This window comes from Curtobacterium caseinilyticum (genome assembly GCF_030363035.1).
Taxonomy (GTDB): Bacteria; Actinomycetota; Actinomycetes; order Actinomycetales; family Microbacteriaceae; genus Curtobacterium; species Curtobacterium caseinilyticum.
Genome location: NZ_JAUCMN010000001.1, coordinates 57,672 through 113,813, shown reverse-complemented (window position 1 = coordinate 113,813; position 56,142 = coordinate 57,672). Strand labels below are relative to the sequence as shown.

Below are 56,142 nucleotides of genomic sequence, written 5' to 3'. Positions count from 1 at the left end.
AGCCCGGACGCCCCGGTGCCCGTCGTCGACGTCCGGACCGACGACCGTCGTGCCGGCGGTGCCGGGTTGGTCGCCTCGATGCTCGTCCGCGACGGGCACGACGTCACGCTCGTCACCGTCCTGAGCGACGACGACCGCGCCGACGAGATCCGGGCCCTGCTCCCCGACGTGCAGGTCGTCGCCGGGCCGTCCGGCGCGCCGACACCCGTGAAGACCCGGGTCCGCGTCGTCGACCACGCACTCGTCCGCATCGACGAGGGCTGCGCGACGCCGCCCGTGCCCGGTACCACCGCCGAGATGACCGCCGCGCTCGAGGGTGCCGATGCGATCGTGGTGGCCGACTACGGCCGCGGGGTCGCCGCGTCCGAGGGACTCCGCGAGGCGCTGACCGCCGTCGCCCGCACCACGCCCGTCGTCTGGGACCCGCACCCCAAGGGCGCGGCGCCGGTCGTCGGCACGGCGGTCGTGACCCCGAACGCCGCCGAGGCCCGCCGTTTCACCGACCTGGCCGGCGAGGGTGTGCCCTTCGCCACCGACGCAGCCGCAGCGCTGGTCGACACCTGGGGCGTCGACGCCGTCGCCGTCACCATGGGCGACCGCGGAGCGCTCGTCGCCGCACGCCGTCCCGCGGCCGAGGGCGACCCGGCGACGGGCAGTGGTGCAGCCACCGCGCTCGACAGCCGCTTCGTCCCCGCCCCGTCCGTCACGGCGGGCGACCCCTGCGGCGCGGGCGACCGCCTGGCCGCCGGCGTGGCGATCGCCCTCGCCGAGGGTGCCGACGTCGCCGAGGCCGTGGCCGCCGGCGTGCTGGCCGCGTCGGAGTACCTGGCGGCCGGTGGTGTGACCGCGCTGTTCGCCGACGACGGCCCCGCCCCCGTGCAGGTCCCCGGCGTCGACCGCGACGCGATGCGCGTCGTGCACGAGGTCCGCAGCGCCGGTGGCACCGTCGTCGCGACGGGTGGCTGCTTCGACCTGCTGCACGCCGGGCACGCCCGGACGCTGTCCGCCGCTCGGGCGCTCGGCGACTGCCTGGTCGTCTGCCTGAACTCCGACGACTCGGTCCGCGCCCTCAAGGGACCGGAACGGCCCATCATGACCCAGGACGACCGCGTCGAGCTCCTGTTGGCGCTCGACTGCGTCGACGCGGTGGTCGTCTTCGACGAGCACACCCCCGACGAGGCGCTCCGCCGCTTCCGCCCCGACGTGTGGGCGAAGGGCGGCGACTACGCCGCGAGCGAGCTGCCGGAGGCCGCGACGCTCGCGGAGTGGGGCGGCCGTGTCGTCACGGTCCCGTTCCACCCCGGCCGTTCCACCACGCGGCTCGCAGCGGCCCTCGCCGCCGTCGGCTGAGCCGGACCAGACCCGACCGGGCTCCGGACGGGAGGCACGGCGCACCGCCGCCACGCGCCTCCCGTCCGGTGCCCGTCACCACCAACGTCCGTCGGCACCGCCGACGGACCGGCACCACGCCACTCCCGGAAGGAAGTCCATGCCCGTCCCCACCACCCCCATCGGCCGCGTCCTCGTCACCGGCGGTGCCTCGGGTCTCGGCGCGGCGGTCGTCGCCGCCGTCGCCGAGGCCGGCGGCACGCCGATCGTCCTCGACCTGCGCGTCGACGCCGTCCCGGATGGCACCGACGCCGTCGCCGTGGACGTCACGGACACCGAGGCGACCGAGCGGGCCGTCCGCGAGGCCGCTGAGCGCCACGGCGGCCTCGACGCGGTCGTCACCGCGGCCGGCATCGACACCCCCGCCCCGATCGGTGCCATCTCGTCCGGCGACTGGGAGCGCATCGTCGGCGTGAACCTGCTCGGGACCGCCGCCGTCGTGCGTGCCGCGCTGCCCGCGCTCGAGGCGACGCACGGCCGCGTCGTGACGATCTCGTCGTCGCTCGCACTCCGCGGTGTCGGCGACGGCACCGCCTACTCGGCGTCGAAGTTCGGCGTCCGCGGCTTCTCGCAGGCACTCGCCGCCGAGACCGCCGGTCGCATCGGTGTGACGAACATCATCCCCGCGGGCATGCGCACCGCGTTCTTCGAGGGCCGGACCGAGCAGTACAAGCCGGGTCCCGACGCGCAGCTCATCGAGCCGGAGTACGTGGCGAACTCGATCCTGTTCGCGCTGTCGCAGCCGGCCGGGTGCGAGATCCGCGAGCTGTCGATCATGCCGGCGACCGAGCCGAGCTGGCCGTAGCCACACGCTCACGCGACGTCCGGGAGGCGCGGTGCCGGTCGGCACCGCGCCTCCCGCGTGTCCGGGGTGGGCGCGGACGAGGTGGGCCGCCGGCCCTGGCGACCGCACGACGCACCTCCGCCCCGCCGCCGGGGTTCCGGGATCCTGCGTCCTCGGCGTCGTTCCGGGCCGGGATCGCGACCTCGGCGAACGGGAGCGGGGTGTCGTGGGACCTCGGGCAGCAGGGCCCGGGCGCGTCTGGACGACGCAGCAGCGTGCGAGCACGCTGACACGCCGTCGCGCGCCGGGTCAGGCGACCGGCGCCGCCACGCGCTGCCGCGGCCGCACGGTGGCGAGCAGGTCGGCAACGTCGGCGAGCACCGGTCCGGGCTGGACCTCGTCGACGTAGGACGGGTCGTGCTCGCAGCGCTCGGCAGTCCAGCCGACCTGCGTGACGTCGACGTCGCACACCGGGCAGCGGGTGACGAAGGACATGTGGACGCGGTGGCGTCCACGGTCGACGGGACCCGCGTTCACGACGTTCCCGAACCAGAACACGCCGACGGTCGGCGTCCCCACCGCGACCGCGAGGTGCCGGGGCCCCGAGTCGTCGCCGACCAGGACGTCGGCGGCCGCGAGCACGACGGGCAGTTCGGAGAGGGGCAGTGCGTCCGTCAGGTCGTGCAGCCGCTCGTGCAACGCGGTCGGCACCGCGCCGAGGATCGCCTGCGCCGCCGGGACGTCCGTTGCATCGCCGACGAGCACGACGTCGTCGCCGGCGTCGAGCCGCGCGGTCACCACCGCGGCGAAGCGCTCCGGACTCCAGCGCCGACGGGGGTCGGTGGCGCCGGGGTGCACGGCGACCAGGTGCCCGGCGACGCCGAGGCGCGCGCGCACGGCCTCCCGCTCCTCGACGCCGACGTGCAGGCGCGGGTCCAGCGTGACGGGGGCCGCGCCGGCGAGCGAGGCGACCTCGAGTCCGCGAACGACCTCGTGCTGGTAGTAGACGTACCGGACCCAGCGCTCGAGGACCTCGGCGTCCTCGGTGGCGGTGCCGACGGTGTGCCGGGCCCCGAGTCGGAGCAGGAACGGGTTCGAGTTCCGCCCGCCGCCGTGCAGCTGCACGGCCAGGTCGAACCGGCCGCGCAGCCGGGTCTCGAAGTCCTCGAGCGTCGGTGCCCCGTCGCCGTGGTCCCGGACGCCCGGGACCACGGGGAGCTCCTCGAAGGCGTGCACGGCCTCGGTCCGACCCTGCAGCACCGCGGCGGCCGAGGGGCTGCCGAGCAGCGTGATCCTGGTGTCGGGGTACGCGGCGTGCAGGGCCTCGAACGCGGGCACCGCGAACATCAGGTCCCCCAGGCCGCCACCGCGGAGGACCGCGATCTCCCGGACGTCGTCGAAGGGTTCTCCACCGTTGCCGATCAGTTGCACCCCACCCGTCTACCGGACCGGAGCCGGGAGGACTGTCGGAGCAGGAAGCACCGCCCCGGGCCGGTGCGCGCTCCGGACGACGCACGGGACACCGGGGCCGGTGCGCACTCCGGACGAGCCGACGCGAAACCGGACCGGTGCCCAGGAGCAGGAGAGCACCGTGGAACCACTGTCCGCTTCCCGGAAGGTCACCATGACGCTCGCCTCCCCGTCCCCCACCGCCACCGACGCCGACCACCTCGTCGTCACCGACCCCGTGGACGGCTCGATCGCCACGACGACGCCCCGGTCCTCCGCCGAGGACGTGGCGAACGCCGTCGCGCGGGCACGCGCCGCCGCGCCCGCGTGGGCACGCACGGCACCGGCGGAACGGGGCGCGCTGCTGCACGCGGCAGCGGCAAACCTGCGGGAGCACGCCCAGGAGCTCGCGGACCTCAACACCCGCGAGACCGGCAAGGTCCCGGGCGACGCGATGGGTGGGGTACAGGCCGGCATCGGCACGCTCGTGCAGTACGCCGAGCTCGGCCCGGTCCACCGCGGCGAGGCCCTCCGTGGACAGTTCGGCGCCGCCGACTGGTCCGTCCCGCACCCCCGGGGCGTCGTCCTGGCCCTCACACCGTGGAACGACCCGGTGGCCGTCGCGCTCGGCATCCTCGGCGCCGCGATCGTCACGGGCAACACCGTCGTGCACAAGGGCAGTGAGCGGTGCCCCGGCACCATCGCCCGGCTGAACACGCTGCTCGCCGAGGTCCTGCCCGAGGGCGTCCTGGTCGGGGTCGACGGCGACGCCGCCACCGGCGAGGCGCTGCTCGCGCAGGACGGCATCGACGTCTACGCGCACGTCGGTTCGACCGCCACGGGCGACCGCCTCACCGAGGTCGCCGCGTCCACCCGTGCCCACGTGATCCGCGAGAACGGCGGCAACGACGCGGTCGTCGTCGACGCCGACGTCGACCCCGTCTGGGCCGCAGCGCAGGTCGCCCTCGGTGCCTTCGCGAACACCGGACAGATCTGCACGAGCGTCGAGCGCGTCTACGTGCACCGCGACCTCGCCGAGGAGTTCACCGCGGCCCTGGTCGCCGAGGCCGAGCGCCGCACCGCCTCCCCCGCCGCCGAGTTCGGCCCCCTCGTCGACGAGCGCCTCCGGCAGACCGTGCAGGAGCACGTCGACGACGCCGTCCGGCGCGGTGCCACCGTCCGGACCGGTGGTGCGACCCCCGGCGGGAACGGCACGTTCTACCCGGCGACCGTCCTGACCGACTGCACCGACGACATGCTCGTGATGACCGAGGAGACCTTCGGCCCGATCGCCCCGGTGCGCGTCGTCGACTCGTTCGACGACGGGCTCCGCCTGGCCGCAGCCGACCGCTACGGCCTGGCCGCGACCGTCCTGACCGGCGACACCGGCAACGCCCTCCGCGCGGCTGCCGAGCTGCCCGTCGGCACCGTCAAGGTGAACGCCGTCTTCGGTGGCGCACCCGGCGGCAGCGCGCAGCCGCGTGGCGCCTCGGGCGCCGGCTTCGGCTACGGCCCGCACCTGCTCGACGAGATGACCACGACGACCGTCGTCCACCTCGAGCCCGCACCCGCACGCACCAGCACCGGAGGCACCCGATGACCGCCGACGTCCGTCTCGTCCGCGACCTCGTCGCCTCGGTCGACGACCGCGAACCCCTGGTCGTCGTCATCGGCGACTGCATCCTCGACCGCTGGACCGTCGGTGAGGCCGAGCGGGTCTCCCGCGAGGCGCCCGCGCCCGTCGTCCGGGTGACCGAGACCATCGCGGTCCCGGGCGGCGCGGCGAACACCGCCGTGAACGCCCGCGCCCTCGGTGCCCGCGTCCGCATGGTCGGGCTCATCGGCGACGACGAGTCCGGCCGCGTGCTCCGCGAACGCCTGGAGACCGCCGGTGTGGACACGACCCACCTGGTCGAGGTCGCCGGTGCCCGCACGACCACGAAGTCCCGCGTGGTCGGCGGCGACCGCGTGGTCGTCCGCGTGGACGAGCTCGCCGCGACGCCCGACGCGCACGCCGGAGCACGCCTCGGCGAGGCCGTGGCGCGCGCCGTCCGCTGCGCCGACGCCGCCGTGGTCTGCGACTACGGCCTGGGCGTCCAGCCGGAGGACGTCGTGCCCGTGCTGGACCGCGACCGGCCCGGCGCCGTCGTCGTCGACGCCCACGACCTGACCCGGTGGGCGCACCTGCACCCCGACCTGGTGACACCGAACGCCGGCGAGACGGCCGGACTGCTCGGTCGTGACCTCGGCGCGGGTTCCGCTCGCGTGCCGGTCGTCGTCGACGCCCGCGACGAGGTCCTCGCCCGCAGCGGTGCCCGCGCCGCCGTGGTCACGCTGGACCGCGACGGGACGGTGCTGCTCGAGCCCGGCACCGACCACGCGTTCCGTACCCGTGCGACCCCGGCGTCCGAGCAGCAGGCGTCCGGCGCCGGGGACACGTTCTGCGCCGCGGCGACCGTCGCCCTCGCCGTGCAGGCGCCGCTGCGTGACGCGATCGCCGTGGCCCAGGCAGCGGCCGACGTCGTCGTGCGCGAGGCCGGCACGTCGGTCTGCACCGCCGCCGCGCTCGTCGACTCCGTCACCGCACCGGCCGCCACCGTCGTCGACCACGACGACCTGGCCACGGCCGTCGAGGCAGCGCGTGCCGCCGGACGCCGCGTGGTGTTCACCAACGGGTGCTTCGACGTCGTGCACCGCGGGCACACCACGTACCTGCGACAGGCCCGTGAACTCGGCGACCTGCTCGTCGTCGCCCTGAACGACGACGACTCGGTCCGCCGGCTGAAGGGTCCCGAGCGTCCGATCAACACGGCGGAGGACCGCGCCGGCGTGCTCGCCGCCCTGGCCTGCGTCGACCTGGTGACCGTGTTCGCCACGGACACCCCCATCCCGCTCATCGAACGGCTGCAGCCCGAGGTCTACGTGAAGGGGGGCGACTACTCCCCCGAGATGCTCCGGGAGACCGGCGTCGTCCGTGCCTACGGCGGCGAGGTCGTGATGGTCGACTACGTGCCCGAGCACTCGACCACCGCCGTGGTGCGGCGCATCCGCGAGGCTGCGGCCGCCACGGCAGCGGCGGCATCGGACGCGCGCGAGGCCGACGCCGCCACCGCGACCGAGCCCGACCCGGCGCCGTGACCGGGGCGCGCTGGTCCGGTCACTGGGCGCGCCCGGTGGAGGACGGGGCCGCGGCGGCGGAGGTGGACGTCCTCGTCCCGACCGTGGGACGACCCGCGGAGCTCGCGACGACGCTCGCGGGCCTGGCCGCCCAGACGGACGTCGCGTTCCGGCTCGTGCTCAGCGACCAGTCCGCAACCCAGGACGCCGCCACCGTGCCGGCGGTCGCCGCCATGCTGCGCGTCCTGGAGGCCCAGGGCCGTCCCGTCACGCTCCTCGCGCACCCGGAACGGCGTGGCCTGGCCGAGCACCGGCAGCACCTGCTCGAGCACGCCAGCGCCCCCGCGGTGCTGTTCCTCGACGACGACGTCTGGCTCGAGCCGGGCACCGTGCGCCGCATGCTCGACGCCCTGCGGGACCTGGGGTGCGGGTTCGTCGGCAGCGCCGTGCAGGGGTTGTCGTACCTGCAGGACCGCCGCCCGCACGAGACGGCCGTGTTCGAGCCGTGGGACGGCCCCGTCGTGCCGGAGGTCGTCCGTCGCGGGACGCCCGGCTTCGACCGGTTGTCGCTGCACAACGCCGCGAACCCGGCGCACGTCGCCGCGGAGCTCGACGTGGCACCGGGCGGGTGGGTCCCGTACCGGGTCGCCTGGGTCGGTGCGTGTGTCGTGTACGACCGGGACGCCCTCGAGGCGGTCGGCGGGTTCGGCTTCTGGCCGGTCCTGCCGCCGGAGCACTCCGGTGAGGACGTCGTCGCACAGTGGCGCGTGATGGAACGCTTCGGCGGTGCCGGCATCCTGCCCTCCGGCGCCGTGCACCTCGAGAGCCCGACCACGGTCACCGACCGGCGGGTCGACGCGCCCGACGTCCTCTTCGACGACCACGAGACGTCCACGCACCGCTCCTGACCGACCACGCGCCGCGGCCGCGCCTCCGCGAAACGCAACCCCGGCGGTTCCTCGCAGCGCTGTTCCGCTGCGAGCAACCGCCGGGGTTGCGTCTTGCGAGGGAAGTGTCAGCGCACGCGGACCTGCGCGGTGGCCTGACGACCGGTCTGCACGCCGGTGAACGTCACCGTCGTCGAGCCGCGCTCGGCCTTCCACCGCAGCGACGCTCGTCCGTCGACCAGGTCGAGCGTGCCGAGGTCGGTGTTCCCGGCCTGCACCCGGACCTGCCGGTCGCCGGCGAACCGGCTCGCGGTGAAGGTGACCCGCTCCCCGCGTTGCGGCGACCGGTCGGACACGTCCACCCGGGCACCACGGCTCAGCGCGGCGACGTCCTCCGACAGGCGCAGCCCGTCGCGGATGGTGGAGAACGTGTCGGTCTGGTCGGAGAGCCCGACCACGTTCGCCGCCCCCGGGCCGTAGGCCGCGATGCGGACCTGCGTGCCGGTGTGCTGCTGCGAGGACCCGGCACCCGCCGTGCCGTACGACACCTTCATCGTGGTGCCGTCGGCAGTGCGGAGCGCGGTCGACAGCGAGGTCGGCGGCGTGTTGTCCACGATCTGGCTCGAGTGGGCGTGGTCGGCGGTGGCGATGACGAGCGTGTTGCCGTCCCGCTTGGCGAAGGCGAGCGCGGCCTGCACGGCCTCGTCGAAGTCGATCGTCTCGCCGATCTGGCCGCAGGCGTCGGCGGCGTGGTCCTGCTTGTCGATGCTGGCGCCCTCGACCTGCAGGAAGAAGCCCTTGCCGGACTGCCCGCGGCCGCGGTCGAGCAGCTGGATCGACTTGTTCGTCAGTGACTGCAGCGAGAGCCCGGTCGACAGGCGCGCCGGGTTGGCCGTGCACGTCACCGGAGCCTGGTCCGCACCGCCGACGGTGGCCGTGGTCGGTGCGTACCGGGTCGGGAAGTTGCCCGGCGTGAAGAGCCCGAGGAGCGGCTTCGACTGGTCGGCGGCACGCACACCCGCGAGCCCCGCGGCGTCGGACACGACCTGGTAGCCGCGCTGCTGCGCCTGCGAGACGAGCGTGTCGCCCTGCCACTGACCGGCCTTCGCCGTCTGCTGGAAGCTCGCCGAGCCGCCGCCGAGCGTCACGTCGGGGCGGGCGTTCAGCAGCTGCTCGCTGATCGAGCCGAGGCCGCCGTTCTGCAGCGCGTCGCTGCCGCACGAGGCGGTGTCCGGGCCGTAGCAGGAGCGGGCGCCGACGTGCGCGACCTGGACCGCCGGGGTGGCGTCCTGGATCTCGGCGGTCGAGACGTCGCCGGTGCGCAGGCCGTTCGCCTTCGCGAGCTCGAGCAGCGTCTGCTGGGGCTTCCCGTCCACGTCGACGGAGATCGCCCCGTCGTAGGTCTTCGTCCCGGTCGCCCAGGCGCCGCCCGAGGCTGCCGAGTCGGTGACGTAGTCGGGCTTGCCCTTGTCCGCGCCGTCCTTCACGACGGAGTAGGTCGTGTAGGAGCCCGTCAGCGGCAGTGCGTCGAGTCCGGGCAGGCGACCGGCGGCGCCGTACTGGTAGTTGCGGGCGATCGTGATCTCGGAGTCGCCCATCCCGTCGCCGATGAGCAGGATGACGTTCTTCGCGCCGGCGCGCTGGATCGCCTGCTGGACGGTACGGGTCTGGTCGCCCTGGTGCCGCTGCGCGCCGCCGTGCTGGCTGAGCGCGAGCTGACCGACGGCCTCGGCTCCGGCGGGCACGGCGATGGCGGCTGCGACGAGCGCGGCGCCGAGTGCGAGCGCCCTGCGGCGTCGCTTGGTGGGAGTGGCGTGCATCAGGTGTTCCCCTCGTGATGGCACCCGTTCGGGTGGCACCACGAGGATGACCTGAGCAGCGACTCAGCAGGTGAACGGACGCGGACGCGTCGGTGAACCCTCGCCGCGGACGGGCGGAGACTGCGACGCCGGACGCGGCCACGGGCCTCCCGGCCGCGACCGGCACCCGCGTGACGTGCGTCGGTGCCGCACGGCAGGATGGACGGGACCACCCGCGACCACGAGGAGCACCATGGCGACGTTCACCCGAGGGTTCGGCGGCCGACGCGACGACCGCGACGACCCGCGGATCCCACCCGGGCAGACGCTCGTGCGCGACTGGCCCGTGCTCTCCGCGGGCGCCACGCCGGACATCGCGCCGGCGGACTGGAGCTTCTCGATCCGCACCGAGGGCGGCCTGCGCACCTGGACGTGGGACGAGGTGCACGCGCTCGGCGTCGAGGACGTCACGGTCGACATCCACTGCGTCACCCACTGGACGAAGCTCGACATGCCGTGGCGCGGTGTCCCCCTCGACCGGCTCTTCGAGGACGTCGAGACCTCGCTCGACTTCTGCATGGTGCACAGCTTCGGCGGCTACACGACGAACGTCCCGCTCGACGAGCTCCTGGACGGCAAGGCGTGGATCGCCTTCGAGGCCGACGGTGGACCGCTCACCCCGGAGCACGGCGGGCCCGCACGACTGCTCGTCCCCCACCTGTACTTCTGGAAGAGCGCGAAGTGGCTCCGCGGCATCACCATGCACGCGGACGACGAGCCCGGTTTCTGGGAGAACGCCGGCTACAACATGCACGGCGATCCCTGGAAGGAGGAGCGGTACTGGTGAGCGCGCCCTCCCCCGTCGACGGCCGGGAGGCACGGGTCACCCCGCGCGCGCCGGCACCGGTCCGCAGGCGCCCGGCCTGGCACCGTGCGACGGTCGCCGCGGTCGCGCCGGAGACGCCGAACGCGCGCCGCATCGTCCTCGACGTGCCGACGTGGCCCGGCAACGACCCCGGCCAGCACCTCGACCTGCGGCTCACGGCCGAGGACGGCTACCAGGCGTCGCGGTCCTACTCGATCGCCTCGGCGGGCGAGGGGGCGCAGGTGGTCCTCGCGGTCGACCGGGTCGACGGTGGTGAGGTCTCGCCGTTCCTCGTCGACGCGGTCGAGGTCGGCGACGCCGTCGAGGTGCACGGTCCGCTCGGCGGGTGGTTCGTCTGGCTGCCCGGCCGGTCCGAGCGTCCGGTGCAGCTGATCGCCGGTGGCTCCGGGATCGTGCCGCTGCTGCCGATGGTCACCGCGCACGCCGAGGCCGACGACCCCGCGCCGTTCCGCCTGCTGTACGCCGTCCGGACGCCGGAGGACGCCTTCTTCGACGCGGAGCTCGAGACGGCCGCCCGCGCCGCGGCCCCGCTGTCGGTCACCCGGGTCTGGAGCCGACGCGCTCCCGCTGGGTCCGACGCCCCCGTGGGACGGTTGACGCGCGATGCCCTCGAGCGTGCGGTCCTGCCGCCGGACGCCGGCGCGCTCGTGTACGTGTGCGGTTCGACGCCGTTCGTCGAGCAGGTCCTGCGGTGGCTCGGGGAGCTCGGGCACGACGTGTCCGACGTGCGTGCCGAGCGCTTCGGTGGTGCGTGATGGTCGTCGACGGGAACGCGGTGGCCGGGCTCCTCGACGGGGTGCTCGGGTCGGAGCCGACGACCGCGCGTCTGCGGTGCCGGGGCTGCGGGTCGACCGGGGTCCTCGCGCGGACACGGGTGCACGTCTCGGCGATGGGTGCGGTCGCACGCTGCCGGGACTGCGACGCGGTCCTCGTGACCGTGGTCGAGACGCCGGCGGGCCGGCTGGTGGGACTGCCGGGCGCGCGGACCGTCGCGGTCGGCTGAGCACGCTCGCCGTCGGCGGTCGCGGGCTCCGTGCGATGACGTCGTCGCCGACGCGACGAAGGCCCTGGTCGGTGACCAGGGCCTTCGTGTTCCGAGCGGATGACGAGATTCGAACTCGCGACCCTCACCTTGGCAAGGTGATGCGCTACCACTGCGCCACATCCGCGTACCTGCACACTCTACCCCGGGATCGTCCGAGGACCGGGATCCGACACTCCGCCGGGCGCGTCGCCCCGGCTGACAGGTCGAGCGGGCGGGCCACCCGTGCGCGGACAGCACACCGACCAATCCGGACGTACCGTCCGCTCCGGATGACTCCTCGGTGCCAGGAGCAGCGTCGTCCGGGTCACCAGGGGCCACCCACCCCCGTCCGGCCGATCGCGGCGACCCGAACGCTGCGAGCGGCCGGACGTCCCCGGCTCACAGGGGCGGCGGGTTGACTCGGCGCATGAGCTACGTGCACGACAACCCGGGCGGTACCGAGGCCCACGGCGTCGACCTGATCGACGGCGACGCCCCGGCGGTCCGGATCCTCGTCCACGGCGACCTGCCGACGACCATCGAGCACGAAGGCCGGACGTGGCTCGCCACGGGCGATGCGCACGACGACGGCGACCCGTCGGCGCCGCCGATCGCGATCTACCGCCCGGTCTGATCCGCCCCGGCGACCTGCCGAGCTGCCGCGTCTCGACGGTCCAGCTCGGCGAGCATCGACGCCGTCCTGCGGAGCACGCGCGGCGTCGTGACCGCGGTGACGACGAAGAGCGTCAGGAAGAGGGCGGTTCCGAGCCAGAACAGGGGCTCGCCCGTGACCGCGAGCGCCACGGACAGCGCCGTCATCGGCAGGTACAGCGTCGGTGCCGCCCAGCGGAGCGGCCGGTACTGTCGCTGGTGGTGGCGCAGCGCTCGGCGCCACTCGTCGACGTCGACGTCGACCGGTACTGTCCCGCTCCGGATCGAGCGACGCCAGCCCGGGCGACCCGCAGCACTCCCGTGGCCGCGACGCACACGTGCGGACCAGATGCCCATCCCCGCGCCGTACAGCACGCCGACGAACGCGGACACGAGTGCTCGGGGAGCGAGCTCGAGTCCGGGCATCGTCAGGTACGTCGAGGCGAACCACGCTGCGGCGAACACGATCGCCGTCGACAGCGCGAGCAACCAGGTCGGCAAGCGTCGTGTCCACCCCGTGTTCCGAGCCTGCCACGGGTCGCTCCGACCCCGGTCAGGGAGCGTCGGACGTCACCGCCTCCTGGCGGAGGCCGTGCATCTCGTCCAGCTCGTCGAGGACCGCGGTGCTCGCGGCCGTCGAGAACTTGCGGGCGAACACCCACGGGATCACCTGCTCCGACGTCCAGCGCCTGGCCGCGAGCCGCGGGAGCGCCTCGGCATCGATCCACGGCGGGCTCTTCTTGCGGGGCCCGCCCCAGTCGATCCACCAGAGGAAGACGTCCCCGACGTGGTGGTCCTGCCACCCCGGGACGAACCGCGGAGTGTTGAGGACCGAGTTCACGAAGGTCTCGTCGGACGACCAGGTCCGACGCCAGAACCGGACCAGCTCGGGGTGCGTGTCGTAGGTCCTGACGACCGCGCGGGCGTGGTCCACCGCGAGGATCTTCGACGACGGTCCACCTGCGAAGACGACGTCCCGCGGGAGTCGACGGGGCACGGGCAGCCGGAGCATCCGCTTCCCCCAGGCCCAGTGCCGGTAGCGCAACCGGTCGAACCCGCCCGAGCGGCCCCACTGGGCGTACGGCAGGGGCGAGGAGACCGAGAACGAATCGGAGCGGTGGTCACGGAGCAGCGCGCGGATCTCCGCGATGGATGCCGTCGGGTAGTCGGCGCCGGAGACGAGCGCGATGTGCGTCACCCCGCCGTCCGCGAGCGCTGCCCGGTAGCCCTCGATCTCGGCCTCGACGGCACCCCAGGTCGCCCAGGCGGTCGGACGCCGCGGCAGGACCGTCACCCGTGCGGGGAGGTCCGCCGTGATGGCGCCGAACACGTCGTCCGACGCCCGGGCGTCGACGTGGAGGTACACGGGGAACGGGTCGAGCGCTTCGATCAGCCGGTGCACGTGCTCCGGGTCGTTGTGCGCGAGGATGACGCACGCGAGCTCAGGAGCGGCGTCTTCGGCCATGGTGGTCACCTTCTCGCTGGGGGGGGCGTACACCGTCGGGTGACGGCGGGAACCCGCCCGTTCGGTCGTGCGCGAGCCGTGGTCCGTCGCGTCCACCACGACGGTGCCACGGGGACGGGCATCGTGGAACTCCTCGGGACCATCGGTACGGAACACCGCAACCATCTCGACGGGTTGTCACACGAGTCGTCCGACCGTCCGGCCGGGGAGGGCGGGAACCGGACGCCACCACGCGCCTCGTCAACCGCCTCACCCGATCACCGGGAACACGAAAACCCCCGGGGTTTCCCGGGGGTTTCCTGCTGTGGGCGATACTGGGATCGAACCAGTGACCTCTTCCGTGTCAGGGAAGCGCGCTACCGCTGCGCCAATCGCCCAGAGATCTGCTGACCATGGTCGTGCAGGATCTTGGAGGGTGTTGCTGGAGGTGGGGACGGGATTCGAACCCGCGTGGACGGCTTTGCAGGCCGCTGCCTAGCCTCTCGGCCACCCCACCATCGAGGTTCACGTCTCCGTGAGTACCCGAACGGTGGGATACCCTCTGGTGAGTCGTGGTCGTCCGGAGACTCCCACACTCGAGCGGATGACGAGATTCGAACTCGCGACCCTCACCTTGGCAAGGTGATGCGCTACCACTGCGCCACATCCGCACTTCGAACGCCCCGGAGGCCGCTCTTGTCTTCCCGCTGTCGCGGCGACGAGAAGAACTCTATACGAACCGGGCCCCGTGTGCCAAAATCCTCCCCGTTCACCGGGCGTGTCCCCCGTGTTCACGCGGATCGAGGGGGTCCGCGGGTGCCCGTTCCTTCCCGTGGCAGCCGCGATGCCTGGCGGTTCCGGGCACACCTGGTCGACGTGGAGCACCAGGTACGCCCGCTTCCACCCAGTACGCCCGAACGCGCACGGCGCCACGGGCCACGCACGAGCACCAGCACCAGCACGCACGAGCACCAGCACCAGCACCAGCACCGGGCACCGGGCACCGGGCACCCCGCGCCGGGCACGCCACACCCGGGTGACGCGTCGTGTTCGGCGGGAGCCCGAACGTCCGCTACTATCGACTGGCACGCAAGTGCAGGGGGCGATTGGCGCAGTTGGTAGCGCGCTTCGTTCACACCGAAGAGGTCATCAGTTCGAGTCTGGTATCGCCCACGTGCCCATCCAGGGCCTGAAGAACACCCGAGTAGAGCCCGGCGCACACGCGTCGGGCTCTTCTCGTTCCTCGGCCCGGACCGTCACGACACACCAACGAGCAAGGACCCATGACCGACGTCGACCTCGAGTTCTCCCGCGTGCGCGCGGTCCTCGACCGCCCGACCCTCCGGCTCATGTCCCGCCCCACGAGCGCCGCCGTCATCGCGGTGTTCCGGACGGTGTTCGACCGCGACGTCCAGTACGTCCCCGCCGACCGCATGCACCTGCAGGTCGAGGAGCACGTCGCGCGACTGCAGGCGACGGGCGCGCGGGTGCCGGCGAGCGACCAGGCCGACGGCGACACCGACGCCCGCCCGAACGGCCGCGCGCTCTGCCGCGACTGGGTCGCCGCGCAGTGGCTCGTCCGCTCGAACTCCCCCGACGGCGACGAGCAGTACTCCCTGACGAGCCACGCGCTCGAGGCCCTCAGTCTGGTGGACGCGCTGAGCGCCGACCGTGCCCTGATCAGCGAGAGCCGTCTGGCGATGATCGTGGACGCGGTGCACCGGTGGGCGGCGCGCGCCGAGCCCGACCCCGAGGTCCAGGTCCGGCGGCTCGACGCACAGATCGCCGAGCTGCAGGCCGAGCGTGACCGGCTGGTGCGCGGCGAGGTGGTCGAGGCCGTCGACGACGCCCGGATGCGCGACGGCTACACGAACATCTCCGACCTCATCCGTCAGCTGCCGAGCGACTTCAAGCGCGTCGAGGAGGCGGTCGCGACGATGCACCGCTCGATCGTCGAGGACTTCCGGCAGGAGGTCCGACCGATCGGCGAGATCCTCGACGACTACCTCGCCCGCACGGACGACCTCATGCAGGCCACCCCGGAGGGCCGCGCGTTCGAGGGCGCCTTCGAACTCCTGCGCGACGACGCGCTGCTGCTGCGGCTCCGCGACGACATCGCCGTGATCCTCGCGCACCCGTTCGCCGAGTCCCTCGGGGCAGGCGAGCGTCGGGCCTTCCGCAACACGGTGAGCATCCTGCGGCAGGGCATCGAGGACGTCCTCGCACAGCGCCGACAGCTCACGGCGACGCTCCGCGACCAGATCGTGGCGCACGACGTCGTCCGGGACCGCGAGCTCGACGCCGTCCTCCGGTCGGTGAACCGCGGGCTGGCCGCCTGGATCGACTCCGGGACCGCGCGCGACCGCGTGCCCCTGGGCCTGCTCCCCGCGACGGCCGAGGTCGGCACGCTGCGCGAACGCTTCCACGACCCCGACAACGACGCCGTCCCACCGCCCATCGAGGAACCGGACGACGACGTCTTCGAGGAGCTCGACGTCGAGTCCCTCCGGCGCCACGGCGGCCCGTTGCTCGCCGAGCTCCGCGCCGCCCTCGGCGCCGCGCCGGACAGCGCGTCGGCCTTCCACGCGCTCCCGCCGGAGCAGCGCCGCCCGGTCGAGCTCTTCGGCCTCGCGCACCTGCTCACCGGCAACGAGGACTTCGAGACCGCTGCCCACGTGGTGCCGCACCGCACGGTGCGACCCGACGGCGAGACGGTCACCCTGTACATGCCGACCGCGACGCTGACCGGCTCGCGGACGGACGACCAGCACGACGACGACAACGGCCTGGAGGCACGGTGAGCGACACGACGACGGCTCCCGTCGACGAGACGGACCCCGACACCATCGACCCCGTCGACGTCGACACCGCGCTCGACGAGCGGGACGAGACGAGCTTCGCCCTCTTCGAGGGCGACGAGGGCCGGCTCGACGAGCCGCAGCGCCGCGCCCTGGTCGCGCTGCTGCGCCACACCTACGTGAGCGCGCGGACCCACGCCGACGAGTGGCGCGCGATCACCGACGGCGAGCACCAGCTGCGCTCACGCCTCAACGACCTGTTCCTCGAGCTCCACGTGGACCGCGACCGCGAGGTCGCCTGGAAGCGCCAGGCCCGGTCGGAGAGCCAGCGCCGTGCCTTCCCGACCCTGCTGCGCGACGTCCCGTACACCCGCGAGGAGACGATCGTCCTGGTCTACCTGCGGATGCGGCTGCGTGCCGACGCCCGTCCGGGGCTCGACCAGGTGGTGGTCGACCGGTCGGAGATCCTCGGGCACGTGTCCGGCTTCCTCCCCGCGACCACCGACCGCACCCGCGACGAGTCCCGGGTGGCGAAGGCCCTCGAGCGCCTCGTCACGGCGCGCATCCTCATCCGCACCTCCGACCCGGACCGCTTCCGCGTCGCCAGCGTCGTCGAGGTCCTGCTCCCCCTCGAGCAGCTCCGCGAACTCGACCGCTGGCTGCAGACGGTCGGCACCGCCCGATCGGAGGACTCCGTGTCCGACGACGCGACCGTCGGATCGGAGGACGGCGCACGGACGGCCGCGACCACGCTTCCGGGTGACGAGCGCGACGGCGGCGCCCCGCGCCTCCCGGCCGACCACACCGACACCGACGACGAAGGCGAGACGGACGCATGACCGACTCCGTGATCGACGACACCGTCATCCCCGCACTGTTCGACACCGTCGCGCAGTGGCGCGCCGAGTCGATGCAGGTCGTGAACTGGGGCGGGTTCCACGGCCACCGCCACGTCGAGCTGTCCGGTACCGCGACGCTCATCTCCGGTGCCTCGGGTACCGGCAAGTCGACGCTGATGGACGCCTACCTGGCGGTCATGATGCCCTCGGACGTCCCGTTCAACGGTGCGTCGAACGACGCGACCACCGGTCGTGCCCGGAGCGCCGACCAGCGCAACCTGCTGACGTACCTGCGGGGCAAGGTCGACACGCGGCGCGACCCGGAGACCGGCGCCCTGCGCGACGTCAACCTGCGCGGCGACGACCAGACCACGTGGGGTGCCGTCGCCGTGACGTTCCGGAACGACGACGAGCGGCGCTTCACGGTGCTGCGCGCCTACATCGTGCCGAAGCGTGCCCGCGGCGTCGGCGACATCCAGATGACGATGGCGACCGTCGACGACACGTTCGACCTGCGCCGGCTCGAGGAGTTCGTGCCGTCGCGCTTCCACCACCTCGAGCTGACCGGCCGCGTGCCGGGTCTCGTCGTGCGTGACACGTACCAGGAGCTCGCGTACACGCTGCAGACCCGTCTGGGGATCGGTGACTCCGGCGGCGGCAACCGCGCGATGCGCCTGCTCGCACGCATCCAGGCCGGGCAGCACCTGCCGACCGTCGACGCGCTCTACAAGTCGCTCGTGCTCGAGACGCCCGCCACCTACGAGGCCGCCGACCGCGCGTTGGCACACTTCTCGGCGCTCGACGAGGCGTACGAGGCGATGGACACCGAGGAGCGGAAGGTCCGGATCCTCTCGCCCATCGTCGAGCTGCACGAGGAGATCGCCCGCTCGAAGGCCGCGGCCGACGCGCTGGACGGCATCGCGACCGGCGCCGAGGTCTCCCCGTTCGCGCACTGGACGGCCTCGCGGAAGCGTGCCCTGCTCGACGCCGAGGTCGAGCGGAACGGCCGCGAGCGGACCGCCGCGCGCGCTGACGTCGCCGCGACCGAAGCCCGACACGCGGCGGTCGAGATCGAGCTCCGCGAGGCCGAGGGGCGCCTCCGTGACCAGGGCGGCAACGCGCTCGCCCAGCTCGAGGACCGCATCGACCGCCGGACGCGCGAGCGCGACGCCGTCGCCCGGACGCGGCACACCTTCGACGAGCGGACCGAGGCGCTCGGCCTGTCCTGCGCGTCGGAGTCCTCCTTCGTCGCCGCGCAGCGGGCGTCCCACGAGTTCCTCGGCGCGTACGCGGCGGCACGGTCCGAGCTCGACGACCGCCGCGACGCCCTGACGCGGGAGGAGTACCCGCTCCTCGACCGCGAGCGCTCGCTGCGCCAGGAGCGGCGGTCGCTCGAACACCGCCAGGGCGCGATGCCGCTGCCGATGCACGAGGCCCGCCTCGCGATGGCCCGGGCGGCGGGGATCTCCCCCGACTCGCTGCCGTTCGTCGCCGAACTGCTCGACGTGCTGCCCGCCGAGGAGCAGTGGCGGACCGCGATCGAGTCCGTCCTGGCGCCGGTCGCCCGCACGCTGCTCGTCGACGAAGACCAGCTCTCCGCCTTCAGCGAGGCGATCGACGCGCTCCAGCTGCCGGTCCGCGTGCAGTTCGAGGGCGTGCCGACCGGTCCGCACCTCGAGCTCGACGGCGACCCGGCGATGGTGTCGGGCAAGCTCGCCGTCAAGGACTCGCCGTTCAGCACGTGGGTGCGGTCGCGGATCGAGTCCGACCGCATCGACGCCCGGTGCGTCGCGTCCGCCGGCGAGCTCGCGGGCGAGGGCCGTCGCGTGACCATGTCGGGGCAGCTCCGCGACGGACGCCGCGGTGCGCACGGCGACCGCCGACAGTCGAACGTCATCGGGTTCACGAACGAGGCCCGGGTGGCCTCCGTCGAGCAGGAGCTCGCCGCCATCGCGCAGGACCTCGCGACCCTCGAGGCCCGGCGCACCGACGTCGCGCAGGACATCACCGCGCTCGACGCCCTGCGCGCCGCACACCAGCACGTCGTCGACACCACCTGGGACGGGATCGACGTCGCCGGCATCGAGGAGTCGCTGGCGCGGCTCGACGCGGAACGCCAGGCGTTGCTCGCCGCCGACGACGGCCTGCGCACCCTGCGCGAGTCCGTCGCACGGCTCCGTCGGTCGCTCGACGAGGCCGCCGACCGACGCGCCGCCGCACGGTTGACCGTCACCAGGCTCGAGGACCGGCACGCCGTGCTCGTGGACGGGCAGGACGCGGCCGCCGAGATCCTCGCGCGGTTCGAGGACACACCCGAGTCGCTGCCGGACGAAGCACAGGCACAGCTGCTCGCCGAGGCCTTCGAGGAGGTCGGGGCGCCGGACGGCATCGACGGCTTCGACGACGCCGCGCGCCGACTCCGGCGCCGGCTCGAGGAGCGGCTCGCCCAGGCACTCGACGGCGCCGCCGCGGCCTCGACGGCGCTCACGCTGACGTTCCAGCGGTACCAGGACGCGTGGCCCGACCCGAACCTCGGCACCGGTGTCGCGTCGTACCCGGACTACCACGCGATCCTCGACGACATCGTCGCGACCGGCCTGCACGCGCGGCGCAGCGAGTGGCGTCGGCGGCTGTCGCAGTGGAGCGGCGAGGACCTCGTGCCGCTCGCCGGAGCCTTCGACCGCGCCGTCGTCGAGATCGAGGAGCGACTCGAGCCCGTCAACGAGATCCTGCGCGAGCTGCCGTTCGGCGCGAACCGGGACCGCTTGAAGATCCAGATCCGGCGGGTCACCCGCGAGGACGTGACGGCGTTCCGACGCGAGCTCCGTGCCCTGTCCGCCTCGGTCGACACCGAGCTCACCGACGACGTGCTCGAGACCCGCTTCCGGCGGCTGCGCCGGTTCATGGCGGTGATCCGTCCCGACCCCGCCGCGGCACGCGGTCGGACGACGCAGCGCGATGCCGTGCTCGACGTCCGTCGGCACATGGAGATCACGGCCGTGCGGTACGACACCGAGGGCAACGACCTCGGCGTCTACTCGTCGCTCGGCGACAAGTCCGGCGGCGAGACGCAGGAGCTCGTGGCGTTCATCGTCGGGGCGGCGCTCCGCTACCAGCTCGGCGACGAGACCCGACCACGGCCCCGGTTCGCGCCGGTGTTCCTCGACGAGGCGTTCATCAAGGCGGACTCGGAGTTCGCGGGTCGTGCCGTGACGGCGTGGCTCCGGCTCGGGTTCCAGCTCGTGGTGAGCGCGCCGCTCGACAAGGTCACCGCGCTCGAACCGTCGATGGAGCGCCTGCTGTCGATGCGGAAGCACCCGGAGACGGGCCACTCGTCCATCACGGAGATCGTCCGGGCGTAGGCGGCGGGCGGGGGCGTGCGCCGCGCGCGGCGCGCCGCGCACGGCGCACGGCGCTGTCCGTCACACTCAGCGCCCCGCACCGACGGTTCCAGCCCGCTCGCCGGAGGGGAGGCACGGTGCCGGGCCGCCACGTGCCTCCCGTCCGCCGCACCGCGGCCGGCACGGTGGGTGCGCCCGGGCAGCCGCGCACCGGTGGGCGCGCTACGGTGGGCGCGTGTTCGGACGACGCTCCCCCAGCCCCCGCCCAGACGACGCCGGGCTCGGCATCGGCGCCCTCGTGCAGGTGGTCGACACCGACCGCGGCGGTGAGCGGTGGGCGGACGAGCCGATCGGCGTGATCGTGGCACCCGGGGGCGTGCAGCTCGGCGGGACGCAGCGCACGTGGACGGTCGCGTTCGACGAGCCCGCGTACACGAAGGACGGCCGCGGCCCCTTCGAGCGCGCGACCGTCCTGGGTCGTCAGCTGGTGCCGGTGGAACCGGCAGCGGCGGACGAGGTCTAGTACTCCTCGTTGCCGCTCTTGAGCATGGCGGCGACCGCCATGCAGAGCCCCACGCCGCCGAGCACGCCGACTCCGATGATGATGCCTGCGATGAGTTCGAGCATGGGTGACTCCTTGCGATCCGGGGCCGGTGTGGCGGTGGCCGTCGTGGCCGCGTCCAGGCTACCGGATCCGGGTCGGGAGGCTCGGCGACGGTCCGTCCCGCCGCGCACCTCCGCCGTCGGGTGGCGGACCGGTCAGCGGATGCCGCGCATGAGGCGCAGCACCGGCTTCGCGCAGAGCAGCAGCACGACGCCGACCGCCACGGCGACCAGGCCGAGCACCGTGAAGTACGGCACCTCGTCCGTCGGGGAGTAGTACTGCGACAGCACGCCGGTCGCGGCGGTCCCGAGCGACACCGACAGGAAGAACAGCGCCACCATCTGCGTCTGGAAGCGCGCCGGTGCGAGCTTCGTCGCCACGGACTGCCCGACCGGGGAGAGCAGGAGCTCCGCGATGGTGAAGACGAACAGGATCGCCACGAGGGCCAGGAGCGGCGTGCCGTTCTCACCCGTGCCGGTGAAGGGCAGGAACAGCAGGAACGCGACGCCCATGATGCCGGTGCCGAGGGCGAACTTCGTCGGCGTGGACGGCTGCCGGTCGCCGAGCTTCGTCCAGATCGCCGCGGCGACGCCGGAGAGCACGATGATGAAGACCGGGTTGATGGACTGGACCCACGCAACGGGCATCTCCCAGCCGCCGAGCGATCGGTCCAGCCGCTGGTCGGAGTACTCCGTCACGACCGTGAACTGCTGCTGGTACAGCGACCAGAAGACCGCACTGGCGATGAAGAGCGGGATGAAGCCGAGCACCCGCGAGCGTTCCTCGGGGGTGATGCCGCTGGTCAGGATGACGACGAAGTACACGATGGTCGCGACGATGACCACAGCCACCACGACGGTGGGCAGGTTGCCCACGGTCAGCAGCCCGGTCAGGACCGCCACGACCACCACGACGAGCACGACGCCGGCCAGGCCGCCGACCAGGGGCAGACGACGACGCTCGACGGGGTTCGTGACGTGTCGGACGGACTCGGGCAGCTTGCGGCGACGGATGCCGTACTGCACGAGACCGGCGGCCATGCCGACGGCGGCGAGCCCGAAGCCGTAGTGGAAGCCGAGGGACGACTGCAGCAGTCCGGTCAGGAGCGGCCCGAAGAACGCACCGAGGTTCACCCCGAGGTAGTACAGCGAGAAGCCGGCGTCGCGCCGCGGGTCCTCGCGGTCGTAGAGCCCGCCGACGATGGTCGTCGCCGTGGCCTTGAGGCCGCCGGACCCGAGGGCGATGAGCACGAGGCCGACTCCCACCCCGGCAACCCCGGGGACGAGCGCGAGTCCGATGTGCCCGAGCATCACCACGATCGCACTGCCGAAGAGCGTCCGGTCAGCACCGATCAAGCGGTCGGCGATCCACGCGCCGATGATGGTGAAGAGGTACACCGCGCCGCCGTAGGCGCCCATGATGCCCTTCGCGGTGCCCTCGTCGATGCCGAGGCCGCCCTGGGTGGCCGTGTAGTACATGTAGATGAGGACGATGCCCTGCATCCCGTAGAACGAGAACCGCTCCCAGAGCTCCACCGCGAACGGTGTCGACAGTTCGAACGGCTGCCCGAAGAAGGTGCGGTGCTGCGCCGGAGCGCTCGGTGGGGTGGTGCGAGACATCCTCCCACTGTGCCCCGGCACCTCCCGACCGTCCGAATCGGGTCGGGCCGCGCACAAACGCTCCCGGGCGGGTCTTGGAGGGTTCCCACCATCGTCGTCCGACTGCGTCGCGCACGATTGTGCACCCGCACGGCGTTCGGGTGACGCCCGGCCGGAGTGCATAGCGTGTGCAGTGCAACACGGACAGAGCAGTTCAGGAAGGCTCCCCCATGGTCGACACCGCACCCGCACGCCCCACCTCGACGTCCACCGCGTCCGAGGCACCGAACGCCGACGCCACCGGCGACCCGGCAGCGGGGACCCCGGTCGGTTCGACGGACACGGACGTCCGCATCGACACGACGCTGTTGGGCGAGCTCCTGCTCGGGCGCTGGGCCGAGGACCGCCGGATCTCACGGCGGCTGACGCTCGACCCGGGCCTGCACAAGATCGAGGGCCAGCCGATCGCCGAGCACCGCGCCCGCGCGCTGGGACAACTGCAGGTGCTCGTCGACGCGGGTGCGATCCAGCGCCCGTACCCGACGGAGTTCGGCGGCCAGGAGAACCACGGCGGCAACCTCGCGGCGTTCGAGGAGCTGACCACCGCGGACCCGTCGTTGCAGATCAAGGCCGGCGTGCAGTGGGGCCTGTTCGGCTCGGCCGTCCACCACCTCGGCACCGAGCGCAACCACCGCGAGTTCCTGCCCGGCATCATCCGGTTCGACGTCCCCGGCTGCTTCGCGATGACCGAGACCGGGCACGGCTCCGACGTCCAGAGCATCGCCACCACGGCGACGTACGACCCGGCGGCGCAGGAGTTCGAGATCCACACGCCGTTCCGCGGTGCGTGGAAGGACTACATCGGCAACGCGGCGCTGCACGGCAAGGCGGCCGTGGTCTTCGCGAAGCTCGTCACCGCCGGCGTCGACCACGGTGTGCACGCGTTCTACGTGCCGCTCCGCGACGCCGACGGCGCGTTCCTGCCCGGAGTGGGCGGCGAGGACGACGGGGTCAAGGGCGGCCTCAACGGCATCGACAACGGTCGGCTCTGGTTCGACCACGTCCGCGTGCCCCGCACGAACCTGCTGAACCGGTACGGCGACGTCGCTGAGGACGGCACGTACAGCTCCCCGATCGCCTCGCCCGGACGCCGGTTCTTCACGATGCTCGGCACGCTCGTGCAGGGCCGGGTGTCGCTCGACGGTGCCGCGGTGGTCGCGCAGAAGATCGGGCTGCAGATCGCCCTCACGTACGCGATGGAACGTCGTCAGTTCCCGACGGGCGGCGGCGACGAGGGGGTGCTCCTCGACTACGGGCGGCACCAGCGGCGGCTCATCCCCCGGCTCGCGACCGTGTTCGCACAGTCGTTCGCGCACGAGCAGCTCCTGCAGACCTTCGACGACGTCTTCAGCGGGCGCGAGGACACCCCGCAGCGCCGCGAGGATCTCGAGACCCAGGCGGCCGCGTTCAAGTCGATGTCGACGTGGTCGGCGCTCGACACCCTGCAGGAGTGCCGCGAGGCGTGCGGCGGCGCGGGCTTCCTGGCCGAGAACCGGCTCACCGGGCTGCGGGCCGACCTGGACGTCTACGTCACGTTCGAGGGCGACAACACGATCCTGCTCCAGCTGGTCGGCAAGCGGCTGCTCACCGAGTTCCGCGCCAAGGCCCCTCGGGACGCTGCGTCGACGGCGAGGTTCGTCGCGGCGCAGGCGGCCTCCAAGCTGGCTGACGCATCCGGGATCCGACGCCTCGGACAGGCGGTGGCGGACCGCGGGTCGATGGCGTCGAGCGTCAGCGACCTGCAGGACCCGCGCACGCAGCGCGCACTGCTCGCCGGCCGCGTCGAGACGATGGTGACCGAGATCGGGATGCGCCTGGCGTCCGCGGGCAAGGACCGTGACCGCGCGGCCCGGCTGCTGAACCGTTCGCAGCACGAGCTGATCGAGGCGGCGAAGGCGCACGCCGAGCTGATGCAGTGGGACGCGTTCACCGCCGCGATCGAGTCGGTCGCCCCCGGGGACACCCGTCGCGTGCTCGTCTGGCTGCGTGACCTGTTCGCCCTGGGCCTGCTCGAGCAGCACCTCGACTGGCACCTCGTGCACGGTCGACTCACGGCGCAGCGTGCACGCGCGGTGTCCGCGTACGTGGACCGTCTGGTGGCTCGGCTGCGTCCGGTCGTGCCGCAGCTCATCGAGTCGTTCGGGTACGCACCGGAGCACGTCCGTGCGCCGATCGCCCTGGGCGAGGAGCGCGCTCGGCAGGAGGAGGCGGCCGCCTGGTTCGCTGCCGAGGCCGCAGCGGGTCGTCTGCCCGAGCAGGAGAAGAAGCCACAGCCGTGATCAACCCCACGGGGTTGATTCCGGCAGAATCAACCTTGTAGGGTTGACGACGGAGGCAATGTGTACGCGATGACCGTGGACCAGGTGGGGAGCCGGTCGGATGACGACCGGGTCGACGCCGCCGTGCGGTCGGTCCGCGCGGCGGCAGGCGACCGGCTCGTCCTGGCACCCGAACGGACGGCCGGTGACGAGTTCCAACTGCTGCTCGACGATGCGGGAGCCGCCCTCGACGTGGCGTTCGCGCTGTCGCGGGCGGGCGGCTGGAGCGTCGGGATCGGCATCGGCGACGTCGAGGAACCGCTCCCGGAGTCGACACGGGCCGCCCGCGGCGAGGCCTTCGTCCGCGCGCGGACCGCGGTCGAACGCGCCAAGGAGGTCCCCGAGCACGTCGCGGTCGAGATCGCCGACGACCGACGGCTCCGCACGGCGGACGTCGAACCGCTCGTGGCACAGACCGTCCGTGCGCGGGAACGTCGGTCCCCCGAGGGGTGGGAGCTGGCGGACCTCGTGCACGCGGGGCACTCGCGGACCGAGGCGGCACGGCTGCTCGGCATCACGCCGCAGGCGGTCGCGAAGCGGTGGACGGCTGCGGACCTCCGCTCCGACGACGCCGTCCGCAGCGCGCTCGTGCGACTCCTCACGGAAGCCGACCAGCCCGGATGACGCCCTGGATCGTCGCGTCGCTCGTCCTGCTGCTCGTCGCCGTCTTCAGCGTGGTGCACCGCGTCCCCCCACTCGTCCGTGCGGTCCCGGCGGTCGCCGCCGTCGTGGTCGTCCTCGGCGCCCACCTGCTCGAGCTCGCCCCGGCGGCCCCGACGACGGCCGTCCGGGTGCTCGTCGTGACCGCGGTCGCCGCCGTCGGCGTGCTCGCCGGCAGCGCCGTCACCGGGGCCGTCCTCACGCTGGCCGTCCGGGACGGCGTCGAGCGCGGGCCGCACGGCGGCATCCTCGTCGCCAGCGCCGACGAACCGGCCGTCGCACCCCGCCGCCCCGAGGTGCTCCGCGGCGGCGCGGCCATCGGGTTCCTCGAGCGCTTCGCCGTCGTCGGGGCCGTGCTCGTCGGTCGACTGGAGATCGTCGCCGCGGTCATCGCGGTGAAGGGCCTCGGTCGGTTCAGCGAACTCGACTCGGCCGAGGCCCGGGAACGCTTCATCGTCGGCACGCTCACGAGCACCTGCTGGGCGGGCCTGGCCGCCTGGACCGCCGTCGGGGTCCGCTGAGCACGAGCACACCGCCCCGGCGGGACCGGCGGAGGCGACCGCGGACGGCCGGGCGCCGCCCGGTCGGCACGTCAGTCGTCGGTGCGACGCCCGTCGTCGGTGCGACGCCCGCGCTCCCCGAGGGCCGCACGCAGGCGCGACTCGGCGTCGTCCGTCCCCTCGGGCCCGACGCCGTCCGCCGCGGCCGCAGCCGCCTCGGCGTTCGCCTCGATCACGGCGCGCACGACCTCTTCGCGCTGGATCTTCACGCCGCGCGGCGCGTCGATGCCGATCCGGACGCCGTCCCCGCGGCTGTCGAGCACCGTGATGACGATGTCGTCACCGACGAGGATCCGCTCGCCGACCTTCCGCGTGAGTACCAGCACCCCGTCAGCCTAGCGACACCACGGGCAGCCCCAGCTGGTGCACCGACTCGGGCGTGGCGGTCTCCCCTGCCCCGATCGCGACGATGCCCGCGACGGGTCCGCGTCCGAGCACGGCCGCGAGCATCGCCCGGGCGTCCTCGGTCTTCCGCCCGACGTCGACGACGACCCACACCTGGTCGGCCGCGAGCCCGGCGGCAGTGGCCGCGTCGTCCCACGCCGCCACCCCGAGCAGCGCATGGCCGCCCTGCACCCCCTCGGCCCGCGCGAGGATGCCCGAGCGCCGGTCGGCCGCGGCGGTGGCGCGCAGGCCGTACCGTCCGGCGAACACGCCCGCCGCCGCGTCGACGTCGGTCGGACGTCCCACGAGCAGCACGAGGTCGCCGTCGGACGACCGCACGGCCGGCACCGGCAGCACCACCGGCGTCGGTACCGGAGCCGGCACGACCGGTGGGACGACCGCCGGAACCGCGACCGTCGGCACAGCGACCGTCGGCACCGCGACCGTCGGGGGGACGGCGACCGGCCCGGAGACCGGCACCGTGCCTCCCGTCCGGACCGGCTCGTCGTCCTGGAGGCGCGACCCGCCCCCGTCGACCGGACCCGCGTCCGGAGCGCCCCGGCCGGGGCGCGTGGCGCCCGCCGTGATCCCGTCCGCCACGAACCCGTCGAGCACGGACGCGAACGCGTCGGCCCGCGTGGTCGCGGTGCCGTCCCCGGCCGCGATCCGCGCCTCGGCCGCGTCGGCGTCGGCGAGGAGTGCCGCGATGCCGACCCGGGTGGCCGGACCGTCGGCGATCGCGATCCGTGCGGTGGGCGGGTCGAGGGGATCCGGGACCTCGACGACGGCCTCGACGTGCGCGCGGCGGAAGAGGCCGCCGACACCGGGTGTCGTGACGCGCTCGGCGGAGACGATCCGCGCGGCGGCGCCGAACTCGGCGCGGACGGCGTCGCGGACCGCTTCGAGCGTCGGGCCGCTACGCAGCGATCGGGTCGGCGGCACGGACCACTCCCACGGTCTCGATCACGGAACCCGCTGCGGTGGCCTCCTGGTACGACAGCACCGGCAGACCGTTCGCCTGCGCGGAGACCATGCGGTGCACGGCCGGGCGGAGCTGCGGGGCGCACACGAGCACGGCGGACAGGCCCTGCTCCTCGACGCTGCGGACGGCGTCGCGCAGGGAGCCGAGCACCTGCTCGATGCGGTGCGCGTCGAGCACGATCTGGGTGCCCTGCTCGGACGGCCGCAGGCCCTCGAGCATCGACTGCTCGAGCAACGGGTCGATCATGATCACCCGGAGCGTGCCTGCCTCGGCGTAGCGGGCGGGCAACGCCGGTCCCAGTGCGGCGCGGGCGGCCTCGACGAGCCCCTCGGGGTCGGTCGACACCTTCGCGCGGAGCGTGAGCGCCTCGCAGATGCGGCCGAGGTCGTTGATCGGCACGCGCTCGACGAGCAGCCCCTGCAGGACGCGCTGGACCTCGGCGAGGGAGAGCATGCCGGGCACGAGCTCCTCCACCGCGGCCGGGTTGACCTGCTTGACGCCCTCGGTGAGCACCTTGACGTCCTCGCGCGTGAGCAGTCGTGCGGCGTTGTCCCCGATGACCGCCTGCAGGTGGGTGACGAGCACGGAGACCCGGTCGATCACGGTGGCGCCGGTCATCTCGGCGGCGTGCCGGAGCTCGGCGGGCACCCACTTGCCGGCCAGGCCGAACACGGGCTCGACGGTGAGCGCGCCCGGGAGCCCGTCGAGCTGGTCGCCGAGGGCCAGGACGCTGCGGGACGGCGCGGTCCCCCGACCCGCCTCGACCCCGGCGATGCGGATGGCGTAGGTCGACGGGGGCAGCTCGATGCTGTCGCGGGTGCGGACCGGCGGGACGACGATGCCCATGTCGACGGCGACCTTGCGGCGCAGCGCACGGACCCGGCCGAGCAGGTCGTCCGACGAGCCGGACACCATGTCGACCAGGTCGGGGGCGAGCAGGATCTCCAGGGCGTGCACGCGCATCTGCTCGAGCAGGTCCTCGGGCGAGTCCGCCGAGGGCGCTGCGGCCTCGAGCGCCTGCTGCTGGGCCGCGGCCGCCTCCTGCTGCTTGGCCTGCTGCGTCAGGCGCCAGCCGGCGAACAGGAGCCCGGCGCCGATGAGCAGGAACGGCACGATCGGCATCCCGGGGATGAACCCCATCGCGATCGCGGCGACCCCGGCGATCATGAGTGCGTTCCGCGACTGCGTGAGCTGCGTGGTGGCGGAGGCGCCGATCTCGGTCTCCGCACCGGACCGGGTGACGATCATGCCCGTCGAGACCGCCATCAGGAGCGCCGGGATCTGCGAGACCAGCCCGTCGCCGATCGTCAGGATGCCGTACTTCGACAGCGCGTCGGTGATCGACAGCCCGTTCTGCAGCATGCCGATGGCGATGCCGCCGACCAGGTTGATGACCAGGATGAGGATGCCGGCGATCGCGTCGCCCTTGACGAACTTCGACGCGCCGTCCATCGCGCCGTAGAAGTCGGCCTCGGCGGAGACGGCCGCGCGGCGCTCCTTGGCCTCCGCGTCCGTGATGAGCCCGGCGTTCAGGTCGGCGTCGATCGCCATCTGCTTGCCCGGCATCGCGTCGAGGGTGAAGCGGGCGCCGACCTCGGCGACGCGCTCAGCACCCTTCGTCACGACGACGAACTGGATGACCACGAGGATGAGGAAGACGACCGCGCCGATGATGACCGACCCGGAGACGGCGACGTGGCCGAACGCCTGGATGACGTCGCCGGCGAACCCGTCGCCGAGCACCAGGCGGGTGGACGCCACGTTGAGGCCGAGGCGGAACAGCGTCGCGACGAGCAGCAGCGACGGGAAGACCGAGAAGTCGAGCGGCTTCTTCACGAACAGCGTCGTGAGCAGGATCACCAGCGCCAGCAGGATGTTGATGATGATGAGCACGTCGAGCAGGAACGACGGCACCGGCAGGATCAGCAGCAGGACGATGCCGACGATGAAGACCGGCACGGCGAGCTTGGGGAGGTCCTTGCGGTTCATGCGGGGGCACCTTCGGTGGCGGGACTGGTGACGGGATCGGTGGCACGCGGGGCCCGGAGGCGCCGGGGTCGCGCGTCACCGCTGAGCGTGGCGGGGTCGAGGACGGTGGCGACCTCGGCCGGCGTGGTCGGGCGGGGCGCGGCGTGCGTCCCGGCGGCGGCGCCGCGAGCCTTGAGCGCCATCACGAACGACAGCACACGGGCGACGGGCGTGTAGAGGTCGGACGGCACCTCCTGCCCGAGCTCGCAGGCGGCGTGCAGGGCTCGGGTGAGCGGGACGTCGCGGACGATCGGCACCCGGCACTCCTCGGCCTTCGCCCGGATGACGTCGGCGACCGGCCCGGCGCCCTTCGCCGTGACGCGGGGAGCCGACTTCCCCGGCTCGTACCGGAGCGCGACCGCGTAGTGCGTCGGGTTGGTCATGACGACGTCGGCGTCGCCGATCGCCGCGACCATCCGGTTCCGGCTCATGGCCAGCTGCCGGGAGCGGCGCTGGGACTTCACGAGCGGGTCGCCCTCGGAGTGCTTCGACTCGTCCTTGACCTCTTGCTTGGTCATCATGGTGCGTTTGCGGTTGCGGCGCACGACGACGAGCACGTCGACCGCGGCGAGCAGCAGTCCGGCGGCGACGGCCGCGCGGAGCAGGGTGCCCGTGCCCGCCTTCGCCGCGTCGAGCACGGACGACAGGGGCAGGGACCCGCTCGTCATCAGGACGGGGACGAGCGACTGGACGGCGAACCAGAGGACCAGGCCGACGACGGCGGTCTTCAGCAGGGCCTTCACCCCGTTCCACAGCGCCTGCACCCCGAACACCCGCTTGAACCCGGCGACGGGGTCGAAGTGGTCGGGCTGCGGGGCCATCCGGCGGAAGTGCACCCCGCCCTGGGCGACGGAGACCGCGGCGACGGCGACCGCGACGACGGCGAGCATCGGGCCGAGCGTCGCCCCGAGGGAGCCGAGGGCGTCGGTGAGGGCCTGCCGGGCGGCGGGCACGGTGGGGTCGGCGATGACCCGCTGCACGCGCTGCAGCTGCTGTTCCCCCGCGCCGGCCGCGGTGCCGATCGCCGCGGGCATCACCAGCGCCGCCATCGCGATGCCGACCCAGGCGCCGAGGTCCTGCGACCGGCCGAGCTGCCCCTTGCGGTGCACCTCCTGCATGCGCTTCTGGGTGGCCTTCTCGGACCGCTCACCGCTCCCACCGTCGGACACGTCGCGTCACCCCCGACCCGTGATCGCGGCGACCGCGTCGCCGGTCAGCGACGAGACGACCGCCGGCAGCGCCATGAAGAGCGCCCCGGCGAACACGACGGTCAGCCCGATCTTGATCGGGAAGCCCATCTGGAACGCGTTGAGCGCGGGCGCGACACGGGTGAGCAGGCCCAGGCCGACGTCGGCGAGGAACAGGACGACGACGAGCGGACCCGCGATCTGCAGCGCCGCGAGGAACATCTGCCCCGCGGCGGCGACGAGCACCGAGACGAAGCCGCCGATCGCGAACGTGCCGGGCGCACCGTCGGCGGCGACGAGCGGCACGGCGTCGAACGACCGGACCAGACCGGCCACGATGAGCTGGTACCCACCGCTGGCGAAGAGCAGCGCGAGCGACGCCATCTGGAACAGGCGGGTGAACTGCGCGCCGTTCACCTGCGACTGCGGGTCGTACGCCTGGGCGAGGGTGAACCCGCCGAACAGGTCGATCAGCGAGCCGGCGGACTGCACCGCGGCGAACACCAGGTACACGAGGAACCCGAGGCCCAGGCCGACGACGAGCTGCGTGAGCAGGGCGAGCAGGAACCCGCCGGTGTCGAGCGACGTGTACCCCAGACCGACGCGCGGTCCGACGCCGATCGCCAGGCCGAGCCCGAGGATCACCTTCACCGTCCCGGGGAAGGCCTTGTACGCGAACGGCGGCGCGATCACGAAGAACGCGACGAGCCGCACGCCGGCGAGCATGGTGGCCTCGAGCCGGTCCGCATCGATGACGAGGTCCACGGCTACGTCCCGAGCAGCTTCGGGATCATGTCGAACGCGGCGTGCGTGAAACCGATCATCTCCGCGATCATCCAGTTGCCGCAGACGACCAGCGCGATCGCCACGGCGACGGCCTTCGGCACGAAGGAGAGCGTGACCTCCTGGATCTGCGTGACCGACTGGAACAGCGAGATCGCGAAGCCGACGACGAGGGACGTCACGAGCACCGGTGCGGCGAGCTTCGCCGACACGAGGAGCGCCTGCAGGGTCAGGTCGATGACCGCCTGCTGGTTCATCAGTGCACCACCTGGTAGCTCTCGATGAGGGACTTGATGATGAGCCCCCACCCGTCGACGAGGACGAACAGCAGGATCTTGAACGGCAGCGAGATCATCACCGGCGGGAGCATCATCATGCCCATCGACATGAGCGCGGCCGAGACGACGAGGTCGATGACCAGGAACGGGATGAAGATGACGAACCCGATGATGAAGGCGCTCCGCAGCTCGGAGATGACGAACGCCGGGATCACGGTCGTCATCGGGACGGCGTCGAGGTCCTTCGGGTTCGCCTGACCGGCGGCCCGGGTGATGAGCGCCACGTCCTCCTCACGCGTCTGGTGCAGCATGAAGGTCCGGAGCGGCTTCGTGCCGATCTCGACGGCCTTCGCGAAGTCGACGTGCCCGGCCAGGTAGGGCTGCAGGGCGTCGTCGTTGATGTGCCCGAGCACCGGCGCCATCACGAACAGCGACAGGAAGAGCGCGAGCCCGGCGAGCACCTGGTTCGGCGGGATGCCCTGGAGCCCGAGGGCGTTCCGCGTCATCGCGAGCACCACGAAGATCTTCGTGAACGACGTCATCATGAGCAGGAGCGCCGGGGCGACGCTGAGCAGCGTGATGCCGAGGAGCGTCACGATCGCGGACGACGGGGTGCCGTCCGGGCCGTTCACGCTGACGCTGAAGTCCCCGCTCGCCGGAGCCGTCGGGCTCGCCGGTGCGGTCGGCTCGGTCACGCCGACGGCGTGCGCGCCACCGGCGGTGAGGAGCAGGAAGCCGGCGACCATCGCCAGCCCCAGGACGACCAGGGTGACGGTGCGGCCGGTCCGCAGCGCGGCCGTCACCCGACCCGCCGGCCGCGGATCGCGGCGGCGGCCTGCCGCCAGGTGTCCGCCGACAGGACGGAGCCCTGCAGCTGCTGCGCGGTCGGCACGACGACGCGTTCCGGACGGCGGGCGCGGCCACGGGGACGCATCGGGAGCGGCGTCGCCGCGTCGGCCGGGAGGCCCGCGGCGGCGTGGTCCTGTCGCTCCAGCTCCGCGCGGAACGCGTCGGCGGACGGGGCCGCCACCGTGGCCGGCTCCGCGGGCGACGGGACCGACCCGACGGCGCGCGGCACGGTCGGCAGCGCGACCGGTCCGGTGACGACGGTCAGCTCCGGCGCGGGGGTCGGACCGCTCCGCAGCAGGGACACGCTCTGCTCGGAGACGCCCAACACCAGGCGCTCCCCGGCGACGTCGACGACGACGACGCTGGCCTTGCCGCCGATGCCCTGCCGGCCGACGACCTCGACGGCGGCGGACCGACGACCGCGGCCCTTCGCCGCGGCACCGAAGCCGCCCTTGGTCGCGCGACGGTGCAGGAACCACATCAGGGCGAGCACGACGCCGAGCGACACGGCGACCCGGAGGGCCATCCAGAGGGTGTCCACCGATCAGACCGTCTCGGCGACGTCGAGGATCTTCGTGATGCGCACCGCGTAGTCCTGGTCGACCACGACGACCTCGCCGTGGGCGATCAGGCGGCCGTTGAGCAGGACGTCGGCGGGGGCGCCGGCGCTCCGGTCGAGCTCGACCACGGCACCGGGTTCCATGCCGAGCACGTCGCGCACGGACATGCGCGTGCGGCCGATCTCGACGGTCAGGGTCATCTCGACGTTGTTGATGCGGCCGAGGTTGCCGGCCGGTACCGCACCCGCGGCGACCGGGGCGGAGACGGTGCCGTTCTCGCGGATGCGGACGCCGAACCAGCCACCGGCGGCACCCCCGGCGGTCAGCTCGAAGACCACGGTCTCGGGGTCGGCGAAGAGCGACGCGGCGGACTCGCGGCGGGCGTCGCCGAGGACCCCGACGCCGAGCACGGAGGCGGCGGCCTCGAGCGACGGGCGGAGCACGTCGGTGACGTCGACCAGGGCGGCGTCGGCGCCGCCCGCGGCGACCACGGCGTGCAGGTCGGTGAGGACCAGCGCGAGGTCTGCGGAGAGTCCGCCGACGAACGAGGCGACCACCCCGTCGACCGCGGCCTCGAGGACGGCGGGGGCCGCGCCTCCCGGCAGGGGTACGGCGGTCAGGGGCGCCGCGGTCGGGAGCTGCGCCGCGAGCGACTCGGCCGCGGTGGCGTGGAGGGTGGTGGTGGCGCTCATGCGTGCTGCTCCGGATCGGTGGTGGTGACGACGATGCCGGCGAGGCGCGAACCGTTCGCGCCGACGGCCGCGGTGCCGACGGGTTCGCCGTCGACCGCGATGGTGAGGGGACGGTGCTGCGGGTGCGGCAGCGGCAGGAGGTCGCCGACGGCGAGCCGGAGGACCTGCGTCGGCAGGACGGCGGCGGGCGCGAAGTGCAGGCTGACACCCACCGGGACGTTCGCGAGTTGCGCGTCGAGCAGGGCCTTGGCGTCGTCCGCGCTGACGCTCGTGGCGTCCTCGCCCAGCTGCGGCAGGAGGGCCTCGGCGGGCAGCGCGAGCGTGCCGGGTGCGACACGGTCGCCGACGCGGATGGCGAACGAGGCGACGATCATCAGGTCGCCCTTCTGCGCGGCCTGGGCGAACTGGCTGTTGAACTGGAACCCGCCGGTCGTGACCTCGTGGGCGAGCAGGCCGCCGAACGAGTAGCGGAGGTCGTCGAGGGCGTCCTCGACGATCTTCCGGACGAGCGCCTGCTCGATGGGCGTGAAGGTGCGCTCCGGCGTCGGCAGTGGCTTCGAGGCGCCGAGGGCGTGGGAGACCCAGGTCAGGGCGGCGTCGAGCGGGACCTGCAGCACGCCCTTCGGGGCCAGCTCGGCGATCGGCAGCAGCACCATGCCGGTCAGGGCGGGCAGCGAGGCGGCGTACTCGTCGTACGTCGTCATCTGCACCTGCTCGCAGGTGACCTGGCTGACGGCGCGGACCTTCGCGGTGAGCTGCGTGCCCCACTGCCGCGCGAACGTCTCGAAGGCGAGTTCGAGCACCCGGGCGTGCTCGCGGGCGAGCGTCGACGGGCGCGCGAAGTCGTACACCTCGGGCGCGGGCAGGGTCTCGGTCACGGGTGCGTCTGTCGACCGCTGACGGGCAGCCGTCAGCGTCGGAGCACCGCTGTGCCTCGTTCTGGGGCGGCCGGTGCCGTCCTGGCGCCCGGTGCTGCCGGCGGCGGTGCCGGGGGCTGTACCGCCGGCGGCGGGTGCTGCGGGCCCTGCCCGCGGGTGGTCTAGCCCTGTCGCGCCCCGTCCTGCGCCTTCGCCAGTGCGGGCATGAGTGCGCTGACGTCCTGGTCCTGGTTGGACAGCACCACGATGTCGACGCGTCGGTTCAGGGTGTTGTCGGCGTCGGTGGCCCCCTTGGCGAGCGGCCGGCTCGAGCCGAACCCGACACTCTGCACGTGGTCCGCGGGCATCCCGCCGCGCTCGACCAGGTCGCGGAGCACGCCGGTGGCGCGGGCGGCGCTGAGCTCCCAGTTCGTCGCGTACGGCGCGGTCGAGTTCCGCTGGTCCGCGTGCCCCTCGACGCTGACGTCGTGGGCACTCGTCTTCAGCACGGGTGCGATCGCGTCCATGATCCGACGAGCCTGGTCGGACAGGTCGGCGCTGTTCGTCGCGAAGTACGTCTCGCTGCCGACGAGGCGCACGGTCAGCCCGCGGTCGTCGACGGCGAACTGCACCTTCGACGTCTCGCCGGCCCGCTGCAGGTTGCCCTGGATCGCCTGCTCGATCGCCTTCAGGTCGTCGAGCTCCGCCTGTGCTGCTGCCAGGTCGGCCTTCGAGGCGACCGGGGGGACCGTGGTCGACGCCGGGTCGACGTTCGTGTCCTCGGCGCCGGAGGCCGCGGTGGAGTGGTCGGCGTCCGACTCGTCCGTCGCGTACCCCTTGCCGTCCTTCGTGACCTCGGACTTCGACACGATCGTGCCCGACGCCGTGTCGACCTTCTCGGACTTCACCTCGCCGAACCCCGTCGCGAGCGAGTTCTTCAGCGCGATGTACTTCTCCTGGTCGACCGACGACATGGCGAACAGCACCAGGAACATGCACATCAGGACCGTGATCATGTCCATGTACGACGCCATCCAGCGCTCGTCGGGGTGCTCGGCCTCGTCGTGGCCGCCCTTCTTGCGGCCGCGTCCACGCCCACGGGGGTTCGCGCTCACGGTCAGGCCGCCAGCTGCTGGTCGTCGACGCCGCCCTTGGCGCCCTTGCCGGCCTTGGGCGAGGCACCGCGTGCCGCCGGCGGGACCATCGCGGTGAGGCGCTCACCGAGCAGGCGGGGCTGGCTGCCGGCCTGCACCGCGAGCAGGCCCTCCATGAGGAGCGTCTGGCGGTCGGCCTCGAGTTGCGCGAGCTTCCGGAGCTTGCCGCCGAAGGGCAACCAGAGGAAGTTCGCGGTGAGCAGGCCCCACAGCGTCGCGACGAACGCACTCGCGATGAGCGGGCCGAGCTCGTCGGGCTTGCCGAGGTTGGCGAGCACGTGGGTGAGCGAGACGACCGTACCGATGATGCCGACGGTCGGCGCGAAGCCGCCCAAGCCCATGAAGAACGCACTGGCGCTCCGCATGGGTGCGGCGTTCGACTCGATCTCGTCCTCGAGCAGGATCCGGAGCTCGTCGCCGTCGGTGCCGTCCGCGATGTTCTGCAGGGCCTTCTTCATGAACGGGTCGTCGTGCTTGTCGGCTTCCTGCTCCAGCGCGAGCAGGCCGTTCGCCCGCGCGGTCTCGGCGAGGCCGACGACGTCGTCGATGACGGCCTGCGGCGGGGTGACCTTGCCGGTGAAGGCCTTCGGGACGGTCTTGAACGCGGCGAGGGCGTCCTTCATGGTGGTGCTCGCGACACCGCAGCCGATGGTGGCGACGAAGACGAGGAGCATCGGCGCGGGCAGGAACAGGCCGGCCATCTCGACGTGCTCCATCTGCGCCATGCCGAACAGGGCGCCGAAGGCGAGCAGGATCCCGACGATGGTCGCGATGTCCATCTCAGCGACCCCCGTCCTGGGTGCGGGCGCCGTCGCGCCGGGTGTGGGCCACCAGGGGGGCGACCGGTGCGAGGGTCGGCTGCGGGCCCGTCGCGTTCGTCGGGAGCTCGGTGCCGTAGGCCATGCCGACGATCCGGGCGCGGTACGCGGCAACGGCGTCGATGACCTCGGACATGGACTCGCGGACGATGTACTTCGCACCGTCGACCATGATGAGCGTCGTGTCCGGCGTCTCCTGGATGCGCTCCACGAGGTCGGGGTTGACAGCGAATGCGCTGCCGTTGAGTCGTGTGACGACGATCATGGCCCGTCCTGGTTCTCGATCGTCCCGCCGCCGTCCGTGGGGCGGGATGCAGACCCGTCCGTGGGTGTGCACCGGTGCCTATCGACGGCAGGAGCCGGCCCGTTAGCCTGACCCGGTGACCGTGATCGAGGACCTGCTCGCCGGGCCCCGGGGGCGTCGGTTCTGCTGGGAGGTCGTGCTCGCGACGGTCGCGGAGCCGCCGGACGACGACACGCTGTTCTGGGCCGACCACTGGATCACCGTCCGCCAGGGTGGGGGTGTCTCCTTCTACGGCCCCGGGTCGGCACAGCCCCGGCCGGAGCCGGACGTGCGACAGATCACCGTCGCGCACGAAGCACTCGTCCACGCCGCAGACCCGGCCTCCGCGACGCTCGACCAGGCCCTCGCCGCGCTCCGCCTGGCCGCCGACTCGGCGAGGTGGTGGCAGGAGCCGGATGCCGTCGACGTGAGGCTCGGCTCCGTCGTCCCGCGCACGCTGCTCGTCCGGGTCGCCACGGCGGTGGCCGGATCGCCGGGGGTGCAGGCGCTGCTCGCCCCGTCCGGAGCGGCGAAGCAGTGGGTGGTGGCGCCGGACTCCCCGTGGGAGCAGGGTCCGGAGCGGCCGGCGTCGGAGCTCCTCGCCGAGTGGCGACGCGAGCTCGTTGCGGAGCGTGCGCACGGGACCGAGGACCCCGTCGACGCCCCGATCAGCGGGACGTGGTGGACGTCCCCGCCCGGTGGCCTGGTCGAGACCACGACGGAACGGGGCGGCCGCGGGCCGTTCGGCCTCTGGGCCGTCGAGGACCACACCGGGTGGGAGCGTGCCGACGTCTCCCCCGCAGCCGTGGACCCCACGGCCAGGGTCCTGACGATCGACGACGCCGAGGACTGGGCAGCGCTCTGCCGGCGCTTCCCGTTGGACGTCACGGCGACGACGCGGCGGCACGACTGGTACCGAGCGACGGGGCGCGTGGGTGCGTGGGTGGTCCCGGACTGGACGGCCGTCGCCGAGCAGGTCGACGCGGTCCGCCTGACCCTGCTCGGCTGGCTCCGGGCTTCGGGCACGGCTGTCCCGGTCGACGACCGGACCGCGAGCGTGATCGCCGGCTGGACACCGGACACGACCGCCTGGCTGCACGACCCGAGGCCGTCGCTCGGGCCGTCCTCAACGTGGGTGTGGAGCGACGACCGCGCGGGCTGGTTCAGCGCCTGACTTCTCATGGATGAGTTATTCCCGCTCCGATGCTGCGAGATCGCCGTGATTCGTCCTCTGCTTTATCTCACCTGCGTGTTAGCGTGATGCTCATGTCCGACACCACCTCCGTCGTCACGTCCGCCGATCCGGCTCCGGCTCCGGCACCCGAACCGAGCGGCTCGACCCCGGCCGCCGCCGCTCCCCTGCGCGAGGTCGGCGCCCTCATCCGCGGTGCCCGCAAGGGACGCAGCATGACCCAGTCCCAGTTGGCCGAACGCGTCGGCACGAGCCAGAGCGCGATCAACCGGATCGAGCAGGGCGGACAGAACCTCTCCCTCGAGATGCTGACCCGGATCAGCGACGCCCTCGACCAGCAGATCGTCTCGATCGGCGGCGCCCCGCAGCGTGCGCACCTGCGCGTGCAGGGCGGCCGGAAGCTCAGCGGGTCGATCGCGGTGAACTCGAGCAAGAACGCTGCCGTCGCGCTGCTCTGCGCGTCGCTGCTCAACCGCGGCGTGACCCGCCTGCACCGCGTGGCGCGGATCGTCGAGGTCGACCGCATCATCGACGTGCTCCGCAGCCTCGGTGCGACCGTCACGTGGTCGGAGGACGGCGAGACGCTCGAGATCGTCGCTGCGGCCGACCTGCACCTCGATGCGATCGACGCCGACGCGGCCCGCCGCACGCGCAGCGTCCTCATGTTCCTCGGTCCGCTGAGTGGTCGGTACGGCTCGTTCCGGCTCCCCTACGCCGGCGGCTGCGACCTCGGCACGCGGACCGTCGAGCCGCACCTCATCGCCCTGCGGCCGTTCGGCGTCGACGTCGAGGCGACCTCGGGATGGTACGAGGTCGACGTGGCGAACACCGAGGTGCCGACGAAGTCGGTCGTGCTGACCGAGCGCGGTGACACCGTGACCGAGAACGCGATCCTCGCTGCGGCCGCCCGCGACGGCGTCACCACGATCCGCAACGCCAGCCCCAACTACATGGTGCAGGACCTCTGCTTCTTCCTCGAACTGCTCGGGGTGCAGGTCGAGGGCATCGGTTCGACGACGCTCCGCATCACCGGCAGGAGCCGTATCGACGAGGTCGTGGACTACTGGCCGAGCGAGGACCCGGTCGAGGCGATGAGCCTGCTGACCGCCGGCATCGTGACGTCCTCGACCCTGACGGTCACGCGTGCGCCGATCGAGTTCCTCGAGATCGAGCTCGCGACCCTGGCGGAGATGGGCCTGCGCTTCGACGTCAGCGAGGAGTACGCCGCCGCCAACGGTCGCACGCGCCTGGTCGACATCACGGTGCACCCGTCCGAGCTGCACGCGCCGATCGACAAGATCCACGCGATGCCGTTCCCGGGCCTCAACATCGACAACCTGCCGTTCTTCGTCGTCATCGCGGCGATGGCCGAGGGCACCACCCTCGTGCACGACTGGGTGTACGAGGGCCGGGCGATCCACCTGCTCGACCTCACCCGTCTCGGTGCGAGCGTCACCCTGCGCGACCCGCACCGGCTCGACGTCACCGGTCCGACGCACTTCTCGGGTGCCGAGGTCAGCTGCCCGCCGGCCCTGCGCCCCGCGGTCGTCATCCTGCTGGCGATGCTCGCGGCGAAGGGCGAGAGCGTCCTGCGCAACGTGGGCATCATCGCCCGCGGGTACGAGCAGCTGCAGGAGCGCTTGAACTCGCTCGGCGCGTCCATCGAGACGTTCCACGACTGACGATCACCCCTCCGCAACACGCAACGTGGGCGGTTCCTCGCAGCGGTACTCCGTTGCGAGGAACCGCCCACCTTGCGTTCTGCGGCGCTCGGGAACGGATCGGGAAGGACCCGCAGCACGATCGGCGTTGACTGACGGGTCGGACGATCGTGAGGAGACACGTGCTCGGTCCTGAACTGGTGGTCGCCCTCGGCCTGGCGATCGCCCTGACCGCGGCCGTCGCCGACCGCATCAAGGTCGCGCCTCCCGTGCTCCTGCTCGCGATCGGTGCGCTGCTCGCGTTCGTGCCGACGTTCGGCAAGGTGGAGCTGCCGGCCGACGCGGTCCTGCTGCTCTTCCTGCCGGCGCTGCTGTACTGGGAGAGCCTGACGACGTCACTGCGCGAGATCCGGAAGAACCTGCGCGGGATCGTCCTGATGGGCACGCTGCTCGTCGTCGTCACCGCCGGGGTGGTCGCCACGCTCCTGCACCTGCTCGGCCTGCCGTGGGGCCCGGCGTGGGTCCTCGGTGCCGCGGTCGCCCCGACCGACGCGACCGCGGTCGGCGTCCTGACGAAGATGCTGCCCCGCCGCAACGTCACCGTGCTGCGGGCGGAGAGCCTGGTGAACGACGGCACCACGCTGGTCGTCTACGGCATCGCTGTGGCGGTCACGGTCGGTACGCAGGAGCTCACCTTCTGGGGCGTGTCCGGCATGCTCGTGCTGTCGTACGTCGGTGGGGTCGCCGCCGGGCTGCTCGCCGCCTGGCTCGGCTCGCTCGTGCTCCGTCGCGTCGACACCGTCGTGCTCGAGAACCTCGTCACGCTGCTGGTGCCGTTCGCGGCCTTCCTCGGGGCCGAGGCGATCGGAGCGTCCGGGGTGCTCGCCGTCGTCGCCGCGGGCATCGTCGTCAGCCAGGTCGCCCCCAAGCTCGACCGGGCGGAGACACGCCAGCAGGTCCGGGCGTTCTGGTCGTTCCTGACGTACCTGCTCAACGGCGCGCTGTTCGTGCTCGTCGGTATCGAGGCGATGGTCGCGGCCCGGCAGCTCGGGGCGGCGGAGCTCTGGACCGGCGTCGGCCTCGTGCTCGCCGTGTCCGTCGTGCTCGTGCTCGTCCGCTTCGCCTTCGAGGGGTCGATCGGCGGCACCGTGTGGCTCGTCACCCGACGCTTCGGCGGCGAGCCCCGCGAAGGGCGCCGCGACCGGCTGGTCAGCGGCTTCGCCGGGTTCCGCGGAGCGGTGTCCCTGGCGATGGCCGTGGCCGTCCCGCGCACGCTCGAGTCCGGCGGCGCCTTCCCCGACCGCGACCTCATCGTCTTCGTGACGGCGGGCGTCGTCGTGGTCACCATCGTCGGGCAGGCGCTCGTCCTGCCGGCAGTCCTGCGCCGCGCCGCGCTCCCCGAGGACGAGTCCGTCGGCGAGGAGCGCCGCTACGCCGAGCGGACCGCGGTCGAGGAAGCCCTCGACGCCCTGCCGCGACTGGCGCGGAAGGCCGGAGCGGACCGCGCGACCGTCGACCGGGTGCGCAAGGACCTCGAGGCGCACCTCGACGTCATCCAGGCACGCGAGGAGGACGAGGAGAACCACCCCGCGCTGCAGCGGCACGATGCGACCGTCGCCCTCGAACTCGCCCTGGTGCGACACAAGGCCGCCACCCTGCTGCGTCTCCGGGACGACGACGAGATCGACGACCTGGTGCTCCGGCAGGTGCGGGCCGGCTACGACGCAGAGGAGGCGCGGCTCGAGGGCTCGTCACCGCCCTGAGCTCGCCACTCCGGCGATGCCGGGCGACTCGACGGCCGGCTCAGCCGGTCGGCACCTGGCCGGCGCGGAGCATCGCCCGCTCGAGCAGCTCGAGGTCGATCCCCACGTGCTGCCGCGCGAGCACCCCTGCCTCGACCGCTCGTCCGTCGCACACGGCGTCGACCAGGCCCTCGTGATCGTGCAGCGCCCGTGCCTCCATCTCCGCCATGCCCTCCGCCGTACCCCACAGGTGCGCGGGCGCCGCGATCGACACCTGCGACTCGAGCCCCGCGAGCGTCGCCGCGAGCACGGCGTTGCCGGCGGCCTCGATGATGGTCCGGTGGAGCACCGCGTCGGCCTGCTGCTTCTCGAGCCCGGACCCCGCCACCCGGAAGTCCTCGAGCCGCACGCGCAGCACCGCTCGCTCGTCGTCGGTGATCCGCTCGGACGCAGCCGTCGCGAGCGCTCCGTGCAGCAGGGCGATCGCGTCGGCGGTGTCGCGGATGCCGGCCCACCGCGCGAGCAGCGTCCGGCCGACGGACTCGGAGGACGAGTCGGGCCATTGCGTCCGCACGAACGTGCCGCCGCCACGCCCCCGGCGGGTCTCCAGCAGTCCCCGTTCGACGAGCCGTGCGATCGCCGCACGCACGGTCACGCGACCGACCCCGAGCAGCACGGCGAGCTCACGCTCCGGCGGTAGTCGTGAGGCCGGCAGGTACTCCCCCACGGCCACGGCCGTGACGAGGCGGTCCTCGACCTCGTCGACCCGGGTCTCCGTCGCGCGATCCGGCACTGGTGCCCCCTCCTGCGTTTCGTCCACGTTAAAGGACGAGAAAAGGTCTTGCAGCGGACCTTTGCTGGGTCCATGCTGTGCGTCATGTCCCGCATCACCGAAGGCACGATGCCGTTCCGCGACGGCCACACCTGGTACCGCGTCACCGAGCCCGACACCCCGACCCCCGGCGCGCTGCCGCTCGTCGTGCTGCACGGCGGCCCCGGGATGGCGCACGACTACCTCCGGAACCTCGCGGCCCTGGCCGACGAGACCGGCCGGACCGTGGTGCACCACGACCAGTACGGCTGCGGCCGGAGCTCCCACCACCCCGATGCGCCGGCCGAGTCGTGGACCCCGCAGCTCTTCGTCGAGGAGTACACCGCCCTGGTCGCGCACCTCGGTCTCGACGACCACCACGTGCTCGGGCAGTCGTGGGGCGGCATGCTCGGCGCCGAGATCGCCGTCCGGCAGCCGGAGCGGTTGCGATCCCTGGCGATCTGCAACTCCCCCGCCTCGATGCAGCTGTGGGTCGAGGGTGCCGCCGAACTCCGCGCCGAGCTGCCGCAGGACGTGCAGGACGCCCTCACCCGCCACGAGGAGGCCGGCACCGTCGACGACCCCGAGTACCTCGCCGCCACGCAGGTCTTCTACGAGCGACACGTGTGCCGCGTCGTCCCCATGCCGCAGGACTTCGTCGACTCCGAGGAGCAGATGGAAGCCGAGCCGACGGTCTACCACACCATGAACGGCCCGAACGAGTTCCACGTCATCGGCACGATGCGCGACTGGACCATCGTCGACCGCCTCGACCAGGTCACCGTCCCGACGCTCGTCGTGGCCGGCGAGCACGACGAGGCCACCCCCGCCACCTGGCAGCCCTTCGTCGAGCGCATCGCCGACGTCCGCCAGCACGTCTTCTCCGGGGCGAGCCACTGCTCGCACCTGGAGCAGCCCGAGGAGTTCCGCCGCGTGATCGCGGCGTTCCTCGCCGAGCACGACGGCCAGCCCACCGGCTGAGCCCCGACCCACCGGCCGGCACGGCCGGCCCACCAGGCCGACCACCCGACGGACGGGAGGCGCGCACCCACCCCGCCACGCGTCTCCCGCCCGTCGCCCCACCGGACCCGACCGGCGCGCCCACCCCGCCACGCGCCTCCCGTCCGTCCTTCCCTCTTCCCACGCACCGTCTCCCCGAACGGAACCGCCATGTCGCAGCAGCACAGCGAGCTCTCCGCACAGCAGCAGCTCGAGGCCTACGGCTACAAGCAGGAGCTCAAGCGCTCCGTGTCCACCACCGACCTGCTCGTCTACGGGCTCGTCTTCATGGTGCCGATCGCCCCGTGGGCGATCTTCGGCACCGTCTACAACGCCTCGAGCGGCATGGTGCCGCTCGTCTACGTCGTCGGTCTCGTCGCGATGATCTTCACCGCGCTGGCCTACGCGCAGATGGCGAAGTCCATCCCGCTCGCCGGCAGCGTGTTCTCCTACGTCGGCCGCGGCATCCACCCCACCGCCGGGTTCTTCGCCGGTTGGGCGATCCTGCTCGACTACCTGCTCGTACCGACGTTGCTCTACGTCTTCGCGGCCGAGAGCATGGTCGGCATCTTCCCGGGCACGCCCCGCTGGCTGTGGGCGCTCGTGTTCGTCGCGATCAACACCGTGATCAACCTGCTCGGGGTCTCGTCCCTCAAGCTGGCGAACCGGATCTTCCTGCTCATCGAACTCGTCTTCGTGGCGATCTTCGTCGTCATCGCCATCGTCGCCCTGACCGGCGGCACGGTCCCCGGCGCATCGTTCAGCACCGACCAGGTGTGGGACCCGTCGAAGGTGTCCGCTCCGCTCATCGCGAGCGCCCTGTCGATCGCCGTGCTGAGCTTCCTCGGCTTCGACGGCATCTCGACGCTGTCCGAGGAGTCCACCGGCCGCCGCGGCGGCGCCGGACTCGCGATGGTGCTCGCGCTCGTCATCGTCGCGTTCCTGTTCGTCCTGCAGACCTGGCTCGCATCGGCCCTCGCCGCAGGACGCGACTCGTTCCCGGAGGGTGAGGCCGGCAACGCCTTCTTCTCGATCGTCGAGCAGGCCTCGTCGAGCGGCTGGGCGACCGCGTTCTTCGCCGTCAACGTGCTCGCCGTCGGCATCGCGAACGCCATGGCCGCGCAGGCCGCGACGAGCCGCCTGCTCTTCTCGATGAGCCGTGACCGGCAGCTCCCCGCGTTCCTGCACAAGCTCAACGGCAGGCTCGTCCCGCAGAACGCGATCATCGTCGTCTCGGTGCTCTCCGCGATCCTCGTGCTGTTCTTCGTCGGGCAGATCGACACGATCTCGTCGCTGGTGAACTTCGGGGCCCTGTTCGGCTTCATGCTCCTGCACGTGTCGGTGTTCGTGCACCACGTCCTGAAGGGGAAGTCCCGCAACTGGCTGCTGCACCTCGTCGTGCCGCTGATCGGGTTCCTGATCATCGGCTACGTGCTCCTCAACGCCGCTGTCGAGGCGAAGGTCGGCGGCATCGTCTGGCTCGTCGTCGGCGCCGCGGTGTTCCTCTACTACCGCTCGACCGGTCGTTCCACCGAGGTGGGCTCGGAGGAGCCGGGCACACTGGGCGAGGGGTCCGTCGGCGGCCTCGACACCACCACCACGGAGAAGGGCCAGCGATGACCACCCCCGACCACTTCCTGCCGAACACCCTGGGACGTCCCGGGTTCGCCGCCGACCGGGAGCCCGTGCTCCGGATCGCTCCGGGCACCGGCGAGACGATCGGCTTCGAGACGACGGACGCCGTCTACGCCGAGCTCGACGAGCACCACGACCTGGCGCAGCTGCAGGCACCGATCAACCCGGTGACGGGCCCGGTCTGGGTCGAGGGCGCCGAACCCGGTGACGTGCTGGCGGTGCACATCCACGACATCCAGCTCACGACCCACGGCTGGTCGGTGTCGCTCCCCGGGTCGGGCGCGCTCCAGCACGTCATGCCCGAGGGCGTCTTTGCCCGCCGCTGCCCGATCGAGGACGGCGTCGTGCACGTCACCGACCGGCACGCGTTCCCGGTGCGGCCGATGATCGGCTGCATCGGCGTCGCCCCCGCGTCGGGCACGAACTCGACGATCATGCCCGCGTACGCCGAGGGCGGGAACATGGACGTGACCGAGGCCCGCCCCGGCTCGACCGTGTACCTGCCCGTCCGCGTCCCCGGCGCCCTGCTCTCCATCGGAGACGTCCACGCGATCATGGCCGAGGGCGAGTCGTCCTTCGTCGCCATCGAGGCGCAGGGGACCGCGATCGTGTCGGTCGACCTGGTACAGGGCGGCCCCGAGCTCCGCGCGCCCCGCATCGAGACGGCTGAGGAGTGGCTCTTCGTCGGCCTCGGCGACCCCGTGCAGGAGAGCGTCCGGCGCGGCTACGAGGACGCGTTCGCGTTCCTGGTCGACGAGCACGGGTGGACCGCCGAGGACGCGTACGCGGTGCTCAGCGCGGTCGGCGACTCGAAGCTCGGCGGACCGACCGGGTCGGGCGACCCGGACCCGCTGCACCCGTTCGCGGCGATCGGCGCGGTGACACTGCACCGGGTGCCGAAGTCGGTGCTGCAGGGCGGTCGCGGGTGACCGGACGCTGACCGGACGGACCCGGGAGGCACACGGCGGGCCCGCCACGTGCCTCCCGGGTCACTCGTGGGCGACGACGACGGACCGCCGGGCCGTGGTCGTCCCCACCACGCCCTGCGGAACGCACCGGCCGACGGCCCGAGGTCGGCGCCTCGCCCCGAACGCGGGTCTCTCCGGCTGCCACCCGCCGTCGTACGCTCGCGATGTGACGATGGTCCCCGATGCCTCCGCCGCGCCCGGTCCAGCACGGCTCCGACGCGAGGTCGCCGTCCTCCTGGCGGGCATCGCCCTGGCCGTGGCCTGCTCCGGCGCAGTCGGGCTCCTGCCGTCCACCCCCACCACGGCCGGGCAGCTCGGCCAGGGGATCCTGCGGTTCGCGGCGGTCTGGCTGCCGCTGGGCGTCGCTGCGGTGTCGGTGCACGGCCGGCCCCGGCGCCGCGACCTCGTCGGTCTGCGGTTCGGTCTCCGCGAGGCGGTCGCCGCGCTCGGGATCGTGCTCGTCCCACGGACCGTGCAGTCACTCCTGGCCGGCCTCGACGACGTCTCGGGAAGTGGTCCGACCCTGGTGCCGACGGTCTCCCAGACCGGCCAGGAGGCGGCGATCACGCTGGCCGTCGCTGCCCTCGTGCTGCTCGTCGTCGGTCCGGTCGTCCACGCCGTCGTGTTCCAGGCCGTCCTCCAGCCACGCCTGACGAAGCTGACAGCCGGTGCGCCCGAGGTGTCCGCCAGGGCCAGCACGGTCGGCGTAGTCGCCTCGGCCGCGCTCGCGACCGCGGTGCTCCCCCTCACCCTGACATCGATGCTGACCGGGAGGACCGCCTACGAGATCGTCCTCGAGCTCGGGACCACCCTCGTGATCGTCTCGCTCGCAGGCGGGCTCCGCGTCCTGGTCGGTCGCAGCGGCGGAGTGGTCCTGGTCTACGCGCTGCTCACCCTCACCGCGAGTGCCGGAGCGGCGGCCGTGATCGTCGGGTGACCACGCACGACCTCGACACTCAGTCGTGGCCGAGGACCACGGTCGGGTCCTCGGGTTCCGGGCCCGTGGGCGCTGTTCCCGTCGCCGTGCCGCTCACGAGCGGGCCGCCCGACCGGTCGTCCGTGCGCGAGGACGGTGCGCAGGCTGTGTGCGAGCGGGCATCGCCGACCACACCTGGCCCCAGATCGCCTCGTGCTCGACGCGGGAGACCTGACCACGGCGGAGCGCCGAGTCGGCGAGGCAGAGCAGGTCGAGCGAGGTGGCGAGCAGGCGGACGTCGCCGTGCACCTCCGGACGGCCGTTCCCGTGGAAGACGGTCACCGTGAGGGTCCGGACCCCGGGCCGCGTCCGCCGGGTCAGGCGGGCGAGCACCGCGAGGCCGACGGTGTACACGACGGCCGCGAGGACGATCCCTGCGACCGGTGTCCCGCGGAGCGCGACGACGATGCCGACCGCCGCGACGGCGCCCGCGCCTCGCCAGACCTGGAGCGCCCGCAACAGCACGAGCTCCACGGTGGTCGTACCAGGCGGGTGCACCTCGAGGGTCCGACCGCTCCAGAGGCTCCGGGTGACCGGCTGCTCGGTGCAGCGGCCCCACGGGTGCCAGCCGGTGCGCGCGACGGGACGTGGTGGTCGGTCTCGGTGCATGTCCACGATGTCGAGCCTCGCGCGCGGCCGTGCCCCGGACAGCGGTCCTGACGACTCCCTCACGGCCCTGCGGGACTTCCCGACGACACTCGTGCGCCGGCCCGGTCCGGGCCGGTCCGCTCGGTACGGTGACCGCATGGACGACCACGCCCTCGCCGCCGCCCTCGTGACCGACGCCGCCGAGACGGCCGCGCGGATGCGTCGGGACGGGACCGAGACCGAGCGCAAGACCTCCGCCGCCGACCTCGTCACAGCGGCCGACCGCGCCGCCGAGGCCCTCGTCGGACGGATGCTGCTCGAGCACCGGCCGGACGACGGGGTGCTCGGCGAGGAGGGCGCTCGCTCCGAGGCCGCCTCCGGACGCCGCTGGACCGTCGACCCCATCGACGGCACGTTCAACTACGTCGCCGGGCTGCCCGCGTGGTGCAGCGCCGTGTCACTCGACGTCGACGGAGCGCTGCGCGTCGGAGCCGTCCGTCGGCACCAGCCGGACGAGACCTGGGTCGCGTCGGACGAACGGACGACGTGCAACGGCGAGCCGGTACCGGACCTGCCGGACGTGCCGCTCGCGACGACCGCGGTGGCGACGTTCCTCAACGCGTCCCATCTCCGCAGCGAGGCCGCCGCGACGTTGACCGCGCTGCTCGGCGCCGCCGCGACGATCCGCATCAGCGGGTCCGGGTCGTGCGACCTCGCGGACGTCGCGGCGGGGCGGATCGGTCTCTGGGTGCAGACGGACTGCGCGGACTGGGACTGGCTGCCCGGCCGGGCGCTCGTCGAGGGGGCCGGCGGGGCCGCGACGATCGTCACCGCGAACGGGCACGACTGGCACCTGGCGGGTGCCCCGACGGCGGTCGCGGAGGCCGCGGCGCTGCTGTCGACCGCGTCGGACCCCGACGCCTGATCGCTCCCGAGGGCGTGCGGTCCGTCGCCGTGGGACGGACCCGGCCGTCGCGTCCGACATGATGGTCCCGTGACGACTGCCGCCCAGCCGCCCGCCCGGGGCCTCGCGCCCCTCTACCTCGCCGGCTTCACCACCGCGTTCGGGGCCCACGGGGTCGGGAGCGTGCTCGGTGCGGAGACCGACGAGCTCGGTCTGACGCTCGTCGGGCTCGGCCTCGTGCTCGCCCTGTACGACCTGGCCGAGGTCGTGCTCAAGCCGCTGTTCGGCGCCCTGAGCGACCGGATCGGCGCGAAGCCCGTCATCGTCGGCGGCCTGGTCGGTTTCGCCGTGGCATCGCTCCTCGCCCTCGTCCAGCCCACCGCCCTCGTCCTCGCGCTCGCCCGGCTCGGGCAGGGCGCCGCAGCGTCGGCGTTCTCGCCCGCGTCCTCGGCGGCCGTCGCGCGCCTCGCGGGTCGGGAGCGCCTCGGCCGGTACTTCGGCCGCTACGGCGCGTGGAAGAGCATCGGGTACGTGCTCGGGCCGGTGCTCGGGATCCTGCTCGTGCAGGGTGTCAGCCTGCAGGCGCTGTACGTCGTCCTGGCGGTCCTCGCCGCCGTCGCGGCGCTGTGGGTCGCCGTGTCGATGCCCGCCCTCCCCGTGCAGCCCCGACGTCGGACCACCGTGGTCGACCTGGTCCGTCAGACCACGGATCCCGCGTTCCTCGTCCCCACGGCGCTGCTCGCGACGACGACCGGCGTGCTCGGCGTCGCCGTCGGCTTCCTGCCGCTGCTCGCCGTCCGACTCGAGCTGCCCGCGGTGGTCGGAGCCGTCGCCATCGGCGCGATCGCGGTGGTCTCGTCGGCACTGCAACCCCTCGCCGGGCGACTCCGCGACTCGGGGCGGCTCGGGACACGCGGGGGCAGCGCGTCGGGGCTGCTGGTCGCCGCGGCCGGCCTCGCCCTGCTCGCAGCTGCTCCCGGGCCGGTGACGCTGTTCGTCGCAGCCCTCGCGGTCGGGGTCATGCTCGGCACGGTGACCCCGCTCGCTTTCGCGCACCTGGCCGCATCGACACCGGACGAGCGCATGGGCCGCACGATGGGCAACGCCGAGCTCGGACGCGAGGTCGGCGACGCCGGCGGGCCCCTGCTGGTCGGCGCCGTCGCGACGGCGTGGACGCTCCCCGGTGCGATCGCGGTGCTCGCCGCCGCGACGGTGGCCGCGGCCGCCGTGAGCTGGCGGGCGCTCCGGCCGGGAGCCGTCCCACCGCACGGACGCCGCTGACCACCACGGTTCCGTTCGCGCGGCGCCGAGCCTGCACTCCAGCACCACCGGCGGCCCTCTTCCTGAAGCTCCACACAGGTCCCCGATCCCGCTCGCAGCGGGTCCTTCTGCTGCTCCCCGCTGCTCGGAAGCTCCCGGTGGGGGTACTGGCGCTCGGATTCCCCCCGTTCGAGGGGCACGAAGAAGGTACGGTTCCGCGGCGCGAGGCCCCGCAGGAGGGACGCGCACAGGGATCACGACAGGGAACGCACACACACACATGAAGACCGACACACCGAACACCAGCGGCCGCAGGAACCGTCGCATCGCGACCGGCGTCGCGTTCGCAGCGGCCGGAGCGCTCGTCATCGGCATGAGCCAGCACGCTGCCCCCTCGGAAGCGGCGACGGACACCGGCACCGCGATGCCGCAGGGCGACCTGTACTCGAACGGTCGCACGTGGAAGCAGTCGTACGCCGAGGACTTCACCCGGGACGCCCGGCTCGGCAGCGTCCTCGACGAGTACCCGGAGATGGGGGCCTACTCCGGCTACTCGGACACGAGCGGGCGCGGCTGGTACGACCCGGACCGCGTGCTCAGCGTCGAGGACGGCAACCTCGACTTCTGGCTGCACTCGGAGGACGGGCAGCCGCTCGTCGCCACCGTGCTGCCGGACGGCTACGCACCGCACGACACCGGCCGTGTCTCCATCCGGTACAAGACCACGGACACGCCGGGCTACAAGTTCGTCGGCATGCTCTGGCCGGTCGACGACGACTGGAACAAGGGCGAGATCGACTGGCCCGAGGGTGACCTCGGCAGCACGGTGCGCCCGGCGTCGGCCATCCCCGGCACGTGGACGGAGAACGGCATGCGCTTCGACTCCAGCGTGCAGCGGCACACGGACTCGGAGCAGAGCGACGGCTACCACGTCGCGACGACCGAGTGGGACCACGGCGTGGTCCGCTTCTACTGGGACGACACGCTGGTGTCGGTGACGCACTCCGCGGTGCCGAACGACCCGATGCGGGTGACACTGCAGGCCGAGACGTCCATCCTGAACGACGTGCCGTGGTGGGCCGACGGCCACGTCGACATCGACTGGATCTCGATCTGGGACTGACCGGGTCACGACGGGACCGGTGACCGACGGGAGGCGCGGTGCCAGCTGGCACCGCGCCTCCCGTCCGTCCGTGGGTGCGTCCGGTCGGTGCGTGCGGTCGGCCCGCCGCTCAGGCGCGGGTGAGCGCGTCGTCGACGACGCGCGAGACCCGCTCGGGGTCCTCGAGCTGCATGTCGTGGTGGACGCCCGGCAACCGCTGGACGGTCCAGCCGGTCGCGGCGAGCCGGTCCGCGACCGGGTCGGGCAGCACCGCAGCGGAGTCGTCGCACAGCACCACGGTCGACGGCACCACCGCGGGCTCCGTGTACGCGAGCGTGACGCCGTCACGAGTACGGAGGGTCGAGGCGGTCGTGCCGGCCATCAGAACGCCTTCCCGGGGTTGAGCGTGCCCTTCGGGTCGAGCGCGTCCTTCACGGCACGGTGCATCGCCACGACCCGCTCGCCGAGCTCCTCGCGCAGCCCGGGCAGCTTGAGCAGTCCGACGCCGTGCTCCCCCGTCACCGTGCCGCCGAGGGCCAGGCTGTCGGCGACGATCTGGTCGAACGCGGTCTTCGCGCGGGTCTTCGCGGCGTGGTCGTCCTCGGGCGCGATGATCAGCGGGTGCAGGTTGCCGTCGCCCGCGTGCGCGATGTTCGCGATGGTGACGTCGTTCGCCGCCGCGGTCGCCTGGATCCGGCGGAGCATCTCCGGGACGGCACCCCGCGGGACGCAGACGTCCTCGGTGAGCACGGGGCCGAGCCGCTCGAGCGCCGGGTAGGCGAGTCGCCGCGCGGTGAAGAGCCGGTCGATGTCGGCGGGGTCGGTCGCCCGTTCGACGTCCGTGCCCCCTGCCGCGGCGAACAGGGCCTCGACCTGGTCGGCGAGGGCGTCCCCGGCCGCTCCCGGTTCGTCGATGCGGGCGAGGAGCAGGGTGTCGACGTCGGACGGCAGGCCCAGGTGTTGCCACTCGTCGACGGCGCGCAGGCAGGTCCGGTCCACGATCTCCAGCGCCGCGGGGAGGATCCCCGCGCGCGACACCGCGGCGACCGCGTCACCGGCTGCGACGAGCGACGGGAAGTAGCCGATCACCGCTCGTTCGTCGCGGCCGGCGAGCGGGAGCAGCTTCACGGTGACGCTCGTGACGACCCCGAGCGTCCCCTCGGACCCGACCATCAGTCCGACGAGGTCGTAGCCGGCGACGCCCTTCGCCGTCCGGCGGCCGAGTTCCACGACCGAGCCGTCGGCCAGGACGACGGTGAGGCCGAGCACGTAGTCGCGGGTCACCCCGTACTTCACGCAGCAGATGCCGCCCGCGTTCGTGGCGACGTTCCCGCCGATGGTCGAGATCGCCGAGCTGGCCGGGTCGGGCGGGTACCAGAGGCCGTGCTGCGCGACCGTGGAGCGGAGGACGTCGTTGACCACCCCGGGCTGCACGACGGCGTACCGCTCGTCGACGTCGACCTCGAGCACGGCGTCCATCTCGGCGAGGGAGAGCACGATCGACCCCGCCACGGCGTTGGCACCGCCGGAGAGTCCCGTGCCGGCCCCGCGCGGGACGACCCGGACGCCCGTGGCGTCGGCCCACCGCAGCGTCGCCGCGACGTCCTCGGTGCTGCCGGCGGTCACCACCGCGAGCGGGACCTCGTACGGTGCCCACTCGGCGTCGTCGTGACTGTGCCGGGCGCGGATCTCCGAGTCGCGGTGCACCCGCTCCGCGCCGACGGCGGCCTCGAGGGCGGACAGGTCCACGTCGCTGGCGATCGTCATCGTCCGAGGCTACCGCCGAGCGGATCGGTCGCCGCCGGGCGCGAGGAGGCCGCGCCGAGGAGGTCGGACGGCCCCGCCCTGTCCGGGAGGGACGGAGCGGGGCTCGGTGTCGTGGCGGACGACCAGCGCTGACGGCCACGGCGGGGGCTTCCCCTGGTACCGCTCACGCGGTGGCCAGGAGGAGCCTCCGGGTCATCAGCGCTTCAGGTTCGTCAGTTCCTGCAGGACCTCGTCCGACGTGGTGATGATGCGCGCGTTCGCCTGGAACCCGCGCTGCGCGACGATCAGGTTCGTGAACTCCTGCGACAGGTCGACGTTCGACATCTCGAGCGTGCCCGACGCGAGCGAGCCGACGCCGGCGGAACCGGGCACGCCGACCGAGGCGTTGCCGGAGTTCGCGGTCGCACGGTAGCCCGAGGCGCCGGTCTTCTCGAGGCCGGCCGGGTTGGCGAAGGTGGCGAGGGCGATGCGACCGATCGCGAGCGACGACCCGTTCGAGAACGACCCGACGAGCGTGCCGTCCTTCGAGATGGAGTAGCCCTGCAGTGCGCCGGCCTCGTGCCCGTTCTGCGACGAGATCGACGCGGTGTTCAGCGTCGCGAAGCCCGACAGCTGCGTCATGTCGACGGCGATGCCGCCCACCTGCAGGGTCCGCCCGCTGGTGATCTTGCCGTCGGCACCGAAGGTGATCGTGCCGGTGGCCGAGGTGCCCTGCCCGTTCGAGGCGGAGACGGACCAGCCGCCCGCGGTGCGGGTGTAGCCGAGCGACAGGGTGTGCTTGGTGCCGTACTGGTCGTAGACCGTGGCGTCGCGGTTGAGCGTCTCACCGACGGCGGTGTCGGACGGCAGGTTGCCGCTGACCGTGGCGGAGCTCGTCGCCGTCGCCGGAGCGGCCGCGTCGACCGGCAGCATGATGTCGCTGAGGCCGCCGCCGTCGTTGACCACGCCGTTCGTCGCCGAGTAGCCCTGCACGATCTTGCCGTCCGCGGTGACCAGACGGCCGTTCGCGTCGAAGTCGAACGCACCGGCACGGGAGTAGACGGTGTCGTTGCCGAGGCGGGTGACGAAGAAGCCGTCGCCGGAGATCATCAGGTCGGTGGCCTTGCCGGTGGCCTGCGCGGAACCCTGGGCGAAGTTCGTCGAGACGCCGGCGACCTGCACGCCGAGGCCGATCTGCGCCGGGTTCGTGCCGCCGATGCCGGTCTGCGGTCCCCCGGCACCCTGGGTCATCTGCGACAGGGTGTCCTGGAAGACGGTGGTCGACGACTTGAAGCCGACGGTGTTGACGTTGGCGATGTTGTTGCCGGTGACGTCGAGCATCTGCTGGTGCGAACGGAGACCGGAGATGCCGGAGTAGAGCGAGCGGAGCATGGTGCGACCTTTCGTGGAAGGAAGACGAGGAGGAGTGGGAAGGTGCGGGGTCAGGCGGACTTGATACCGGAGATCACGTCGAGGTCGACCTCCTTCCCGTTCACGGTCACGGTGGGCACGCTCCCGGCGTACGACACGGCGGTGGCCGTCCCGGAGACCGCGGTCCCGGTGGCGGCGTCGGTGTAGCTGACCTGCTTCCCGACGAGGTTCGCGGCGGCCATCCGCATCTGCAGCGAGAAGTTCTCGTTGGCCGTCGTGGTCTGGTTGCTGACCTGCTCCATCATCGCGAGCTGCGTCTGCTGGCTGATCATCTGGTTGGTGTCCATCGGGGACGACGGGTCCTGGTTCCGGAGCTGCGTGACGAGCAGCTTCATGAACACCTCGGAGTCCATCGTCTGGGACTTCTTCGACGCCGCGTTCTGGGCGATCGCGGCGGCCTGGGTCGCCCGGTCCACCGATCCGGTGATGCCGTCGAGGGGCACGGTGTTTCCTCCTTGGGGTCCGCGTCAGGCGAGGACGTCGAGTCCGACGGAGCGGACGGTGGTCGGGCGGGTGGCGACCGGTGTGGTCGGGGTGGGGCGGGCCTCCTGGCCGGGCCCCGGGCGGGACACCGACGGGGTCGCACGGTCGTCGCGGCCGGGCTGCGCCCCCGGGTGGTTCTGCGACGACAGGTCGAGCGTCGTGCTGACGCCGCCGGCGGCGGCGTCGCGCCGCAGGTCCGGCAGGACCTGGCGGACCGCGTCGCGTCCCGCGTCCGACGCCGCGAACAGCTCGACGTGCATGCCGTGTGCGGTGACGTGGGCGCGGACCGTGACGGGCCCGAGGGCGTCGGGGGTCACCTGCACGGTCACGACGTGCTCGCCGGGGGCCGCCTGGGCGAGCGTGAACAGCGGGCGAGCGAGCTGCTGGGTGAGGGGTGCCGGAGCGTTCGCCGTGGCCGAGCCCGACGGCGCGGCCGGCGCGGTCGTCGTGGCGGTGGGGACGACGACGGGCGTCTCGCCACCGCGCGGTGCGGTGACGGCCGGGAGGCCCGGATCACCCTGGCCAGCAGGCCCCCGGTCCGTCCCGCGGCCGGTGTCGCCCCCCGTGGCCGGGTCGGCGCCCACCACCGGTGCGGCGGTCGACGTGCCGGTGCTCGCAGCCGGTGACGCGTCGGTCCCGCTGCTGCCCGCGCCTGCGGCGTGCCCGCCGCCGGGGAGCGGAGCCGTGGTCGTCGCCGCGGCGGGCGACACCCCGGGGGCGCCCGTCGTCGGGCTGCTCGTGGTGGCGGACGCCGGGTCTCCGGTGGGAGCCGGGACGCTCGTCGGCGGGACGGTGCTCGCCGCGGCGGCAGCGCTGCTCGTCGGAGCGGTGCCGGTCAGCGCCGGCGTGGCCGGGGCCGCGGACGGTGCCGTGGTCGGGGCCGTGGTCGGCACGGTCGCTGCGGTGCTCGATGCCGGGACCGTGCCCGCGCTGACCGTCGCCGCCGCGTCCGTGGTGCCCGTCGCCGCCCCGCTCGTCACGGTGAGCGCGGCTGCCCCGAGCGTGGTGGGTGCGCCAGGGACCACGACGGACGTGGCGCTCGTCGGGAGCGCCGACGAGCCCTCGGCCGCCGGACTGGTCGACGCCCCTGCCGTCGTGGGGAGCGTCGACACGGGGACCACGCCGAGCAGGGCGGGGTCGACGAGCGTCGCGACGGCCCCGGGCGTCGGAGCTGCCGACTGCGCGCCCGTCGAGGCGTCGGACGTCGTGGACCCGGGCGGCGTCGATCCAGCCGTCGTCGACCCGGCCGTCGCGTCGGTCGCCGTCGTCGTGCCCGGTGTGGTGCTCGCCGCGCCGGCGTGCTGGCCGGTGCCGGAGGAGCGCCCCCCGGCACCGGTCACGGCGGCGAGGGCCGCACCGAACGGCGCCGCCGTCGCTGCGGCAGCGGTCCGTGCCGGGGTGGTCGTCGCTGCGGGTGGAGCAGCCGTCGCGGTCACGGTGCTCATGCCGCGCTCCCCGACCGCATCATCGACAGCAGCGCCGCCGTCTGCAGGTCCGTCGCGGACTGCGCCGAGGCGGCGGACGACACCGCCCGGGTCGCCGCCGGCGCTGCGGCCTCGCTCGGCACGATGCGGCGGATGG

Annotated in this window: 52 protein-coding genes and 5 tRNA genes (2 of these 57 running past the window's edge); 27 read left to right on the top strand and 30 right to left on the bottom strand. The window is 73.1% G+C overall.

Going from position 1 to position 56,142, the window contains the following annotated elements; genetic code table 11:
- Window positions 1-1,350 carry the 3' portion of a PfkB family carbohydrate kinase gene (locus tag QUG93_RS00540; RefSeq protein ID WP_289471683.1) on the top strand. It extends 108 nt beyond the left edge of the window, so only the last 1,350 of its 1,458 coding nucleotides appear in the window; its start codon lies beyond the left edge, outside the window; its stop codon occupies window positions 1,348-1,350.
- Window positions 1,351-1,489: 139 nt separating this feature from the next.
- Window positions 1,490-2,194, top strand: coding sequence for an SDR family oxidoreductase (locus tag QUG93_RS00535; protein ID WP_289471682.1), 705 nt, complete (start codon window positions 1,490-1,492; stop codon window positions 2,192-2,194).
- A gap of 288 nt (window positions 2,195-2,482) precedes the next feature.
- Here QUG93_RS00535 and QUG93_RS00530 read toward each other — a convergent pair whose 3' ends face one another.
- Window positions 2,483-3,604: a glycosyltransferase family 9 protein gene (locus QUG93_RS00530; protein WP_289471681.1), complete on the bottom strand. Its 1,122-nt coding sequence runs from the start codon at window positions 3,602-3,604 to the stop codon at window positions 2,483-2,485.
- A 193-nt stretch (window positions 3,605-3,797) separates the two neighbouring features.
- On the opposite strand from QUG93_RS00530, the gene QUG93_RS00525 reads away from it, so the two are divergent.
- From QUG93_RS00525 to QUG93_RS00515, 3 genes are read left to right on the top strand one after another with little or no spacing between them, the layout of a single operon-like run.
- On the top strand, window positions 3,798-5,222 hold the full coding sequence (locus QUG93_RS00525) for an aldehyde dehydrogenase family protein (RefSeq protein WP_289472036.1): 1,425 nt from the start codon (window positions 3,798-3,800) through the stop codon (window positions 5,220-5,222).
- Window positions 5,219-6,760: a D-glycero-beta-D-manno-heptose 1-phosphate adenylyltransferase gene (rfaE2, locus tag QUG93_RS00520; protein WP_289471680.1), complete on the top strand. Its 1,542-nt coding sequence runs from the start codon at window positions 5,219-5,221 to the stop codon at window positions 6,758-6,760. Before QUG93_RS00525 ends, rfaE2 begins: the two co-directional genes overlap by 4 nt.
- On the top strand, window positions 6,757-7,647 hold the full coding sequence (locus tag QUG93_RS00515; protein WP_289471679.1) for a glycosyltransferase family 2 protein: 891 nt from the start codon (window positions 6,757-6,759) through the stop codon (window positions 7,645-7,647). The genes rfaE2 and QUG93_RS00515 overlap by 4 nt, the downstream gene beginning before the upstream one ends.
- A gap of 107 nt (window positions 7,648-7,754) precedes the next feature.
- On the opposite strand, the gene phoA is transcribed toward QUG93_RS00515, so the two are convergent.
- A complete protein-coding gene (gene phoA / locus QUG93_RS00510) occupies window positions 7,755-9,446 on the bottom strand; it encodes an alkaline phosphatase (RefSeq protein ID WP_289471678.1) in 1,692 nt (563 codons plus the stop codon).
- Window positions 9,447-9,678: 232 nt separating this feature from the next.
- On the opposite strand from phoA, the gene QUG93_RS00505 reads away from it, so the two are divergent.
- The 3 genes from QUG93_RS00505 to QUG93_RS00495 are packed head-to-tail and all read left to right on the top strand — an operon-like array spanning window position 9,679 to window position 11,314.
- Window positions 9,679-10,272 (top strand): molybdopterin-dependent oxidoreductase, encoded by a 594-nt coding sequence (locus QUG93_RS00505; protein WP_289471677.1) that lies wholly within the window; start codon window positions 9,679-9,681, stop codon window positions 10,270-10,272.
- Window positions 10,269-11,066, top strand: a complete 798-nt coding sequence (locus QUG93_RS00500; protein ID WP_289471676.1) for an FAD-binding oxidoreductase — start codon at window positions 10,269-10,271, stop codon at window positions 11,064-11,066. The genes QUG93_RS00505 and QUG93_RS00500 overlap by 4 nt, the downstream gene beginning before the upstream one ends.
- A complete protein-coding gene (locus QUG93_RS00495) occupies window positions 11,066-11,314 on the top strand; it encodes a DUF6510 family protein (RefSeq protein WP_289471675.1) in 249 nt (82 codons plus the stop codon). The genes QUG93_RS00500 and QUG93_RS00495 overlap by 1 nt, the downstream gene beginning before the upstream one ends.
- 94 nt (window positions 11,315-11,408) lie before the next feature.
- Here QUG93_RS00495 and QUG93_RS00490 read toward each other — a convergent pair.
- Window positions 11,409-11,480: transfer RNA gene (locus QUG93_RS00490), tRNA-Gly, on the bottom strand.
- A gap of 282 nt (window positions 11,481-11,762) precedes the next feature.
- On the opposite strand from QUG93_RS00490, the gene QUG93_RS00485 reads away from it, so the two are divergent.
- Complete coding sequence (locus QUG93_RS00485; RefSeq protein WP_058727894.1) at window positions 11,763-11,969, top strand: hypothetical protein; 207 nt, start codon at window positions 11,763-11,765, stop codon at window positions 11,967-11,969.
- Here the strand turns inward: QUG93_RS00485 and QUG93_RS00480 are convergent.
- The 5 genes from QUG93_RS00480 to QUG93_RS00460 all read right to left on the bottom strand — a co-directional run bounded on the left by QUG93_RS00480 (window position 11,954) and on the right by QUG93_RS00460 (window position 14,101).
- Window positions 11,954-12,487, bottom strand: coding sequence for a hypothetical protein (locus QUG93_RS00480; protein WP_289471674.1), 534 nt, complete (start codon window positions 12,485-12,487; stop codon window positions 11,954-11,956). The genes QUG93_RS00485 and QUG93_RS00480 overlap by 16 nt on opposite strands.
- A 52-nt stretch (window positions 12,488-12,539) precedes the next feature.
- Complete coding sequence (locus QUG93_RS00475) at window positions 12,540-13,451, bottom strand: beta-1,6-N-acetylglucosaminyltransferase (protein ID WP_289471673.1); 912 nt, start codon at window positions 13,449-13,451, stop codon at window positions 12,540-12,542.
- Between the two features lie 305 nt (window positions 13,452-13,756).
- Window positions 13,757-13,828 (bottom strand) — tRNA-Val (locus QUG93_RS00470).
- A 45-nt stretch (window positions 13,829-13,873) separates the two neighbouring features.
- A tRNA-Cys gene (locus QUG93_RS00465) sits at window positions 13,874-13,947 on the bottom strand.
- A gap of 82 nt (window positions 13,948-14,029) precedes the next feature.
- A tRNA-Gly gene (locus QUG93_RS00460) sits at window positions 14,030-14,101 on the bottom strand.
- A 429-nt stretch (window positions 14,102-14,530) separates the two neighbouring features.
- On the opposite strand from QUG93_RS00460, the gene QUG93_RS00455 reads away from it, so the two are divergent.
- From QUG93_RS00455 to QUG93_RS00435, 5 genes are all read left to right on the top strand, one after another.
- Window positions 14,531-14,603, top strand: a tRNA-Val gene (locus QUG93_RS00455).
- A gap of 110 nt (window positions 14,604-14,713) precedes the next feature.
- On the top strand, window positions 14,714-16,231 hold the full coding sequence (locus QUG93_RS00450; RefSeq protein WP_289471672.1) for a DUF3375 family protein: 1,518 nt from the start codon (window positions 14,714-14,716) through the stop codon (window positions 16,229-16,231).
- Window positions 16,228-17,067, top strand: a complete 840-nt coding sequence (locus tag QUG93_RS00445; protein ID WP_289471671.1) for a DUF4194 domain-containing protein — start codon at window positions 16,228-16,230, stop codon at window positions 17,065-17,067. The genes QUG93_RS00450 and QUG93_RS00445 overlap by 4 nt, the downstream gene beginning before the upstream one ends.
- Window positions 17,064-20,429 (top strand): ATP-binding protein, encoded by a 3,366-nt coding sequence (locus QUG93_RS00440; RefSeq protein WP_289471670.1) that lies wholly within the window; start codon window positions 17,064-17,066, stop codon window positions 20,427-20,429. Before QUG93_RS00445 ends, QUG93_RS00440 begins: the two co-directional genes overlap by 4 nt.
- Window positions 20,430-20,643: 214 nt before the next feature.
- Window positions 20,644-20,931, top strand: coding sequence for a hypothetical protein (locus QUG93_RS00435; protein ID WP_289471669.1), 288 nt, complete (start codon window positions 20,644-20,646; stop codon window positions 20,929-20,931).
- A gap of 236 nt (window positions 20,932-21,167) precedes the next feature.
- Here QUG93_RS00435 and QUG93_RS00430 read toward each other — a convergent pair whose 3' ends face one another.
- On the bottom strand, window positions 21,168-22,631 hold the full coding sequence (locus QUG93_RS00430; protein ID WP_289471668.1) for a peptide MFS transporter: 1,464 nt from the start codon (window positions 22,629-22,631) through the stop codon (window positions 21,168-21,170).
- A 209-nt stretch (window positions 22,632-22,840) separates the two neighbouring features.
- Between QUG93_RS00430 and QUG93_RS00425 the strand changes: the two genes are divergently transcribed.
- From QUG93_RS00425 to QUG93_RS00415, 3 genes are all read left to right on the top strand, one after another.
- A complete protein-coding gene (locus QUG93_RS00425) occupies window positions 22,841-24,949 on the top strand; it encodes an acyl-CoA dehydrogenase family protein (RefSeq protein ID WP_289471667.1) in 2,109 nt (702 codons plus the stop codon).
- Between the two features lie 69 nt (window positions 24,950-25,018).
- Window positions 25,019-25,612, top strand: a complete 594-nt coding sequence (locus tag QUG93_RS00420) for a DNA-binding protein (RefSeq protein ID WP_289471666.1) — start codon at window positions 25,019-25,021, stop codon at window positions 25,610-25,612.
- Window positions 25,609-26,169: a hypothetical protein gene (locus QUG93_RS00415; RefSeq protein ID WP_289471665.1), complete on the top strand. Its 561-nt coding sequence runs from the start codon at window positions 25,609-25,611 to the stop codon at window positions 26,167-26,169. The genes QUG93_RS00420 and QUG93_RS00415 overlap by 4 nt, the downstream gene beginning before the upstream one ends.
- 71 nt (window positions 26,170-26,240) lie before the next feature.
- On the opposite strand, the gene csrA is transcribed toward QUG93_RS00415, so the two are convergent.
- The 13 genes from csrA to QUG93_RS00350 all read right to left on the bottom strand — a co-directional run bounded on the left by csrA (window position 26,241) and on the right by QUG93_RS00350 (window position 37,045).
- Entirely contained in the window at window positions 26,241-26,534 is a 294-nt protein-coding gene (gene csrA / locus QUG93_RS00410; protein WP_289471664.1) for a carbon storage regulator CsrA, read from the bottom strand.
- 4 nt (window positions 26,535-26,538) lie between these two features.
- A complete protein-coding gene (locus tag QUG93_RS00405; protein ID WP_289471663.1) occupies window positions 26,539-27,534 on the bottom strand; it encodes a hypothetical protein in 996 nt (331 codons plus the stop codon).
- A complete protein-coding gene (locus QUG93_RS00400; RefSeq protein WP_289471662.1) occupies window positions 27,509-29,563 on the bottom strand; it encodes a flagellar biosynthesis protein FlhA in 2,055 nt (684 codons plus the stop codon). The genes QUG93_RS00405 and QUG93_RS00400 overlap by 26 nt, the downstream gene beginning before the upstream one ends.
- Window positions 29,560-30,771 (bottom strand): EscU/YscU/HrcU family type III secretion system export apparatus switch protein, encoded by a 1,212-nt coding sequence (locus tag QUG93_RS00395; RefSeq protein WP_289471661.1) that lies wholly within the window; start codon window positions 30,769-30,771, stop codon window positions 29,560-29,562. The genes QUG93_RS00400 and QUG93_RS00395 overlap by 4 nt, the downstream gene beginning before the upstream one ends.
- 6 nt (window positions 30,772-30,777) lie before the next feature.
- Window positions 30,778-31,554, bottom strand: a complete 777-nt coding sequence (locus QUG93_RS00390) for a flagellar biosynthetic protein FliR (RefSeq protein ID WP_289471660.1) — start codon at window positions 31,552-31,554, stop codon at window positions 30,778-30,780.
- A gap of 2 nt (window positions 31,555-31,556) precedes the next feature.
- Window positions 31,557-31,829: a flagellar biosynthesis protein FliQ gene (gene fliQ / locus QUG93_RS00385; RefSeq protein WP_289471659.1), complete on the bottom strand. Its 273-nt coding sequence runs from the start codon at window positions 31,827-31,829 to the stop codon at window positions 31,557-31,559.
- Window positions 31,829-32,596, bottom strand: coding sequence for a flagellar type III secretion system pore protein FliP (gene fliP, locus QUG93_RS00380; RefSeq protein ID WP_289472035.1), 768 nt, complete (start codon window positions 32,594-32,596; stop codon window positions 31,829-31,831). The genes fliQ and fliP overlap by 1 nt, the downstream gene beginning before the upstream one ends.
- A 53-nt stretch (window positions 32,597-32,649) precedes the next feature.
- On the bottom strand, window positions 32,650-33,240 hold the full coding sequence (locus QUG93_RS00375) for a FliO/MopB family protein (RefSeq protein ID WP_289471658.1): 591 nt from the start codon (window positions 33,238-33,240) through the stop codon (window positions 32,650-32,652).
- 3 nt (window positions 33,241-33,243) lie between these two features.
- Window positions 33,244-33,951 carry a flagellar motor switch protein FliN gene (fliN, locus tag QUG93_RS00370; protein WP_289471657.1) on the bottom strand — a complete coding sequence of 236 codons (708 nt, stop codon included), beginning with the start codon at window positions 33,949-33,951 and terminating at the stop codon, window positions 33,244-33,246.
- On the bottom strand, window positions 33,948-34,829 hold the full coding sequence (locus tag QUG93_RS00365; protein WP_289471656.1) for a flagellar motor switch protein FliM: 882 nt from the start codon (window positions 34,827-34,829) through the stop codon (window positions 33,948-33,950). The genes fliN and QUG93_RS00365 overlap by 4 nt, the downstream gene beginning before the upstream one ends.
- 161 nt (window positions 34,830-34,990) lie before the next feature.
- Entirely contained in the window at window positions 34,991-35,923 is a 933-nt protein-coding gene (locus QUG93_RS00360) for an OmpA/MotB family protein (protein WP_289471655.1), read from the bottom strand.
- A 2-nt stretch (window positions 35,924-35,925) separates the two neighbouring features.
- The gene (locus tag QUG93_RS00355; RefSeq protein ID WP_289471654.1) at window positions 35,926-36,741 is read right to left on the bottom strand and encodes a motility protein A; all 816 of its coding nucleotides are present in this window, start codon (window positions 36,739-36,741) and stop codon (window positions 35,926-35,928) included.
- Window position 36,742: 1 nt separating this feature from the next.
- Window positions 36,743-37,045 carry a flagellar FlbD family protein gene (locus QUG93_RS00350; protein WP_289471653.1) on the bottom strand — a complete coding sequence of 101 codons (303 nt, stop codon included), beginning with the start codon at window positions 37,043-37,045 and terminating at the stop codon, window positions 36,743-36,745.
- Window positions 37,046-37,160: 115 nt separating this feature from the next.
- Here QUG93_RS00350 and QUG93_RS00345 point away from each other — a divergent pair, with 115 nt between their 5' ends.
- From QUG93_RS00345 to QUG93_RS00335, 3 genes are all read left to right on the top strand, one after another.
- On the top strand, window positions 37,161-38,237 hold the full coding sequence (locus tag QUG93_RS00345; protein ID WP_289471652.1) for a hypothetical protein: 1,077 nt from the start codon (window positions 37,161-37,163) through the stop codon (window positions 38,235-38,237).
- A 92-nt stretch (window positions 38,238-38,329) separates the two neighbouring features.
- Window positions 38,330-39,937 (top strand): helix-turn-helix domain-containing protein, encoded by a 1,608-nt coding sequence (locus QUG93_RS00340; protein WP_289471651.1) that lies wholly within the window; start codon window positions 38,330-38,332, stop codon window positions 39,935-39,937.
- Window positions 39,938-40,098: 161 nt separating this feature from the next.
- Window positions 40,099-41,679, top strand: coding sequence for a Na+/H+ antiporter (locus tag QUG93_RS00335; protein WP_289471650.1), 1,581 nt, complete (start codon window positions 40,099-40,101; stop codon window positions 41,677-41,679).
- Window positions 41,680-41,719: 40 nt separating this feature from the next.
- Here the strand turns inward: QUG93_RS00335 and QUG93_RS00330 are convergent, their stop codons facing one another.
- Entirely contained in the window at window positions 41,720-42,451 is a 732-nt protein-coding gene (locus QUG93_RS00330) for a FadR/GntR family transcriptional regulator (RefSeq protein WP_289471649.1), read from the bottom strand.
- Window positions 42,452-42,535: 84 nt separating this feature from the next.
- Here QUG93_RS00330 and QUG93_RS00325 point away from each other — a divergent pair, with 84 nt between their 5' ends.
- The 4 genes from QUG93_RS00325 to QUG93_RS00310 all read left to right on the top strand — a co-directional run bounded on the left by QUG93_RS00325 (window position 42,536) and on the right by QUG93_RS00310 (window position 47,008).
- A complete protein-coding gene (locus QUG93_RS00325) occupies window positions 42,536-43,450 on the top strand; it encodes a proline iminopeptidase-family hydrolase (protein ID WP_289471648.1) in 915 nt (304 codons plus the stop codon).
- A gap of 189 nt (window positions 43,451-43,639) precedes the next feature.
- Entirely contained in the window at window positions 43,640-45,088 is a 1,449-nt protein-coding gene (locus tag QUG93_RS00320) for an APC family permease (RefSeq protein WP_289471647.1), read from the top strand.
- On the top strand, window positions 45,085-46,032 hold the full coding sequence (locus QUG93_RS00315; protein WP_289471646.1) for an acetamidase/formamidase family protein: 948 nt from the start codon (window positions 45,085-45,087) through the stop codon (window positions 46,030-46,032). Before QUG93_RS00320 ends, QUG93_RS00315 begins: the two co-directional genes overlap by 4 nt.
- A gap of 205 nt (window positions 46,033-46,237) precedes the next feature.
- Window positions 46,238-47,008 carry a hypothetical protein gene (locus QUG93_RS00310; protein ID WP_289471645.1) on the top strand — a complete coding sequence of 257 codons (771 nt, stop codon included), beginning with the start codon at window positions 46,238-46,240 and terminating at the stop codon, window positions 47,006-47,008.
- 93 nt (window positions 47,009-47,101) lie between these two features.
- Here QUG93_RS00310 and QUG93_RS00305 read toward each other — a convergent pair whose 3' ends face one another.
- Window positions 47,102-47,656 (bottom strand): DUF6611 family protein, encoded by a 555-nt coding sequence (locus QUG93_RS00305; RefSeq protein WP_353067754.1) that lies wholly within the window; start codon window positions 47,654-47,656, stop codon window positions 47,102-47,104.
- A gap of 136 nt (window positions 47,657-47,792) precedes the next feature.
- Here QUG93_RS00305 and QUG93_RS00300 point away from each other — a divergent pair, with 136 nt between their 5' ends.
- The 3 genes from QUG93_RS00300 to QUG93_RS00290 all read left to right on the top strand — a co-directional run bounded on the left by QUG93_RS00300 (window position 47,793) and on the right by QUG93_RS00290 (window position 50,922).
- Window positions 47,793-48,560, top strand: a complete 768-nt coding sequence (locus tag QUG93_RS00300; RefSeq protein ID WP_289471643.1) for an inositol monophosphatase family protein — start codon at window positions 47,793-47,795, stop codon at window positions 48,558-48,560.
- Between the two features lie 69 nt (window positions 48,561-48,629).
- A complete protein-coding gene (locus QUG93_RS00295; RefSeq protein ID WP_289471642.1) occupies window positions 48,630-49,820 on the top strand; it encodes an MFS transporter in 1,191 nt (396 codons plus the stop codon).
- Window positions 49,821-50,079: 259 nt separating this feature from the next.
- On the top strand, window positions 50,080-50,922 hold the full coding sequence (locus tag QUG93_RS00290; RefSeq protein ID WP_289471641.1) for a glycoside hydrolase family 16 protein: 843 nt from the start codon (window positions 50,080-50,082) through the stop codon (window positions 50,920-50,922).
- A 109-nt stretch (window positions 50,923-51,031) separates the two neighbouring features.
- Here QUG93_RS00290 and QUG93_RS00285 read toward each other — a convergent pair whose 3' ends face one another.
- From QUG93_RS00285 to QUG93_RS00260, 6 genes are all read right to left on the bottom strand, one after another.
- Window positions 51,032-51,283 carry an alpha/beta fold hydrolase gene (locus tag QUG93_RS00285; RefSeq protein WP_289471640.1) on the bottom strand — a complete coding sequence of 84 codons (252 nt, stop codon included), beginning with the start codon at window positions 51,281-51,283 and terminating at the stop codon, window positions 51,032-51,034.
- Window positions 51,283-52,668 carry an FAD-binding oxidoreductase gene (locus QUG93_RS00280; RefSeq protein ID WP_289471639.1) on the bottom strand — a complete coding sequence of 462 codons (1,386 nt, stop codon included), beginning with the start codon at window positions 52,666-52,668 and terminating at the stop codon, window positions 51,283-51,285. Before QUG93_RS00280 ends, QUG93_RS00285 begins: the two co-directional genes overlap by 1 nt.
- Window positions 52,669-52,863: 195 nt before the next feature.
- Entirely contained in the window at window positions 52,864-54,039 is a 1,176-nt protein-coding gene (locus QUG93_RS00275; RefSeq protein WP_289471638.1) for a flagellar hook protein FlgE, read from the bottom strand.
- 50 nt (window positions 54,040-54,089) lie between these two features.
- Window positions 54,090-54,521, bottom strand: a complete 432-nt coding sequence (locus QUG93_RS00270) for a flagellar hook assembly protein FlgD (protein ID WP_289471637.1) — start codon at window positions 54,519-54,521, stop codon at window positions 54,090-54,092.
- A 24-nt stretch (window positions 54,522-54,545) separates the two neighbouring features.
- Entirely contained in the window at window positions 54,546-56,006 is a 1,461-nt protein-coding gene (locus QUG93_RS00265; protein ID WP_289471636.1) for a flagellar hook-length control protein FliK, read from the bottom strand.
- Window positions 56,003-56,142 carry the 3' portion of a C40 family peptidase gene (locus QUG93_RS00260; RefSeq protein ID WP_289471635.1) on the bottom strand. It continues 604 nt past the right edge of the window, so 140 of the gene's 744 nt are visible here — the last part of the coding sequence; its start codon lies beyond the right edge, outside the window; it ends in the stop codon at window positions 56,003-56,005. The genes QUG93_RS00265 and QUG93_RS00260 overlap by 4 nt, the downstream gene beginning before the upstream one ends.

Bases quoted from the DNA above. Each gene is read 5' to 3' on its own strand.
- QUG93_RS00535 (WP_289471682.1), top strand. From the start codon at position 1,490: ATGCCCGTCCCCACCACCCCCATCGGCCGCGTCCTCGTCACCGGCGGT.
- QUG93_RS00525 (WP_289472036.1), top strand. From the start codon at position 3,798: ATGACGCTCGCCTCCCCGTCCCCCACCGCCACCGACGCCGACCACCTC.
- rfaE2 (WP_289471680.1), top strand. From the start codon at position 5,219: ATGACCGCCGACGTCCGTCTCGTCCGCGACCTCGTCGCCTCGGTCGAC.
- phoA (WP_289471678.1), bottom strand. From the start codon at position 9,446: ATGCACGCCACTCCCACCAAGCGACGCCGCAGGGCGCTCGCACTCGGC.
- QUG93_RS00505 (WP_289471677.1), top strand. From the start codon at position 9,679: ATGGCGACGTTCACCCGAGGGTTCGGCGGCCGACGCGACGACCGCGAC.
- QUG93_RS00495 (WP_289471675.1), top strand. From the start codon at position 11,066: ATGGTCGTCGACGGGAACGCGGTGGCCGGGCTCCTCGACGGGGTGCTC.
- QUG93_RS00485 (WP_058727894.1), top strand. From the start codon at position 11,763: ATGAGCTACGTGCACGACAACCCGGGCGGTACCGAGGCCCACGGCGTC.
- QUG93_RS00475 (WP_289471673.1), bottom strand. From the start codon at position 13,451: ATGGCCGAAGACGCCGCTCCTGAGCTCGCGTGCGTCATCCTCGCGCAC.
- QUG93_RS00450 (WP_289471672.1), top strand. From the start codon at position 14,714: ATGACCGACGTCGACCTCGAGTTCTCCCGCGTGCGCGCGGTCCTCGAC.
- QUG93_RS00440 (WP_289471670.1), top strand. From the start codon at position 17,064: ATGACCGACTCCGTGATCGACGACACCGTCATCCCCGCACTGTTCGAC.
- QUG93_RS00430 (WP_289471668.1), bottom strand. From the start codon at position 22,631: ATGTCTCGCACCACCCCACCGAGCGCTCCGGCGCAGCACCGCACCTTC.
- QUG93_RS00425 (WP_289471667.1), top strand. From the start codon at position 22,841: ATGGTCGACACCGCACCCGCACGCCCCACCTCGACGTCCACCGCGTCC.
- QUG93_RS00420 (WP_289471666.1), top strand. From the start codon at position 25,019: ATGACCGTGGACCAGGTGGGGAGCCGGTCGGATGACGACCGGGTCGAC.
- QUG93_RS00415 (WP_289471665.1), top strand. From the start codon at position 25,609: ATGACGCCCTGGATCGTCGCGTCGCTCGTCCTGCTGCTCGTCGCCGTC.
- QUG93_RS00400 (WP_289471662.1), bottom strand. From the start codon at position 29,563: ATGAACCGCAAGGACCTCCCCAAGCTCGCCGTGCCGGTCTTCATCGTC.
- fliQ (WP_289471659.1), bottom strand. From the start codon at position 31,829: ATGAACCAGCAGGCGGTCATCGACCTGACCCTGCAGGCGCTCCTCGTG.
- fliP (WP_289472035.1), bottom strand. From the start codon at position 32,596: ATGGTCGCCGGCTTCCTGCTCCTCACCGCCGGTGGCGCGCACGCCGTC.
- fliN (WP_289471657.1), bottom strand. From the start codon at position 33,951: ATGAGCGCCACCACCACCCTCCACGCCACCGCGGCCGAGTCGCTCGCG.
- QUG93_RS00355 (WP_289471654.1), bottom strand. From the start codon at position 36,741: ATGGACATCGCGACCATCGTCGGGATCCTGCTCGCCTTCGGCGCCCTG.
- QUG93_RS00350 (WP_289471653.1), bottom strand. From the start codon at position 37,045: ATGATCGTCGTCACACGACTCAACGGCAGCGCATTCGCTGTCAACCCC.
- QUG93_RS00340 (WP_289471651.1), top strand. From the start codon at position 38,330: ATGTCCGACACCACCTCCGTCGTCACGTCCGCCGATCCGGCTCCGGCT.
- QUG93_RS00325 (WP_289471648.1), top strand. From the start codon at position 42,536: ATGTCCCGCATCACCGAAGGCACGATGCCGTTCCGCGACGGCCACACC.
- QUG93_RS00320 (WP_289471647.1), top strand. From the start codon at position 43,640: ATGTCGCAGCAGCACAGCGAGCTCTCCGCACAGCAGCAGCTCGAGGCC.
- QUG93_RS00315 (WP_289471646.1), top strand. From the start codon at position 45,085: ATGACCACCCCCGACCACTTCCTGCCGAACACCCTGGGACGTCCCGGG.
- QUG93_RS00305 (WP_353067754.1), bottom strand. From the start codon at position 47,656: ATGCACCGAGACCGACCACCACGTCCCGTCGCGCGCACCGGCTGGCAC.
- QUG93_RS00300 (WP_289471643.1), top strand. From the start codon at position 47,793: ATGGACGACCACGCCCTCGCCGCCGCCCTCGTGACCGACGCCGCCGAG.
- QUG93_RS00290 (WP_289471641.1), top strand. From the start codon at position 50,080: ATGAAGACCGACACACCGAACACCAGCGGCCGCAGGAACCGTCGCATC.
- QUG93_RS00285 (WP_289471640.1), bottom strand. From the start codon at position 51,283: ATGGCCGGCACGACCGCCTCGACCCTCCGTACTCGTGACGGCGTCACG.
- QUG93_RS00280 (WP_289471639.1), bottom strand. From the start codon at position 52,668: ATGACGATCGCCAGCGACGTGGACCTGTCCGCCCTCGAGGCCGCCGTC.
- QUG93_RS00275 (WP_289471638.1), bottom strand. From the start codon at position 54,039: ATGCTCCGCTCGCTCTACTCCGGCATCTCCGGTCTCCGTTCGCACCAG.
- QUG93_RS00265 (WP_289471636.1), bottom strand. From the start codon at position 56,006: ATGAGCACCGTGACCGCGACGGCTGCTCCACCCGCAGCGACGACCACC.